The sequence below is a fragment of the Bradyrhizobium sp. TM239 genome (assembly GCF_036247985.1).
Taxonomy (GTDB): domain Bacteria; phylum Pseudomonadota; class Alphaproteobacteria; order Rhizobiales; family Xanthobacteraceae; genus Bradyrhizobium; species Bradyrhizobium ottawaense.
This window is the reverse complement of record NZ_BTIR01000009.1, coordinates 1-55,756: the sequence shown is the minus strand read 5'-3', so window position 1 is coordinate 55,756 and position 55,756 is coordinate 1. Positions and strand designations below refer to the sequence as shown.

The 55,756-nt window shown below is 64.5% G+C and carries 53 protein-coding genes (1 of these 53 cut by a window edge); 20 read left to right on the top strand and 33 right to left on the bottom strand.

The genetic code is table 11. From position 1 onward, the window contains the following. The 3 genes from AABA84_RS17005 to AABA84_RS16995 all read right to left on the bottom strand — a co-directional run. Positions 1-1,230, bottom strand: the 5' portion of a protein-coding gene (locus tag AABA84_RS17005; RefSeq protein ID WP_038948099.1) for a fumarate hydratase. The gene continues 426 nt to the left of window position 1, outside the view; only the first 1,230 of its 1,656 coding nucleotides appear in the window; its start codon is at positions 1,228-1,230; its stop codon lies off the left edge, out of view. Between the two features lie 116 nt (positions 1,231-1,346). Continuing rightward, positions 1,347-1,601 (bottom strand): type II toxin-antitoxin system RelE/ParE family toxin, encoded by a 255-nt coding sequence (locus tag AABA84_RS17000; RefSeq protein WP_338312565.1) that lies wholly within the window; start codon positions 1,599-1,601, stop codon positions 1,347-1,349. A gap of 27 nt (positions 1,602-1,628) precedes the next feature. Continuing rightward, positions 1,629-1,859 carry a hypothetical protein gene (locus AABA84_RS16995; RefSeq protein WP_338306525.1) on the bottom strand — a complete coding sequence of 77 codons (231 nt, stop codon included), beginning with the start codon at positions 1,857-1,859 and terminating at the stop codon, positions 1,629-1,631. A gap of 97 nt (positions 1,860-1,956) precedes the next feature. On the opposite strand from AABA84_RS16995, the gene AABA84_RS16990 reads away from it, so the two are divergent. From AABA84_RS16990 to AABA84_RS16975, 4 genes are all read left to right on the top strand, one after another. Next, positions 1,957-2,430 carry a hypothetical protein gene (locus AABA84_RS16990; RefSeq protein WP_212252894.1) on the top strand — a complete coding sequence of 158 codons (474 nt, stop codon included), beginning with the start codon at positions 1,957-1,959 and terminating at the stop codon, positions 2,428-2,430. 269 nt (positions 2,431-2,699) lie between these two features. Then, on the top strand, positions 2,700-2,873 hold the full coding sequence (locus AABA84_RS16985; RefSeq protein ID WP_018321873.1) for a hypothetical protein: 174 nt from the start codon (positions 2,700-2,702) through the stop codon (positions 2,871-2,873). 385 nt (positions 2,874-3,258) lie between these two features. After that, on the top strand, positions 3,259-4,380 hold the full coding sequence (locus AABA84_RS16980; protein WP_212252896.1) for a helix-turn-helix transcriptional regulator: 1,122 nt from the start codon (positions 3,259-3,261) through the stop codon (positions 4,378-4,380). An 82-nt stretch (positions 4,381-4,462) separates the two neighbouring features. Continuing rightward, complete coding sequence (locus AABA84_RS16975) at positions 4,463-5,137, top strand: methyltransferase family protein (RefSeq protein WP_212252898.1); 675 nt, start codon at positions 4,463-4,465, stop codon at positions 5,135-5,137. 419 nt (positions 5,138-5,556) lie between these two features. Here the strand turns inward: AABA84_RS16975 and AABA84_RS16970 are convergent, their stop codons facing one another. After that, positions 5,557-6,522, bottom strand: a complete 966-nt coding sequence (locus AABA84_RS16970; protein ID WP_338312564.1) for an AraC family transcriptional regulator — start codon at positions 6,520-6,522, stop codon at positions 5,557-5,559. 103 nt (positions 6,523-6,625) lie between these two features. Between AABA84_RS16970 and AABA84_RS16965 the strand changes: the two genes are divergently transcribed. Further along, positions 6,626-7,618 (top strand): zinc-dependent alcohol dehydrogenase family protein, encoded by a 993-nt coding sequence (locus AABA84_RS16965; RefSeq protein ID WP_212252902.1) that lies wholly within the window; start codon positions 6,626-6,628, stop codon positions 7,616-7,618. A gap of 34 nt (positions 7,619-7,652) precedes the next feature. After that, positions 7,653-7,946, top strand: coding sequence for a DUF1330 domain-containing protein (locus AABA84_RS16960; protein ID WP_028142777.1), 294 nt, complete (start codon positions 7,653-7,655; stop codon positions 7,944-7,946). A 77-nt stretch (positions 7,947-8,023) separates the two neighbouring features. Here AABA84_RS16960 and AABA84_RS16955 read toward each other — a convergent pair whose 3' ends face one another. Further along, a complete protein-coding gene (locus AABA84_RS16955) occupies positions 8,024-8,920 on the bottom strand; it encodes a crotonase/enoyl-CoA hydratase family protein (RefSeq protein WP_338306527.1) in 897 nt (298 codons plus the stop codon). A gap of 85 nt (positions 8,921-9,005) precedes the next feature. On the opposite strand from AABA84_RS16955, the gene AABA84_RS16950 reads away from it, so the two are divergent. Both AABA84_RS16950 and AABA84_RS16945 read left to right on the top strand, forming a co-directional pair. After that, on the top strand, positions 9,006-9,650 hold the full coding sequence (locus tag AABA84_RS16950; protein WP_028142775.1) for a TetR/AcrR family transcriptional regulator: 645 nt from the start codon (positions 9,006-9,008) through the stop codon (positions 9,648-9,650). A gap of 2 nt (positions 9,651-9,652) precedes the next feature. Then, complete coding sequence (locus AABA84_RS16945; RefSeq protein WP_338312563.1) at positions 9,653-11,278, top strand: AMP-binding protein; 1,626 nt, start codon at positions 9,653-9,655, stop codon at positions 11,276-11,278. A gap of 1 nt (position 11,279) precedes the next feature. Here AABA84_RS16945 and AABA84_RS16940 read toward each other — a convergent pair whose 3' ends face one another. From AABA84_RS16940 to flgB, 10 genes are all read right to left on the bottom strand, one after another. Further along, positions 11,280-11,987, bottom strand: a complete 708-nt coding sequence (locus AABA84_RS16940; RefSeq protein ID WP_338312562.1) for a glutathione S-transferase — start codon at positions 11,985-11,987, stop codon at positions 11,280-11,282. Positions 11,988-12,224: 237 nt separating this feature from the next. After that, positions 12,225-12,905, bottom strand: coding sequence for a lectin (locus tag AABA84_RS16935; RefSeq protein WP_338312561.1), 681 nt, complete (start codon positions 12,903-12,905; stop codon positions 12,225-12,227). A gap of 146 nt (positions 12,906-13,051) precedes the next feature. Beyond that, positions 13,052-14,059, bottom strand: a complete 1,008-nt coding sequence (locus AABA84_RS16930; RefSeq protein ID WP_338312560.1) for a Tim44 domain-containing protein — start codon at positions 14,057-14,059, stop codon at positions 13,052-13,054. A gap of 355 nt (positions 14,060-14,414) precedes the next feature. Further along, entirely contained in the window at positions 14,415-16,994 is a 2,580-nt protein-coding gene (cckA, locus tag AABA84_RS16925) for a cell cycle histidine kinase CckA (RefSeq protein WP_338312559.1), read from the bottom strand. 156 nt (positions 16,995-17,150) lie between these two features. Continuing rightward, positions 17,151-18,230 (bottom strand): flagellar biosynthesis protein FlhB, encoded by a 1,080-nt coding sequence (flhB, locus tag AABA84_RS16920; protein ID WP_338306531.1) that lies wholly within the window; start codon positions 18,228-18,230, stop codon positions 17,151-17,153. Between the two features lie 4 nt (positions 18,231-18,234). Further along, positions 18,235-19,011 (bottom strand): flagellar biosynthetic protein FliR, encoded by a 777-nt coding sequence (gene fliR, locus AABA84_RS16915; protein ID WP_212252917.1) that lies wholly within the window; start codon positions 19,009-19,011, stop codon positions 18,235-18,237. A 17-nt stretch (positions 19,012-19,028) separates the two neighbouring features. Continuing rightward, positions 19,029-19,292 (bottom strand): flagellar biosynthesis protein FliQ, encoded by a 264-nt coding sequence (fliQ, locus tag AABA84_RS16910; protein ID WP_015684971.1) that lies wholly within the window; start codon positions 19,290-19,292, stop codon positions 19,029-19,031. 139 nt (positions 19,293-19,431) lie between these two features. Next, positions 19,432-19,740, bottom strand: a complete 309-nt coding sequence (gene fliE, locus AABA84_RS16905) for a flagellar hook-basal body complex protein FliE (RefSeq protein ID WP_212252919.1) — start codon at positions 19,738-19,740, stop codon at positions 19,432-19,434. Positions 19,741-19,756: 16 nt separating this feature from the next. Next, positions 19,757-20,182: a flagellar basal body rod protein FlgC gene (flgC, locus tag AABA84_RS16900; protein ID WP_212252921.1), complete on the bottom strand. Its 426-nt coding sequence runs from the start codon at positions 20,180-20,182 to the stop codon at positions 19,757-19,759. Positions 20,183-20,221: 39 nt separating this feature from the next. Next, positions 20,222-20,626 (bottom strand): flagellar basal body rod protein FlgB, encoded by a 405-nt coding sequence (gene flgB, locus AABA84_RS16895; protein ID WP_028142767.1) that lies wholly within the window; start codon positions 20,624-20,626, stop codon positions 20,222-20,224. A gap of 353 nt (positions 20,627-20,979) precedes the next feature. Between flgB and AABA84_RS16890 the strand changes: the two genes are divergently transcribed. Together AABA84_RS16890 and fliP are read left to right on the top strand one after the other, a co-directional pair. Further along, positions 20,980-21,939 carry a flagellar biosynthetic protein FliO gene (locus AABA84_RS16890; protein ID WP_338312558.1) on the top strand — a complete coding sequence of 320 codons (960 nt, stop codon included), beginning with the start codon at positions 20,980-20,982 and terminating at the stop codon, positions 21,937-21,939. Next, positions 21,936-22,694: a flagellar type III secretion system pore protein FliP gene (gene fliP / locus AABA84_RS16885; RefSeq protein WP_212252925.1), complete on the top strand. Its 759-nt coding sequence runs from the start codon at positions 21,936-21,938 to the stop codon at positions 22,692-22,694. The genes AABA84_RS16890 and fliP overlap by 4 nt, the downstream gene beginning before the upstream one ends. Before the next feature lie 236 nt (positions 22,695-22,930). On the opposite strand, the gene AABA84_RS16880 is transcribed toward fliP, so the two are convergent. The 3 genes from AABA84_RS16880 to AABA84_RS16870 all read right to left on the bottom strand — a co-directional run bounded on the left by AABA84_RS16880 (position 22,931) and on the right by AABA84_RS16870 (position 28,513). Next, complete coding sequence (locus tag AABA84_RS16880; RefSeq protein ID WP_338312557.1) at positions 22,931-26,668, bottom strand: tetratricopeptide repeat protein; 3,738 nt, start codon at positions 26,666-26,668, stop codon at positions 22,931-22,933. A 180-nt stretch (positions 26,669-26,848) separates the two neighbouring features. Then, positions 26,849-27,757: a tetratricopeptide repeat protein gene (locus AABA84_RS16875; protein ID WP_338312601.1), complete on the bottom strand. Its 909-nt coding sequence runs from the start codon at positions 27,755-27,757 to the stop codon at positions 26,849-26,851. Positions 27,758-27,862: 105 nt separating this feature from the next. Then, entirely contained in the window at positions 27,863-28,513 is a 651-nt protein-coding gene (locus AABA84_RS16870; RefSeq protein WP_338306534.1) for a FecR family protein, read from the bottom strand. A 319-nt stretch (positions 28,514-28,832) separates the two neighbouring features. On the opposite strand from AABA84_RS16870, the gene AABA84_RS16865 reads away from it, so the two are divergent. Further along, positions 28,833-32,996 (top strand): VCBS domain-containing protein, encoded by a 4,164-nt coding sequence (locus AABA84_RS16865; protein WP_338312556.1) that lies wholly within the window; start codon positions 28,833-28,835, stop codon positions 32,994-32,996. 22 nt (positions 32,997-33,018) lie between these two features. Here AABA84_RS16865 and AABA84_RS16860 read toward each other — a convergent pair whose 3' ends face one another. From AABA84_RS16860 to fliL, 5 genes are all read right to left on the bottom strand, one after another. Continuing rightward, positions 33,019-33,216: a hypothetical protein gene (locus AABA84_RS16860; protein WP_338306536.1), complete on the bottom strand. Its 198-nt coding sequence runs from the start codon at positions 33,214-33,216 to the stop codon at positions 33,019-33,021. A gap of 604 nt (positions 33,217-33,820) precedes the next feature. Further along, positions 33,821-34,585, bottom strand: coding sequence for a MotE family protein (locus AABA84_RS16855; RefSeq protein ID WP_091965441.1), 765 nt, complete (start codon positions 34,583-34,585; stop codon positions 33,821-33,823). A gap of 9 nt (positions 34,586-34,594) precedes the next feature. Further along, positions 34,595-35,041, bottom strand: coding sequence for a DUF6468 domain-containing protein (locus tag AABA84_RS16850; RefSeq protein ID WP_028142759.1), 447 nt, complete (start codon positions 35,039-35,041; stop codon positions 34,595-34,597). Continuing rightward, entirely contained in the window at positions 35,038-36,240 is a 1,203-nt protein-coding gene (fliM, locus tag AABA84_RS16845; RefSeq protein ID WP_212252935.1) for a flagellar motor switch protein FliM, read from the bottom strand. The genes AABA84_RS16850 and fliM overlap by 4 nt, the downstream gene beginning before the upstream one ends. Positions 36,241-36,270: 30 nt before the next feature. Further along, entirely contained in the window at positions 36,271-36,771 is a 501-nt protein-coding gene (gene fliL / locus AABA84_RS16840; protein WP_018321851.1) for a flagellar basal body-associated protein FliL, read from the bottom strand. A 383-nt stretch (positions 36,772-37,154) separates the two neighbouring features. Here fliL and flgF point away from each other — a divergent pair, with 383 nt between their 5' ends. Genes flgF through flgH form a run of 4 tightly spaced genes read left to right on the top strand, consistent with a single transcriptional unit; the run spans position 37,155 to position 40,636 of the window. Further along, on the top strand, positions 37,155-37,916 hold the full coding sequence (gene flgF, locus AABA84_RS16835; protein WP_212252937.1) for a flagellar basal-body rod protein FlgF: 762 nt from the start codon (positions 37,155-37,157) through the stop codon (positions 37,914-37,916). Between the two features lie 16 nt (positions 37,917-37,932). Then, positions 37,933-38,721 carry a flagellar basal-body rod protein FlgG gene (gene flgG / locus AABA84_RS16830; RefSeq protein WP_091965437.1) on the top strand — a complete coding sequence of 263 codons (789 nt, stop codon included), beginning with the start codon at positions 37,933-37,935 and terminating at the stop codon, positions 38,719-38,721. Positions 38,722-38,731: 10 nt separating this feature from the next. After that, positions 38,732-39,865, top strand: a complete 1,134-nt coding sequence (gene flgA, locus AABA84_RS16825; RefSeq protein WP_338312555.1) for a flagellar basal body P-ring formation chaperone FlgA — start codon at positions 38,732-38,734, stop codon at positions 39,863-39,865. A 9-nt stretch (positions 39,866-39,874) separates the two neighbouring features. Next, positions 39,875-40,636 (top strand): flagellar basal body L-ring protein FlgH, encoded by a 762-nt coding sequence (gene flgH, locus AABA84_RS16820; protein WP_212252941.1) that lies wholly within the window; start codon positions 39,875-39,877, stop codon positions 40,634-40,636. Between the two features lie 151 nt (positions 40,637-40,787). Here the strand turns inward: flgH and AABA84_RS16815 are convergent, their stop codons facing one another. From AABA84_RS16815 to AABA84_RS16795, 5 genes are all read right to left on the bottom strand, one after another. Further along, on the bottom strand, positions 40,788-41,114 hold the full coding sequence (locus AABA84_RS16815) for a helix-turn-helix domain-containing transcriptional regulator (protein ID WP_212252943.1): 327 nt from the start codon (positions 41,112-41,114) through the stop codon (positions 40,788-40,790). An 11-nt stretch (positions 41,115-41,125) separates the two neighbouring features. After that, entirely contained in the window at positions 41,126-41,455 is a 330-nt protein-coding gene (locus AABA84_RS16810; protein WP_445083412.1) for a type II toxin-antitoxin system RelE/ParE family toxin, read from the bottom strand. Between the two features lie 835 nt (positions 41,456-42,290). Further along, positions 42,291-43,070, bottom strand: a complete 780-nt coding sequence (locus AABA84_RS16805; protein ID WP_212252945.1) for a 2-keto-4-pentenoate hydratase — start codon at positions 43,068-43,070, stop codon at positions 42,291-42,293. A gap of 460 nt (positions 43,071-43,530) precedes the next feature. Next, positions 43,531-43,896 carry an RNA polymerase-binding protein DksA gene (gene dksA / locus AABA84_RS16800; protein ID WP_008554760.1) on the bottom strand — a complete coding sequence of 122 codons (366 nt, stop codon included), beginning with the start codon at positions 43,894-43,896 and terminating at the stop codon, positions 43,531-43,533. A gap of 215 nt (positions 43,897-44,111) precedes the next feature. Further along, positions 44,112-44,723: an NAD(P)-dependent oxidoreductase gene (locus AABA84_RS16795; RefSeq protein WP_338306538.1), complete on the bottom strand. Its 612-nt coding sequence runs from the start codon at positions 44,721-44,723 to the stop codon at positions 44,112-44,114. A 149-nt stretch (positions 44,724-44,872) separates the two neighbouring features. Here AABA84_RS16795 and AABA84_RS16790 point away from each other — a divergent pair, with 149 nt between their 5' ends. Further along, positions 44,873-45,244, top strand: coding sequence for a winged helix-turn-helix transcriptional regulator (locus AABA84_RS16790; RefSeq protein WP_212252949.1), 372 nt, complete (start codon positions 44,873-44,875; stop codon positions 45,242-45,244). 154 nt (positions 45,245-45,398) lie between these two features. Here AABA84_RS16790 and AABA84_RS16785 read toward each other — a convergent pair whose 3' ends face one another. Next, complete coding sequence (locus tag AABA84_RS16785) at positions 45,399-45,812, bottom strand: flagellar assembly protein FliX (protein WP_212252951.1); 414 nt, start codon at positions 45,810-45,812, stop codon at positions 45,399-45,401. Between the two features lie 284 nt (positions 45,813-46,096). Here AABA84_RS16785 and AABA84_RS16780 point away from each other — a divergent pair, with 284 nt between their 5' ends. The 4 genes from AABA84_RS16780 (at position 46,097) to AABA84_RS16765 (ending at position 48,614) form a co-directional block, all read left to right on the top strand. Beyond that, positions 46,097-47,221, top strand: a complete 1,125-nt coding sequence (locus tag AABA84_RS16780; RefSeq protein WP_212252953.1) for a flagellar basal body P-ring protein FlgI — start codon at positions 46,097-46,099, stop codon at positions 47,219-47,221. Then, on the top strand, positions 47,221-47,589 hold the full coding sequence (gene flgJ / locus AABA84_RS16775) for a flagellar assembly peptidoglycan hydrolase FlgJ (protein WP_212252955.1): 369 nt from the start codon (positions 47,221-47,223) through the stop codon (positions 47,587-47,589). Before AABA84_RS16780 ends, flgJ begins: the two co-directional genes overlap by 1 nt. An 11-nt stretch (positions 47,590-47,600) precedes the next feature. Then, positions 47,601-48,095 carry a hypothetical protein gene (locus tag AABA84_RS16770; protein ID WP_212252956.1) on the top strand — a complete coding sequence of 165 codons (495 nt, stop codon included), beginning with the start codon at positions 47,601-47,603 and terminating at the stop codon, positions 48,093-48,095. Between the two features lie 159 nt (positions 48,096-48,254). After that, on the top strand, positions 48,255-48,614 hold the full coding sequence (locus AABA84_RS16765) for a hypothetical protein (protein WP_338312554.1): 360 nt from the start codon (positions 48,255-48,257) through the stop codon (positions 48,612-48,614). 117 nt (positions 48,615-48,731) lie between these two features. Here the strand turns inward: AABA84_RS16765 and flaF are convergent, their stop codons facing one another. The 4 genes from flaF to AABA84_RS16745 form a co-directional block, all read right to left on the bottom strand. Further along, positions 48,732-49,100 carry a flagellar biosynthesis regulator FlaF gene (flaF, locus tag AABA84_RS16760; protein ID WP_008554779.1) on the bottom strand — a complete coding sequence of 123 codons (369 nt, stop codon included), beginning with the start codon at positions 49,098-49,100 and terminating at the stop codon, positions 48,732-48,734. Between the two features lie 290 nt (positions 49,101-49,390). Beyond that, positions 49,391-51,682: a DUF1522 domain-containing protein gene (locus tag AABA84_RS16755; protein ID WP_212252960.1), complete on the bottom strand. Its 2,292-nt coding sequence runs from the start codon at positions 51,680-51,682 to the stop codon at positions 49,391-49,393. 218 nt (positions 51,683-51,900) lie between these two features. Then, positions 51,901-54,180, bottom strand: a complete 2,280-nt coding sequence (locus AABA84_RS16750) for a DUF1522 domain-containing protein (protein ID WP_338312553.1) — start codon at positions 54,178-54,180, stop codon at positions 51,901-51,903. Positions 54,181-54,503: 323 nt separating this feature from the next. Next, a partial coding sequence (locus AABA84_RS16745) for a DUF1522 domain-containing protein (protein WP_338312552.1) occupies positions 54,504-55,756 on the bottom strand: 1,253 nt, incomplete at its 5' end.

The following is a 55,756-nucleotide window of genomic DNA, read 5'->3' as shown; positions in this document are numbered from 1 at the left end:
CAGCTTGGCGTGGGCGCTATCGCGCGCGACGATCATGGTGCCGGTCATCGAGACCCGGGTCTTGATCGGATGCTTGGAGAACGTCGCCAGAATGTCCTTCATGGGCTGGTTGAGATCGATCTTGACGACCTCGCCGCCGAGCGCCTGCTCGACCTGCGGCAGGTATTGCGCCGGGTTGTGCTCGAGCTCCTCGAGATAGACGCCGTCCCTGGTGATCTTGCCGAGCACCTGGCGGTCGGCCGAACACGAAACGCCAAGGCCGATTGGCAGCGAGGCCCCATGACGCGGCATGCGGATCACACGCACGTCGTGGCAGAAATACTTGCCGCCGAACTGCGCGCCGACGCCGAGTGACTGCGTCATCTTGTGGATTTCCTTCTCCATCTCGACGTCGCGGAAGGCGTTGCCGTCAGGCGAGCCGTGGGTCGGCAGCGCATCGAGATAGCGGGCGGAGGCGAGCTTCACCGTCTTCATGCAGAGCTCGGCCGAGGTGCCGCCGATCACGATCGCGAGGTGATAGGGCGGGCACGCCGCGGTGCCCAGCGTCAGGATCTTCTCCTTGAGAAACGCGAGCAGCCGGTCCTTGGTCAACACCGAGGGCGTCGCCTGAAACAGGAAGCTCTTGTTGGCGCTGCCGCCGCCCTTCGCCATGAACATGAACTTGTAGGCGTCATCGCCCTCGGCGTAGATCTCGCACTGCGCCGGCATGTTGTTGGCGGTGTTCTTCTCCTCGTACATCGAGAGCGGCGCGACTTGCGAGTAACGCAAATTGCGGCGCAGGTAAGCATCGCGCGCGCCTTCCGACAGCGCCGCCTCGTCGTCACCGTCGGTGATGACGTTGCAGCCCTTCTTGCCCATGATGATCGCGGTGCCGGTGTCCTGGCACATCGGCAGCACGCCGCCGGCCGCGATGTTGGCGTTCTTCAAGAAGTCCAGCGCGACGAACTTGTCGTTCGGGCTGGCCTCGCCGTCCTCCAGGATCGCGCGGAGCTGCTTCAGATGCCCGGGCCGCAGGTAATGGTTGATGTCGCCGAAAGCCGCCTCCGACAGCGCCCGCAGCGCCTCGCGCGACACCACCAGCATGTCCTTGCCCAGGACCTTCTCGACCCGGACGCCCTCGGCCGTGATCTTCTTGTAGGGCGTCTCGTCCTTGCCCAGCGGGAATAGCGGGGTGTGCTTGTAGGGCGGAACGGGCTTGGACGGGTCGGGGAAGGCGGTCGGAGCGTTCATGGGGCGAATCTCGGGGTTTTGGGGCCCTGGCGGGCCTCTCAGCATAGAAGCGTTCTAAGCCCATTTTGAGCGGAAAAGGAAGCGTCCCGAAGGCCCGCCTGGTCCATCGGAAAGCCCTAGATTTCGCGGTCCCTGGCGCCATGAAGGATGGCCAATACGTCGATCAGCTGGTTTGGCTGATCGCCCGCGTAGACGATGACGTAGGGAGCCTCCACAAGCTCTCGCGTCCCTTCGAGCAAGCCCGGACGACCTATGTGGGGCAGGCCCAAAACGGCAAGACGCTCGATCTTCGTCCTGATGCGATCGGCCACTCTGGCTGCTGCGTGGGGGATTATCCTGTGAAATCCAGTCAATAATCTCGTCGAGATCACGAGCCGCTGACTCGTGAATGACGACCTTCATTCGCCGAGGCGCTGCTTAAGGCGTTGTGTAAACTCCTCAAGCGTGAGCCGGCGGGCGTTCGGATCCGACCGACGGCGGCGAACCTCCTCGACCTGCTCATCGGTTAGCCGATAAACGCTCTCGTCCTGCGACTCCATGAGCATCAGCATCTTCGCTGCGTCCTCCTGGCGCTCGGGCGGCCAGGTCAGAACGCGCTCCAGGACGGCTTTTACCTGCTCCTTGCTCATGTGCCCTTTATATCACGCGCCTGCCAACAAGAAAGACCCCTCTCTTGCGCTTCGCGCCCGACGACGCTTGAATGTGCGCCCTAAGGGGCTTTTCATCATGACATTGAAACTGAACGTCCGCGGCGCGATCCTGGTCGCCGCCGCCATCACCGGCCTTGTGACCCTCACCTCGCCCGCACGCGCCGACCGCTGCGACGACAGTGCCAAGGAGCTGGCGAACCAGGTCGACCGCCTCAAGGTGAACTTCCGTGCTGCGAACACCGTTTACCTGACGCACCCGGCGGCCAAGGAGCTGTCCGTGGGTTGCCGCGGCGACAAATATTCCATCGAGCTCTATGCCAAGGGTGATCGCAAGCCGACGCCGGAATTCTATGCGCTGGTGGGGTCGATGGCGGCGATCGTCTTCACCGTGACCAAGGACGATACCACGACGGGCGCCACACGCTGCCTGAAGCGAATGGGTCTGCTGCGCGGCGACAAGATCAGCATGCGCTATCGGCGGCTCAACATGGAATGCACCCGCACCAAGAAGGACGCGTCCATCGCGATCACGCGCGGCAAGGACGAATAGAGAGGGCGTTCGTTCTTTCCATACACTCCGTCATTGCGAGGAGCCCTTGCGACGAAGCAATCCAGGCTGCCTCCGCGGAAATGGTCTGGATTGCTTCGCTGTGCTCGCAATGACGAGGAGAGGTCTCGTCGTCTCACGCAAACGGTCGCGGTGACACCGCAAGACGGCCCATCGACCACGCCGGATCGCTCGCATTTTAACGATTGCCTTGAAGGAATTTTCGCGCCTCGCAGCGCAGGGTCAATTGTTTCCATGTGTGAGGATTGCGGATGAAGGTTTCCACCGTAGCGCCGCCGCCGATCGCGATCGTGGTTCCGAGCTACGACACGACCAAGCAGCAGGACGATCAGACCAAGACCAAGGACGCCGACCCCACCTACAAGCCGCAGCCGCCCGCGCCGCTGCCGCCGGGTCAGGGCACGCGGATCGATCAGCTCGCCTGATCGATCCCCTCGAAGGGGAATCGCCCGATCCCGTCGATCGGGCCTGTTCTGCGTCCCGCCGCATCTTCGCCGGATAGCGGGATCAACATCATGCGCGGCCACGCCGGGACCTGCGCATGATCGCAAGACTGCCCTTCCTTAACACTGCGCGCGTTGCCGCCATGGACGCGCGGTTATTCGCGTCCACGCCAACGCCGCACCGGCCCTCGGTATTCCTCGCCGCGCCCGGCCTGCCCCACCGCGGCCATTTACCCTTCGCGCACGACTGGGTCGCAAACCACGGCTCCGGCCCGGCGCGCCCTTCAAGTGTGATCCGGCTCATCAAATTTCCACATCCGGCGTGCTCATCTGCGAGCCGAAGAGCACGCGTCGATGGGGCAAGCCAATGGAACTGAATGAAGAGCTGCTGTCGCTGGTGGCGGACATCTACGATGCCGCGCTCGATGATTCCCGATGGCCGGCGACCCTGGGCAGCATCGTCGACCTGGCGGGCGGCCAAAGCGGCGGTCTGGTCCGGATCGGAGCAGACGGCGAGGCCGTGATCGCGCATGCCGTCGGTGTCGAGCCGGCCTATGTTCAGTCCTACATCGAAACCTATGAACCGTTCGATCCGTCGCGCAGCGTGCTCCACGCGCCGGTCGGCCAGATCCAGACCATCAGGGACTGGATCGACGTCGACGAATTCCGCACCACCATGTTCTACAACGAATGGACGCGGCCGCAGGGCCTTGAGGACGCCGCCAATATCCTGCTCGACAAATCGCCTGAGGGAATATCCCGCCTCTCGATCATGAAGGCCGGCGGTCCCGTCGACCGCAGGATGTACCAGGTGATCTCCCACCTCGCGCCGCACGTGCAACGGGCCATGGTCGTCAGACAGAAGCTGCAGCAGCAGAACGCACTCGAAACGACGTCGGTCCGCACGCTCGACGCCCTGCGAACCGCCGTCCTGCTGCTCGATGCCGAGGCTCATATCACGCACGCCAATGCGAGCGCGCGCGACATCCTGGACGAGGCCGACGTGCTTCGTTCGGTCCGTGGCCGGCTGGTGACGTCCGAGCCGAATGCCGATCGCGTGCTGCGGCAGGCGCTGGCGGGCACGGTTGTCGGCGACCGCGCGATGACGAGCGCGAGCATCTCGCTGCATCTGACGGCCCGCGACGGCGCGCACTTTGTCGCGCATCTCCTGCCGCTGACCGCCGGGCGCCGGCAGAGGTTCGCAGCGAGCTACGACGCCTGCGCCGTCCTGTTCGTCAGCAAGGCAGCGCTCGATACGATCGTCGCGCCCGACCTCATCCGCAAGCTGTTCAAGCTGACGCCGACCGAGCTGCGCGTCTTCCTGTCCATTGTCGAGATCGGCGGGGTTCCCGACGTGGCCAGGAGCATGGGCATTGCCGAATCCACGATCAAGACCCATCTCGCCCGGATCTTCGCCAAGACCGGAACCAAACGACAGGCGGATCTGGTTCGGCTGATCGCGGCCTTTACACCGCCGATCAAGGTCTGAACCGGTCCCTGTCTCCTCACGCCGCATGTTTGCCGGAAACAGGGCTATCAATGCGCCGGCGTGGGATGGAACGAGATCGACCATGATCGCCAGACTGCTGCTGCAGAACACGATCACCACCGCCGCGATGGGCGCGCTGCTGTTCGCCTCCGCCGGCACCATGCACTGGCCCTCGGCCTGGGTATTCCTCGCCACATGCATCCTGCTCGGCCCGCTCTGCGGCTGGTGGCTCTACCGGATCGATCCGGCGCTGCTCGCCGAGCGGCTGCGGCTGGTGCTGCAGAAGAATCAGCCCGCCGCCGACAAGGTGTTCGTGAGCGTCTTCGTCGTCGCGATGCTGGCCTGGCTGGTGCTGATCGGCATCGACCGGCGCCTTCAATTGTCCGACATGCCGGTCGCGCTCCAGGCGTTCGGCCTTGCGCTATTCCTGGCCTCGACACTGGCCACGATGTGGGTGTTCCGCGAAAACTCGTTCGCTGCGCCGGTGGTGAAGCTGCAGGCCGAGCGCGCGCAGCGCGTGATCTCGACCGGTCCCTACGCCCATGTGCGTCATCCCATGTACAGCGGCATGGTCCTGTTCTTCACCGGCGTGCCGCTGCTGCTGGGCTCGTGGTGGGGACTCGTGATGGTCCCGCTCCTCGTCCTCCTGTTCGCGATCCGCATCGGAATCGAGGAACGCACCTTGCGCGAAGGCCTGCCGGGCTATGCCGACTATGCGGCGCGGGTGCGCTATCGCCTGATGCCGGGCGTTTGGTGAGCGCGCATCGCGCTGCCCTCCTCCGATCGGCTGACGCCGCGGAAAGCGGACTTCGCTAGACAGCGGCAGCACGCAACGCAACGGAAGACGCGACGATGTTCTGCAAGCCGCCTTGCCCCGACGAGCCGGAGCTTTCTCCCGCTCCCGATGCTTCAGAGGATCATCCTGGTCCGGCGCACGCGCAGCCCGTCGAAGGCCATGACGTTTTCGGGCGACTGATCGCGCCCGAAGCGGCCGGTCCGGAACGGGGGCTGCCGCCAGCCTCCCTCCGGACCGGCTAAAGTTTCTTCTTTTGACGCGTTTTCTTGACGCGAACCGGTATCCACTTCGCTCGAAAACGCTCTAGCTGGAGCGCAGTCGAGAAGGGCTGAGAGGCCCGCAATATTGACGAAGATCTGGACCCGGCCGCACGCCGCGGATCATAACGCAGGCCTGTTCGCCTCCGCAGCCAAGGTGCGCCGCCACTCTCCAGGCGCCAGTCCCTCGACACGCCGGAAGGCGCGGCTTAGCGCGGTATCGGAGTCATACCCGACCCTGACCGCCACTTCCGCCAAGGCCGCGCCCTTCCGCATCAGGGTTTTGGCGTGATACATCCGCCACCGCGTCACATAGCTCAGCGGCGTCTCTCCGAGAACCGAACGGAAGTTCTGAGCGAAGGTGGAGCGCGAGACGCCTGCGACACGAGCCATCTCCTCGACCGTCCAGTCGCGTGCGATGTCCGCATGAACGGAGCGGATAACCTTGGCCAAGGATCTGTGCCTCAGCGCAGCAAGCCACCCGCCGGCCCGTGTCCCGTCCGCCGCAACCCACGCGCGGATCGTTTGAATGAACAACACGTCCGTCAGTCGCTCTACCACTAAGTCCGCGCCGAGCCCCTCTGCGCGGCTTTCCAGGCCAATCAGGCCTAGGGTGGTCTCGAGCAGATCGAGGTCACCATGCGCCAAGCGAACGTGGAGCAGATCGGGCAACAAGGCGAGCAAGGGCTCGGCCGCGATCGGATCGAATGAAAGACGCGCCGATACCATTTCCATCAACGCGCCGTTACCGCCATAGTTGACCGTGCGGTCAGGGATGGTGGTGAAGCCGGTCCCTTCCGAGAAGCCGGGCAGGTCCGCAAACAGGTTCGCACAATCCACGAGGGCACTGTCGGGCCGATCCGCCAGCGCGAACCGCGTGCCTTCCTTGACGATGAGACAATCGCCCTTGGCCACTGGTAGGGGAACCTCACCCTCGGACAGCAACCAGCCCACACCTTCTGCGATCATCACCAGCCGGGCCTGATAGCCGGTATCGAATGCCACACCCCACGGCGCGGTAAAGCGGAATCGCACATAGAGCGAACTCGCCACGCTCATCGCGCTCACAACGTCGTCGAAGGGATCCATCCCGATTCGATATCGGACGATCGGTCAGGAATCAAGGCGCCTGGGCCATTACTCATACGATCGAGCCAGTCTATCTATCCCACCTCATCGATTGGAGAGGGACATGCGAAGCTACAGAGCTAATAAGATTGGATCGCTCGACGACCTGAAGATCATCGAGGAGGATCTTCCCGTTCCCGGACCTGGACAAGTTCGGGTCAGGGTCCGCGCCACGGCCCTTAACTTTCGCGACCTCGCCCTTCTCACCGGGATATTCCCTGCTCCCGCCAAGGCGGACGTCGTTCCGCTGTCTGATGCGGCTGGTGAAATCGAGGCGGTAGGATCGGATGTAACCCGCTTTGCAATCGGCGACCGCGTTGTCAGCAGCTTCTTTCCGACCTGGTTCGGTGGCGCGTTCGAGGCTGGTGCAGAGCAATATTCGGTCGAACGGGATGGCTGGCTGACCGAGTATAAGGTCGTCGACGCCGAAGCCCTGGTCGCCGCGCCCAATACTTTGTCGTTCGCAGAGGCCGCTGCTCTGACCTGCGCGGGCGTCACTGCTTGGTCGGCTCTTGCCGGCGTCCGGGCGGGCGACATCGTGCTGACGCAAGGCACGGGCGGCGTTTCAATCTTCGCAGTGCAATTGGCCAAAGCGTTGGGTGCGCGTGTCATCGCCACCACCTCAAGCGCGGAAAAGGCCGATCGTCTGCGAGCGCTGGGCGCTGACGAGGTCATCGATTATCGCGCCAATCAGGACTGGGGCTCCACGGCACGCGCAATGACCGATCGTGGGATTGACCGTATCGTGGAGACGGGCGGTGCGACCTCGCTTGCGCAGTCCATCAAGGCAATCGCTCCCAGCGGACAGATTTCGCTGGTCGGCGTGCTCGGCGGCTTTGCGGGCAGCGTCGATTACACGGCGATGTTTTTTAGCTTTGCTCGCTTCCAGACGATCACGACCGGCAGCCGCCGCGATCTTGAGGAGCTCACGCGCTTCGTCGCTCGAACTGGCCTGAAACCCGTCATCGACAGTACCTTCATCTTCGAGGAGGCCCGAGCGGCGATCGAACACCTGGGTCGACGCCAAGTGTTCGGCAAGATCGTCGTTCAGCACTGATTTCATCTTGAACCCTCAACGGAGATTTTAATCGATGAGCGTCTATGCCATCTTCATTCGCGAACGCACCCGCAACGCGGGTGAACTGGAGACCTATGCCGAAATGGTCACCCCCCTACTGGGGAATTCGGGAGCGACGGTTCTCGCGGCCTACGGCGCTCAGGACGTTCTGGAGGGGCCTTCGCCTGAAGGCGTGGTGATGGTCAGCTTCCCGACCATGGAGACCGCGCGCACCTTCTATGACAGCCCCGAATACCAAGCTGCCGTCCGACACCGCTTTTTGGGCGCGGACTATCGATCGATCATCGTTCAGGGGGTCGATGGCTGAGACGGACTGTCCACTTTCGGCGACGTTCTCGAAGAAGGGAAAATCGCGCCGCGATCGATCGCTTCTCGCGCAACACGCTAGGTGCCGCTCTTCAACTCGCTGATCTGCTTGCGTGCCTCGTCGCGCTCCGGAATCGGACGTCCGCTGTCGCGCCACTCGATCGCGGCCTTGAAGCCGTGCTTCTGGGTGTACCGCCTGAACCACAGACCCTCGGGATTGTGACGCGTGATGCCGTCGAACAGGGTGGCGAGCGACTGCGTCTGCTCCAATCCCATATTCAGCATGACTTGGTTGACCACCATTTTATGCATGGCAAGGTGGCTCTTCGGCACCCCGGCGATCCGGTCCGCAAGCTTCCTGGTCGCGTTCTCGAGCTGCTCCATCGGCACGCAGGCGTTGGCCAGACCCCACTCGGCCGCCGTCCGGCCGTCGATCATGTTGCCGGTGAACATGAGCTCTTTCGCGCGCGACGGGCCGAGTTTGAATGTCCACATTGCGGTGGTGGGACATCCCCAGACCCGCGTCGGCATGTAGCCGATCCGGGCGTCCTCTGCCATTACGATCAGGTCGCAGCACAGCGCGATATCACTACCGCCAGCTACCGCCGCGCCGTGGATTTTTGCGATCGTCGGCTTGGAGCATTTCCATAGGCTCATGAAGTTTTCGGTGTTCTTCTTCATGACTGCGTAATCGACGAGCGGATCCCAAGGCTCGCTCTCCTGCTGGCATGGATGCTCGATCTCGCTTTCCGCATAGGCGACGAGATCGTACCCGCCGCAGAAGCCCTTGCCGGCGCCCTCGATAACGAGGACATGCACGTCGTCATTCTTCTCGGCCCACTCCACGGCGGCGCGGATTTCGGCCGGCATCGCATCGTCGATGGCATTGAAGCGTTCCGGGCGGTTGAGGACGAGGCGAGCGATGCGCGGAGCGTCCTCGCGGGTCACGATGCTTAGCGTCGAAAAATTCGGCATAGTATCCTCCGGGCATAAACAGTCAGCATTGACTGTAGCACATCTCATGCTACAGTCAACGCTGACTGTCGATAGGAGGAAGTGCATGTCCAGAGCGGCGAAGTCCGTGCGCGGGTCTGAAGGCTCCGAGACCATGCGATCGAGAGTGCTCGACGCCGCGGTCGAATGTCTGATCGAACACGGCGTAGCCGGCACGACCACCCTCGCTGTCCAGCATCGGGCAGAAGTTAGCCGGGGCGCCCTGCTGCATTATTTCCCCAACCATGCATCGCTTCTGGCCGCGACCGTCGCGGAGCTTGTCCGCCGCAATGAGCGGGCGGTGTCGCAATCCCGCGCGGCGAGCGGCGCATCGTCGGATTCCCTGCAGTCGGCCATCGAGGCCTTGGCCTTCGCCGCCCATCAGCCCGCCTATCTCGCCGAGCTTGAACTCTGGGCCGTCGCACGCACGGACGCGGCTTTGAAGCAGGCGCTCATCGCGGCCGAGCGCGGCGCGCGTCGTGATCTCGAACGAGTCTATTTGCAGCTCTTTGGCAAATGGACGGAATCGGAAGCCTACGATGAATTCGTGGCGCTGACGCTCCATTTCATCAGGGGGTTGGCGATCTCGGACAACCTCCGAAGCTCGGCGCGAAAGCGCGAGCGCCTCATCGCCGCCTGGGCAGAAGCGATGCGGACGGTTCTCGAGACGAAATCCAACGTCCGAAACAGACAAAAGAGTCAGGGGGCTTAGACATGGACGAAACGAGGCTTCGCAATTCCTACTATCCCGCCGATCCGTCGCGGCCGATCCTCGACGTCAGCATCGGTCGTGCTCTCACGTCCGCTGCCGGCACCGTGCCTGATCGCGAAGCGCTGGTCGAAGTCGTTCCGTCATCGATGGCCTCCCCAGTCGGGGCCTCACGCACTGACCGTCGGTGGACGTACGCTCAATTGTACGACGATGCGCGGCGTTGCGCGAGTTGGCTGCTACAACGGGTCGAGAGCGGAGACCGCATCTGCGTCTGGGCCCCGAACGTGCCGGAGTGGGTTGTCTTGCAGTACGGGGCGGCGCTTGCCGGCGTGATCCTGGTCACCGCCAATCCCGCGTTCAAGCCGAGCGAGCTCGAATTCGTTCTTCGGCAGTCCAGATCATCAGCTCTCTTTCATCTATCGAGTTTCCGCGAAGTCGATACAGGTGCCATCGCCCGCGAGTTGGAAGGTCTCGGCATCCACCGCTATTGCTTCGAAGGCTGGCTTGACGAGATCCGCAACACGCCGGAAGCGGCGTTGCCGGAGATCGATTCGCAGCATCCGGCGCAGATCCAGTACACTTCCGGGACCACGGGCAAGCCTAAAGGGGCGCTCCTCCATCACCGCGGCTTGGTGACGAACGCGAGCTATGTGGCGGCCAGAGCAGGTCTAGAAGACAGCGTACTGCTGAGTCCGATGCCGCTCTTTCACACCGCCGGGTCGGTCATGAGCGTGCTCGGCTGCATGACCTCACGCGCGACACTGGTGCTCCCGCTCTTTTTCGATCCGCCAACGGTCCTGCAGGCCATCGAAGCGTCCAGGGCGCAGGTCCTCTTCGGCGTTCCTACGATGCTGCTCGCGCTGATCGAGGCGATGAAGGCCACCCCGCACGATCTGTCGTCCTTGCGTGTGGCGCTGTCCGGGGGCGCTCCGGTCTCGCCGGAGATACACCGTCGCGTGAAAGATGCGCTTGGTCTTCCGGTCGTCACCGTCTTCGGTCAGACCGAGCTCAGCCCGATCGTCGCGCAGACGAGCGACGACGATCCGGAGTTTGAACGGCTTCATACGGTAGGAAAGCCGCTATGGAACGTCGAGGTGCGCATCGCGGATCCCGGCGATTTTCGTGTCTTGCCGACGAGTACAGAGGGCGAAATTCAAGTCCGCGGGTACCAGACGATGATCGGCTATTTCGACGCACCGGACGACACCCAACAGGCTATCACGTCCGACGGATGGCTGCGTACCGGCGATCTGGGAACGATCGACGAGGGCGGCTATATCCGCGTTACCGGTCGCCTCAAGGACATGATCATCCGCGGTGGAGAGAACATCTATCCCGTCGAGATCGAAGCCTGCCTCTTGCGCCATCCGGAGGTCGCCGAGGTCGCCGTGTTCGGGGCGCCGGACGAGAAATGGGGCGAAGTCGTCGCAGCAGCCGTTCGCCTGTCGTCAAGCGCTTCAGGATGCGCCGAGCGACTGACTGCGCATTGCCGCGACGCAATGGCCCCACATAAAACGCCGATATTGTGGTTCGCCTGCTCCGAATTTCCGTTGACGGCCTCCGGTAAGGTTCAGAAGTTCCGCCTGCGGGAAGCGCTGGCTGCGGGCTCGCTCGAGCGGATGGACTAGACTAGCCATCCAGCTCGCGATAGCGGCGGAAGATGCCCTGCTCGTTGAAGGGAATGCGGCGCTCGCTCGCCAGATAGGCCTTGATGTTCGGGCGCGCGGCGATGCGGTCGTGCAGGCCGACGAGGCCCGGAATGTCGGTCTCGAACGCCGTCATGCGCCTGGGGAAGGCGTAGCGCAGCCCAGCGACGATCTGGAACAGCGAGAGATCGACATAGGTCAGCCGCCGGCCGGTGACATAGGCGCCGCCATTCTCGGTGAGAAGCTGCTCGAAATAGCCGAGATATTTCGGCACCCGCTCGTCCCAGAAATCGGCCGTGCGTTTCTTCGCCGGCGGCTTCTGGTCCTCGTAATAGAGCGAGGGTCCGAGCGGATGATGGGTGTCGTGGATCTCGACCACGAGGTCGGTGATGGTGAGCTGAAGCTGGTGCACCCAGAGCCGGCCGGCTTCCGTCTTCGGCGCGAGCGCATGGCGGCTACCGAGATAGAGCAGGATATTGGCGGTCTGGCCGATGACGAGCTTGCCCGCTTTCAGGAACGGCGGCGCAAAGGGCGGCGTGCCCTTGCGCGCGTCCATCATCTTCATCATCGCAGCCGTGCCGCGCGGTCCGCGCGCGACGTCGAGGTAAGCGGCGCCGGCCTCCTCCAGCGCCAGCCGCACATATTCGCCGCGGCCCTGGATCTCGGGCCAGTAATAGAGCTCGTATTTCATGGGAGAGGTCCGTGAGCGTGGATGCGTTCAGGACCAATGTAGCACGCGCCGGAAGGTTTCGTCATTTTGGGGACAGAACGGCCCCACCACACGCTCCGTCATTGCGAGCGGAGCGACTTGTCCGCCGAAGCCTTGGCGAAGGCGGAAGCAATCCAGTCGGTCTCCGCGGTGACAGCCTGGATTGCTTCGTCGCAAAAGCTCCTCGCAATGACGAGTCGAGAGAGCTTCGCGCTTGATTCAATTCGCAGCGAAACAATACAGCAGCCCGTCGCCGCCCGTGCTCTTCAGATCGGCCTGCGAGCAGCCACCATCGGGACCGCGCGAGGGGTGCGAGCTATTCCAGGACTTTGACGGTTCGTCGTCGCGCAGGCCCCGGCGATCGAGGTGGCCGACCATCGCGGCGCCTTGCGTGCTCGACGTCCAGTTCTTGCAGGTGCGATCGTCCGGACCGGCAAACGCCGTGCCGTCCGGTTGCGATCCCGTGAGGATGTCATGCCGGTTCGGCTGGTCGCCAATACCATTGATCCCCTCGCCCTTCTCGCTGAGAGCGGTCTGCTTGGTGAGATTGTTGGCCGCGCCGTGGAGGTCGGCAACGTCCTTGGCGATCACGGTGCCCTTGGCGTTCTGCCACGGTCCTTTGCCGATGCGGTCTTTTGCGTTGATGGCGGGCTTGCCGTCGGCGGCCTGCGTCGAGAGATAAGCGCGCCAAGTTTTTGAACCAGCGCCGCCGGCCTGCGCCAGCTTCTGGCATTGCGCATCGGCTCCCTCCAAGCCGCCAAGATCGGCGCCCTTGCCCGGACCGCTTGAGGTCACGAAGAACGTCATGTCGGCCGACTGCGCTTGCACCGATGGCGCCGCGAGCAGGGCCGTTGCGAGCGCGAGGCCTGAAATCGTCAAGCATCTCTCGATACGGATCATCTTGTCCTCCCAATTGGGTTTGTCGTTGGCCGCCTGATTTCAACCCGATGCGCGCCCGCTTATTCCGATGCCGCGATGCGAGACGTCCAAAAGAAAAGGGCGCCGTGCAGGAAGCACGACGCCCTGGTTTCTCATGTTGCCTGCGATCAGTTGGTCTGCTGGATCGCCGACAATTCCCAGCCGCTGCCGGGGCGGCGGGCGAAGGTCCAGACTTCGGTGACTTCGCCCGGCTGCTCGCTGCCGGCGACGACCGTGCCGCTGTTGCGGTCGAGCGTCTTGTCGGTGAGCGAGAAGCGCAGCGCCACCGTGGCGTAGTCGGTCTCGCCTTCGCGCCAGGCTTCCGAGAGGTCGCCTTGCAGCAGCTTGACGCCCGTCACCTTGTTGACGACGTTGCGCGCGCGGTTCTGGGCGAGGTCTTGCTCGAAATAGGAGACCATCTCCGGCGTCGCGAACGTGTGCAGCTTGGCCACGTCCTCGTTCGACCAGGCGGCCTGGATCTCGCCGAGCAGGCGCTCGAACGCCTCGTAATCGTCCGGTTTGATCTCGAGCGGCGCGTTGTTGGCGTTCGCGCCGAAGCCGAAGCCGCCAAGACCACCACCAAGGCCGCCGCGCTGGTTCGGCTGCGGTCCGGGACCTGCGCCCGCATCGGCATTGGCATAGGCCGCCTGCGGCGTGTGACGGCGCTGCCACCAGGACATCGCCAGCCGCACCACCAGCACCACGAGCGCGATCTGGATGATCAGGCCCAGGATCGAGGACAGGCCGCCGAGGCCGCCGAACAGGCCGCCGCCAAACAGCATGCCGAGCAGGCCGGCGCCGAGGAAGCCGGCCGCAAGGCCGCCCATGAAGCCACCGGCGCGGCCGAACAGGCCGCCGCGCGCGGGCGCGGAAGCAGCCGAGTTCATGCCTGCACCCGGCTGGGTGTAGGTGCGGTTGAACTGCGAGGCCGGGCCGGGCGCCGTCGAGGTCGAGGGCGGGGCCGAATAGGTGCGCGAGCCGCGTGAACCGGACGAGCCGCCGCCGCCGACACGGGCGTCGGCGGACGAGATCGCCAGCGCAGTCGGCAGCGCAAGCGCCAGCACGACAGCGATCGTCTTGAAGAGGCTGCGGGAGCGTAACGAGAAATTCATGTGCGTTTCCCAAATCCCCGGCATGGGGACGTGCGCTTAAGATGGGCAGACTTCCCGAAAAGTGAAGCCAGTTTCGGAACTTGTGGCTGCGGCCCTCAGTCGCGGGGATGTGGCAAAAGCCCATATTTGGCGGGGGCTTGGCCGGGTGCACCGGGGAACCGTGGTCGCGGGATACCGGCGGCATAGGGATGAGATTTCCGCTCTTTCCCCGTCATTGCGAGCGCGGCTCTCTCACCGCGTCATTGCGAGGAACCCTTGCGACGAAGCAATCCCGGCTCTGTCCGCAGACGCAGTCTGGATTGCTTCCGCCTTCGCCAAGGCTTCGGCGGACAAGTCGCTGCGCTCGCAATGACGGAGAATGGGGAAGCGCCGCCTACCCTCACCCCTGCTTTGCCATCGTCTCCTTGACCGCCGCCACGAGCTGGCTGAGCGTGAAGGGCTTTGGCAGGAAGTCGAACTGCTGGCCTTCGGGCAGGCTCTTCTCGAACGCGTCCTCGGCATAACCGGAGACGAAGATGAACTTGATGTCGGGGTTCTTCTCTCGCATCGCCTTCAAAAGCGTCGGGCCGTCCATCTCGGGCATGACGACGTCGGAGACGACGAGATCGATCGCGCCGCTCTGCTCCTCCAGCACTTCCATGGCCTCGACGCCGTTCTCGGCCTCGACCACGGTGTAGCCGCGCGAGCGCAGGCCGCGTGCGTTCAGCGCGCGCAGGCCCTCTTCGTCCTCGACCAGCAGGATGGTGCCCTGCCCCGTGAGATCGGTGCGCGGCTTGGCCTCGGCCGCCGCGGCGTCCTTTCCGGCGCCGCTGGTCGCGCTGACCACAGCCGCCGGCTGCTCGACCTGCGCTTCAGGCTCGGCGTGGTGGCGCGGCAGGAAGATGTGGAACGAGGTGCCCTGGCCCGGCTCGGAATCGACGTAGATGAAGCCGCCGGTCTGCTTGACGATGCCGTAGACCGTGGAAAGGCCGAGTCCGGTGCCTTTGCCGACTTCCTTGGTCGAGAAGAACGGCTCGAAAATCTTGTCGCGGATGTCGGCGGGAATGCCGGTGCCGGTGTCGGCGACTTCGATCCGGACATAATCCGCGGCCGGCATGCCCTTGTAGGCGAGCCTGGCCGCTTCTTCCGCGGTGACGTTGGCGGTGCGGATGATCAGCTTGCCGCCGTCGGGCATGGCGTCGCGCGCGTTCACCGCGAGATTGACGATCACCTGCTCGAACTGGGAGACGTCGACCTTGACCGGCCAGAGATCGCGGCCGTGGATGGTCTCGTGCTTGACCTTCTCGCCGATCAGGCGGCGCAGCAGCATGGCGAGATCGGACAGCGCGTCGCCGAGATCGAGCACCTGCGGCCGCAGCGTCTGCCGCCGCGAGAACGCCAGCAGCTGCCGCACCAGCGTGGCGGCGCGCGTGGCGTTCTGCTTGATCTGCATGATGTCCTGGAACGACGGGTCGGTCGGCTTGTGCGCGTTCAGCAGGAAGTCGTTCGCCATCATGATGGCGGAGAGCACGTTGTTGAAGTCGTGGGCGATGCCGCCGGCGAGCTGGCCGACCGTCTCCATCTTCTGCGACTGGTTGATCTGGTTCTCCAGCGCGCGCCGCTCGGTGGTCTCGAGCATGTGCACGATGGCGGCTTCCGCCTCGTTCTCGGCGGCATCGACCGGCGTGACGAAGAACTGGCCCCAGCGCTCCTTGGTGCCTTCCAGCGCCACCTCGACCGGGGCGATGTCGGCCCGGCCGTCGGCGGCCTGGTTGATGGCCGCGATCAGGAGGTGCCGGTCGCGCGAATTGACCGCGCGGAAGATCGACTTGGAGGCGCTGTCGAGCCCGAGCGCCTGGCCGAGTTTGGCATAGCGCGCATTGGCGCGCACCACGTTGCCGCTGCGGTCGACGGTCGCGATCGCCATCGGCGTATGGTCGAAGAAGCGCATGAAGCGCACTTCGGCGGCGCGGTCAGGATCGCTGCGCTCGTCGCGGGCGCGGCTGATGACGAGCGTGCGCGACGGCCCCGGCGCGCCGTCGGCGCCGAAGGCGAGCTTGTGATAGAGCCGCACCGGCATGGTCTTGCCGGTGCGCATCCGCAGGTCGATGTCGAAGATCTCGGTCTTCACCTCGCCCGGCACCGCCACGATCGACGTCAGCAGTGAGGCGCCGTCGCCGGAGACGATGTCGGTCAGCTTGAGGCCGCCCGAGCCGATCTCGGCGAGGTCGTAGTCGAGCCAGTTCGCCAGCGTCGCGTTGACGTAAGCGAGCTCGCCGGCCGGATTGACCGAGAAGAAGCCGCACGGCGCGTGGTCGAGATATTCGATCGCGTGCTGGAGCTCCTGGAACACGTCCTCCTGGCGCTCGCGGTCGCGCGTGATGTCGGCGATCGACCACACCGCGTATTTCGCCTCGCGCTTGCCGGTTCCGAGCGGGCGCACCCGCATGCGCAGCCAGCGGCCCTGGCTGCCGTCCTGGCCGGAGATGCGGACCTCTTCCTGCTGCCGCTTGCCTTCGCGCGCGGCCTTGAGCAGGCGGAACACGGCTTCGGAGACGTCGGGGTTGCCGATGAAGACACGCTCGACCGGGCGCACATCCTGCGGCCCGGTCGCGCCCGTCAACGTCAGATAGGCGGCGTTGGAATAGACCACGTGGCCGCGGGCATCGGTGACCGCGAGCCCGTCGAAGCCATGATCGGCGATCCGCCCCACGACTGGATCATCGAGACTGCGGTCGGCGAAGCGGATGATCCCGGCGGCGAAGGCGAACAGGTTGAACAGGCCGACCATGGCCAGCACGGCAAGGATGCCGAGGATATAGGGCTGCGCCTGCGCGCGCCCGAGCGTCATCAGCCCGACGGCGACGGCGACGAGGCCGGCGGCCACCAGCAGCACCAGCGCAATGCTGCCCGAGCGCGGCGACGGCTCGTGCGTCGCAACGGGCTCGCGGGTGAGGTCGTGGTCGGTCTCGGCGGTCATTCTCGAGCTGGCGCAGCCTGTCGGCAGAGAATCAACGCGCTACGGGGCGCGTGGGGTCCTCCCTGCCTGAATCGGACCCTGAGGTGCAAGGGCAGCGGGGGCGAAAGGTACGCTGATTCCCAGATTACGGCCATTTCCGGTACTTTTTCGGGTGTTTTATCCGCGCCCGGCGCCGAATCCGCGCTTCAGCCGCATGACGTAGCCGATGACTTCGGCGACCGCATGGTAGTGCTCGGTCGGGATTTCCTGGTCGATCTCGACGGTGGCGTAGAGCGCGCGGGCGAGCGGCACGTTCTCCACGATCGGGATGTCGTGCTCGCGCGCGATCTCCCGGATCTTGAAGGCGACGTTATCGACGCCCTTGGCGACGCAGATCGGGGCCGACATGCCGCGCTCATAGGACAGCGCCACCGAATAGTGGGTCGGGTTGGTGATGATCACCGAGGCCTTGGGAACCGCCGCCATCATGCGCTTCTTGGCGCGCTGCTGCCGGAGTTGCCGGATCTTGCCCTTGATGTGCGGATCGCCTTCGGACTGCTTGAACTCTTCCTTGATCTCCTGGAGCGACATCTTCTGCCGCTGGAACCAGCTACGGTACTGGAAGAAATAGTCGGCGATGGCGACGATCGCGAGCGCCGCGACCACGGCACCGAGCAGATGGACCGTCATGCTGGTGCTGGCGCCGAGCATGGCCGCCGGATCGAGCCTGACCATCGCTTCCATGCGATGCCGCTCCGGCCACAGGATCATGGTCATGACCACGCCGAGCAGCACGAGCTTGCCGATGCCTTTGAGAAAATTGGCCGCCGCCTGCTTGCCGAAGATGCGCTTGAAGCCGGCGCCGGGCGAGATCTTGCTGAATTTCGGCGTCAGGGATTCGGCCGACCAGACCAGGCGGTGCTGCAGCATGTTGCCGGCGATCGCCGCCAGCATCAGCATCATCAGAGGCACGCCGATCGCCGCGAGCAGGGCGAATTCGATCTGCTGCATCAGCGCGAGCAGGGCCTTGCCGTCAGTCTTGATCATCCAGGAATTGGCGAGCAGGTTGCGCATCGGCGTCAGCAGCCCGCTGCCCACCGAGCCCGAGAAGGTCGAGACCACGAGCGTGCCGCCCGCCATCATGAACCAGGTGTTGATCTCCTGGCTCTTGGCGACGTCGCCGCGTTCGAGCGCGTCGTCCAGGCGCTTTTGCGTCGGGTCTTCTGTTTGACTCTCTGGGTCCTTGTCTTCTGCCATCGATCTACCGTGGCCTCAGCGGCATCAACTGGTGCATGACACCGATGAAGTAATCCAGGTACGTGCCCATCATCGCCGTGAGCACCACGGCAAGCACGAGGAAGCCCGCGAAGATCGAGAGCGGCACACCGACGAAATAGACCTGCATCTGCGGCATCAGCCGCGCCAGCACCCCGAGCCCGATGTTGAAGACCAGGCCGAACACCAGAAACGGTCCCGAGAGCTGCAGGCCGAGGCGAAACGCGGCGGAGAAGGCGCGCGTCGCGAGCGCGGCGACATCGCCGCTCGACACGGTCTCGCCCGGCGAGAAGATCGTGTAGCTGTCGTTCAGCGCCGCGATCACCAGATGATGGCTGTCGGTGGCGAACAGCAGCGTCACCCCGAGCATGGTCAGGAAGTTGCCGACCAGCACGCCCTGCTGGCCCTGCGTCGGGTCGACCGAGGTGACGAAACCGAGCCCCATCTGCTGGGCGATCACCGATCCCGCGACCTGGAGTGCCGACAGCGTCACGCGCGCGGTGGCGCCCAGCACGATTCCGATCGCGATCTCATGCAGCATCAGGACCAGGAGCGGCGCGAGCGAGCCCATGTCGACCTGGTAGGCATTGCGATGCAGCGGCAGGATGATCAGCGTGAGCAGCAGCGCGATCGACAGCTTGATCCGCGTCGGAATGTTGGTCTCGCCCAGCCCCGGCAACAGCATCACCATCGCGCCGACCCGGGCGAAGGCGAGCATGAAGGAAGCGGCGAGCGCCGGCAGCAGCGAGACGTCGATGCGCATAATTCACGCATTGTGCCTCAGCCGCCGATGATTCGCGACGAGATCCGCAGCATGTGGGAATGGAGCGCGTCGGCCATGAACGGCAGCGCCAGCAGCATCGTGGCAAAGATGGCGAGGATCTTCGGCACGTAGATCAGCGTCTGTTCCTGGATCTGCGTCAGTGCCTGGAACAGCGACACGATGACGCCGACCACCAGACCGACCACCATCAGGGGGGAAGACACGATCACGATCGTCCAGATCGCATCGCGCGCGACGTCGAGGGTTTCGGGGCCGGTCATTTGAATTCCTACTCTGAATTGTTTGTCGTCATTCCGGGGCTCGCGAAGCGAGAACCCGGAATCCATCGGGCCGCAGCATTGATCGCACCATGGATTCCGGGCTCACGACTTCGTCGCGCCCCCGGAATGACAGTGCGCGTCAGATCGGCATCTTCATGATGTCTTCATACGCCGCGATCACGCGGTCGCGGACCGAGACCAGCGTGGACACCGCGACGTCGGTGTCTGCCACCGCCGTCACCACGTCCATCACGTTGGCCTTGCCGGAGGCCATCGCCACCGTCTGTGCGTCCGACTTGCGGCCGGACTCCATGACGCTGCCGACGGCGTCCTTCAGCATCGAGGCAAAGGATTGCCCGCCTGCCTCGGTGCCTTTGCCGGCACCGCTGTTCTCCAGCACCCGGGCGAGGTTGGCATAAGCGTTGGCGGCGATTGTCGGTGATGCCATGGCTCAATTGTCCTGTTCAGCTCTTGAGGATGTCGAGCGTGCGCTGGATCATCCGGCGCGTCGCACTGATGATGTTGAGATTGGCCTCGTAGGACCGCTGCGCATCGCGCATGTCGGTCATCTCGACCACCGAGTTCACGTTGGGATATTTGACGTTGCCGCTGGCGTCCGCGACCGGATTGCTCGGCTCGTATTTGACGCGGAAGTTCGACTGGTCGGGCTTGATCCTGCCGAGGGTGACGACCTGCGCGTCGAGGCTGCGGTCGAGCGCCGAGGAGAAGGTCGGAACCTTGCGCCGGTAGGGATCGCCGCCTGCGGTCTGCGAGGTCGAATCCGCGTTCGCGATGTTTTCCGAGATCACCCGCATGCGGCCGGCTTGCGCCCGCAGACCAGAGGTCGCGATCGCCATCGAGCGGGCAAAGTCGCTGCTGTCATTGGCCATGATGCGCCTCCTCTAGCTGTTCTGTTTCCGGATCATGCTCTAACCCTTGCCGATCGCGGTCTTGAGCAGATGCAGGCTCTTCGAATAGAGCGAGGTCGCCGCCGCGTAGTCCATCTGGTTGCTGGCGGCCTTCATCATCTCCTCTTCGAGATTGACGGCGTTGCCCGCGGGGCGGGTCTCAAAACCCGCATTCTTGTTCTGGTCGAATCCGGACGCAGCCCCGGACGGCGTCATGTGAGAACCGCTGGTGCGGGCGAGCGCGAGGGGGCCCATCGAGCCGGTGACGGCCCCGGACTTGTCGAGCTTGGGCTCGACCAGGTCGCGCGGCCGGAATTTGGGCGTGTCGGAATTGGAGACGTTCTCGGACAGGACCCGCTGGCGTTCCTGGTGCCACTGCATCTTGGTGCGAAGCGCCGACAGTACCGGGAGGTCGTTGATGGACATCGTCGCGGCTCCTTCCGCCTGTTGCGAACCTTGAGGTCCGCAGCTAGGCAGAATTTGCCGCGTGTATGGTTAACAGCTGGTTAAGGACGCCCTCGAGGCGTGTCCCCGAGCGGGACACTATTTTGCGCCCCCGTGATTCTACGTCTCCAAAAGTGGCATTAACCCAACCATTTGGCGGCGCATGCACAGGCCAAGAAGTCGTTTTGGATCGAGCGATTCATGGGTTATTAAGAGTTGGGGACGGCAAAACTTGCCGTGGGACGTTAAGAAATCGCAGTTTGGGGCATCGTTAAGCCGGTGGTTGGCGAGTCCGACCATGGGCACGAGAACAGCGCCATTTGTCGGGGACAAGTATGCAAGGCAGCCCTATCACCTTCATCGTCGCGTTCATCGTCGTCCTGGCGTTGATCGGCGTCGCTGCCTGGCTGGTTCGCCGATTCGCCGGCAGCCGGGTCGGCGCCAACACCCAGCGCGGCAGGATGCCCCGGCTCGCGGTGATCGACGCTGCCGCGGTCGACGGTCGGCGCCGCCTGGTGCTGGTCCGGCGTGACAATGTCGAGCATCTCCTGATGATCGGCGGGCCGACCGATATCGTCGTCGAGCCCAATATCGTTCGCGCCGCGCCCGGCCGCGACCAGCTTCCGCAGCGTCCGAACGCCGCGGAACCGCCGCGGCTCGCGCCCATGCCGGATACCAGCGGCTGGGCCGACGAAGCACCGCGGCCCGAGCTGCTCGATCATCCCGAGCCGCAAATGCCCGAACCGCCGCCGCGGCCCGCGCGCCCGTCCTTCGCCGACGAGGTGCGCCGGCCCGCTCCCGCGCTGGCCGAACGCCGCAGCGATCCCCTCGCCGGCTTTACGGCCGAGCCGATCGCGCCGCGCCCCGAGCGCGAACCGCGGCCCGAGCCGCTGCCGCCGCGCGTTCCGCGCAGCGAGCCGCCGCTGATGCCGCGGCCACCGCGCCAGAGTGAGCCGCCGAAGATGCCGCCGGTGCGCGCCGCTGCCCCGCCGCCGCCTCCGCCCGTGCCGCAGGCTCCCCCCGTTCCGCCGGCTCCCGTCGCGGCCCCCTCCAGCGCCGAGCAGAATCTCGCCGAAATGGCGCAGCGGCTGGAGGCTGCCCTGCGTCGGCCGGCCGGCGAGACGGTCGCGCCTCCGGTTGCGCCAGAACCGCCTGCGCCGCCGCCCCGCGCCGCACGCAGCGAGCCGCCGGCACCACCGGCCCCGCCCGCAAAACCGGCCGCGGAAAAGACCAGCTTTGAAAATCTCGAAGACGAGATGGCCTCCCTGCTCGGCCGTCCGAAGCCGTCTTCGTGAGGCTGCCGTCCCTTCCGCGTAGAGTTGTTTTCCTTTCTGTTCTGATCGGCGCGGCATCGGCGGCGATGCCGGCGCATGCGCAGGACATCAGCATCAATCTCGGCGGCGGCGCTGGCGGCGGCGGCGTCACCGAGCGCGCGATCCAGCTGATCGCCCTGCTCACCGTGCTGTCGATCGCGCCGTCGATCCTGATCATGATGACGTCGTTCACGCGCATCGTGGTGGTGCTGTCGCTGCTGCGCACCGCGATGGGCACGGCGACCGCGCCGCCGAACTCGGTGATCATCGCGCTGGCGATGTTCCTCACCTTCTTCGTGATGGGGCCGGTCCTGCAGAAATCCTACGACGACGGCATCCGCCCGCTGGTCGCCAACCAGATCGGCGTCGAGGACGCGCTCCAGCGCGCCTCCGTTCCCTTGCGCGGCTTCATGCAGAAGAACGTGCGCGAGAAGGACCTCAAGCTGTTCCTGGATCTCTCGGGCGAGGCGCCGCCGGCCACCCCCGACGATCTCGGCTTACGCATCCTCGTCCCCGCCTTCATGATCTCCGAGCTGAAGCGCGCCTTCGAGATCGGCTTCCTGTTGTTCCTGCCCTTCCTGATCATCGACCTCGTCGTCGCCTCGGTGCTGATGTCGATGGGCATGATGATGCTGCCGCCGGCAACGATCTCGCTGCCGTTCAAGCTGATCTTCTTCGTTCTGGTCGACGGCTGGTCGCTTGTGGCAGGGAGTTTGGTGCAGAGTTACGGGGGGTGATGGCGGGGCGACTTTGCAGGCTTAATCCAGCGGCGCTTCCTCTCCGCCGTCAGCGATAGCCTCGCCCCCTCTCCGTCATTGCGAGGAGCTCGCGACAAAATTGCGAAGCAATCCAGACTGCCGCCGCGGAAAGACTCTGGATTGCTTCCGCCCTCGCCGAGGCTTCGGCGGACAAGTCACTGCCCTCGCAACGACGGAGAATGCCGAGCCGTCACGGGGCGCGCGCTTCGCGCGGGCTACCGCGTCATCCTGATCTGTCGCACGACGGGGATCGTCGGCAGCGAGCCGGTGTGGTCGGCTTCTTCCTTGGCCTGCGGTGCGCGGGCGGTGGCGTCGGGGAAGCGCTGCTTCATCTCGCGCAGGAAGCCGTCGAGCGTATCGACGCTGGCAGCCAGCTTGGCGATCTCGGCGAATTCGGCGCTGGAGGCCGCGGCCGGCTTGCTGGCGATATCGAAGGCGAGACGGTCGGCGCTCTCGCTCATCAGCGGCGCGTATTTCTCGCGGAAGCGCGACAGGCCGATCGAGTCGTCGGCGAGCGCATAGCCGACGGCGGCGCGGATGATGTCGCTCTTCTCCACCGCGTTGAGCGGCTTGAAGTCGCGGAAGCGCTCACCGTAATAAAGCTCGATCTGCTCGGCGGATTCGCGCCAGCGCCGTGCCGCCCAGAAGATGTCGGAGCGCAGGCGCAGCACTTCGCGCCCGGAGACGTTGGAGACGATGTCGAGCGCGAGGTCGTGACGGCCGACGTCGCTCTGCGCGCGCGCTTCAAGCAGCAGGCGCTGCTGCCTGAGCTCGCCGGAGAGATCGCTGATGCGGCTCGCGCGCAGCGCGGTGATCGCCATGTCGGGCTTGCGGTTGGCGAGATAGATCATGGACAGGCGCGCGGCGACCTGGGCGCGCGCGGCGCCTTCGAGCCGGTGGTCGACCTGGTATTGCAGCAGCTCGGCGGCCTGGTCGAGCAGGTCGATCGAGGCGAGACGGTCGGCGAGACGGCGGATCAGCTCGTCGCCGCGCCGGCCGATCGGCGTCAGCTCGCGGAATTCGTAGAACATCCCGAGCGCCTCGACCGGCGGCAGCTCGTCGCCCTTCGGTCCCAGGAAGATCTTCGTGAACAGGTCCGAGGCGAGATCCTGCGCCTGGCGCGAGGCCTCGGCGTTCGGCTGCAGCCTCGTCGCGGTGCGCGCCGCGGTGAGCGCATCGCGGTAGCGCCCGTTCTCGGCGAACATCTGCGACAGCATCTGGAGCGTCTTGACCTCGATCGCGTCGCCGCGCCAGGTCATGGACAGGGTCTCGAGCTCGCGCAGCGCGTCTTCCTTGCTGATCTCGTCGCGCTTCTGCCGCAGCGCGACCTCGAGCTGCTTGGCCTCGGCCGCAGCCGGCCGATCGGCCGAGGCGACCGCGAACTTGTAGTCGTCGAGCGCGTCCTTGTCGTGACCGAGCGCCTCGGCGAGCCGGCCGCGCAGCACGGCGAAGCCGGGTGCGGCCTCGGGCGAGACGCCGACCACCTCGAGCTCGCTGCGTCGCTTGGAGGCGCCGGCATAGTCCTTCACCTCGAGCGAGGCGCGCATCGCGTCCATCGTCACGATGCGCTGGATGTCGAGCGGCAGCGAGGCGATGGCGAATTCGACGTTCTTGAACTTCTCGCGCGCGTCCGCCCATTTGCCCTGGCGCGCATAGGCGAGCGCCTTCCAGAGCTGGGAATCGTGGCTGTTGCCGATCACGGGATTGGCGAGGTCCTTCAGGCCCTGCGCCGGGCGGCCGATCAGGATGCTGGCGATCGCATGCATGATCAGCGCGCCGCTCTCCTCCTTGTTGAGCGGATCGCTCAACATCAACTCTGTTACGGCCTTGGCCTCGTGATACATCGCCCGCGACATGTAGAACTGCGCGAGATCGAGCCGCGGCAGGGAACGCAGCGCGGGCTCGACGGCCGAGATCGCCGTCATCAGCTCGCTCTGGCGTGCCACGAAGTTGTCCGACTGGCCCTTGCGCCAGCCTTCGGGGCTGAACACCGGACGCACCGCGGTCGGCGCCCGCTCGGCCGAGATGTCGACCGGCGACAGCGTCAGTCCGCCCTTCTTGCCCAGGATCACCTTGTCGGCGCCGACCTCGACGCCGACCTCGTCGGAATTCGGCCGGATCGCGATGCCGTGCGCCGACTCCAGCAGCGAGAGATCGACGAGGTCCTGCCGCTTGATGAAGCCGCGCACCGGCCGCTGCGCGGTGACGACATAGAGCGTGTCGCCGGCATCGGGATCGGTCAGCTTGTGCAGCAGGCCTGGATTGGCGAAGGGGATGGCGATGTTGGCGAGCGCGGGGTCGGTGATGTTGCGCGACATCATCAGCGGCAGCGGCGTCGACTGGATCTTGTCGGCGAGCGTCAGGAGCCAGTTGGTCTCCTTGCCGACCTCCTCGCTCGCCAGCGAGTAGACCAGCGGGCGGGTGAGACGGATGCGCACCGCCTGGCCCTTGTCGAGCGGGATGCGGCCGACCTCGCCGATCATCGCTCCGCCCTTGGCACGGATCGGCTCGACGTCGATCGGCTTCGGCGTATCGAACACCAGCCACACCGTGTCGCCGCGGCGGAACGCCGCCGCCGGTGTTGCGACCTGAAGCGGGAACGTCACGCGCAGGCCGTCGCTGTCGCGGCGCGCATCGACGCTGGCGATCGTGGGCCGTGGCGCGGCCGGCTCGGCCGGCGCAGCCTCGGCGGCTTCCTTCACGGCCTCTTTCTGCGCTTCGGCAGGCGCCGGCTTGGCAGGCGCGGCCGCGGCTTCGGAGACCGGCGGCGCGGGCTTCGCAATTTCCTTCGAAGCTTCCTTCGCAGCTTCCTTGGCAATCTCCTTGGGCGCCTCCGGAGCGTGCGCGGCCTCAGCCGCGGCAGCCGGCGCCGGCTTCGGCGCTTCAGCCGACGGCATTACGGCGGGCGCTTCGGGCTTCACCTCAGGCTTGACCTCGGGCTTGACCTCGATCTTGGCTTCGCGCGCGATCGTCTCGGAGGTCGGCGGCGCGATCTCGCGGTGGGCGTCCTTCGGCTTCTCGGCCGCGGGCTTGTCGGGTGACGGCGCCGGTCCGTGACCGGCAGGCTTCATCTGCGCGATCGCCGCCTCGGGCGTTGCCGCCGTCTTGCCCTTGTCGGGCTGGAAAGAGACGTCGACGACGTAGTTCTTCTCGTCGCGGAACGAATGCACGTCGGAATCGCCGATCAGCGCGATCTCGACATTGGTCTGATCGATGTCGGCCTTCTGCTTGATCGAGGCGACGTTCGGCGGCGCCGCGACGACCGCGTCTGCCAGATCGAAATTGAGGTTGGCGTTGAAAGCGAGCGTGAGCTTCTGCTCGTTGAGCACGGAGGAGACGCCGACGCCGTCGGGCATCTCGAACACGAAGCGCACGAAGGTCGGCTGCACCGAGGCCCGCACGCGGATCTGCGGACGCTTCTTGGTCTCCGCCGCGGCGCGCTGGGCGCGCAACGCGCGCTCGGCCACGCGGGCGCGCTCGGCGAGCTCCTTGACCACGTCCATCGGCAGGCTCGGCGGCGGCCCCTTCCAGCCCTCCGGCAACAGGTCGACGAAGGTGCGCTCGCCGGCATTCATGGTGTTGACGGTGACGCGGCGTGCCAGCGACAGGCGGATGGCGCCGCCATCGGGATCGCGGCGCGCGGAGTTGACGTAATCGGGCGCGCCTTCGGGAACGCGGTCGACGGGAACGTCGACCGCCCGGTCGAAGCGGATGATGAGGATGGAGCCTGCGGTCGTCACCTCGGAGGGAACGTCCTCGCCGAGCTTGATGACGAGCCGGGCAAAGCCGCCGCCGGCCGAAAAGCTCGCCTCGCCCCTGATTGGATCGGCCGCCCGGGCAGGCGCACCGAGACCGATCAGCAGGCAGACCGCCAGCACGCGGACATGACGCGACAGCTCCGGCGCCAGAGCGCGGGCTCGCGACACAAATCCAGCGGCAGCCTTTCGCGCCATTGGCGGCATTTCTTCCGGTTCGGCGGTCCATGCCGGCATTCTGGCCGGCCCATGCCGTCGACTGTAGGTCGCGCCAATTAAGGACTTGTTAATGCTATATCTTGATTTGCCTTGGAGGCAGCACGCCGTGTCGCATCGAGCGTGGGCGGATCCGCCGGATTGAATGTGAGACGCCGATGGTTAAGGATTCGTTAACACCTGCAAAAGGGTGCTGTCGCGGCTGGGCAGTCCCGTCACCGGCACCCCATAGCGGACAAAGGCTTCGTCGATTCCAGCGTCGATCCTTCTGGCCGCCTCGATATCGCTACGGCCACCATCTGTGTCGCCGAGCTTGAATCTGGCAATCCCTCGGCCGTAGAGCGCGCTCGCAAGCCTGGGCGCGAACCGCAGCGCTGAGTTGTAGTCATCCATCGCCGCGGAGAATTGCCCCATTTTCAGATTTATGAGAGCGCGCGAGTCGTATGTTGCCGCGTTGTTTGCTCCCGATCGAAGCGCAATATCGCAGTCTTCCAGCGCAGCCTGCAAAGCGCCAAGAACGGCTCGGGTCCAACAGCGTCCGCTCCGCACCGCCTCCAGCTTCGGATCAAGGCGAATTGCCTCGTCATAGTCCCGCGCTGCACGGTCGTACACGTTCCCTTGCAGGTAGGCTGCCGCACGGTTGGCAAAAGCCGCGCCATAGTTCGGCTTGAGCTTGAGCGCCTCCTCAAAGGCGCCGATCGCCAGATCGCGCGCCCCCGTTCTCAGATAGGCCACGCCGAGGTTGTTGAACGCCTTCGCATAATTCGGATCAAGCCTGGTCGCTTCGACGAAATCCTTGATCGCGCGTTCGTAGTCGGCTTTAGCGCTATAGGCGTTCCCCCTGTTATTGTAGGCGACAACGAAGCCGTTCACCGCTCCCTCGCCCGCATCTATGAACGCCGTACAGCCATCGATCCGAGCTTCGGGTGACACGCGGTCTGAGCCGTTACACAGTTCAACGTTCTTGAGGGAGCTGCCCTTCTTCGGCTTCTGCGCCCAGCCCGACGAACTGGACAGCACAAGGACAAGAATGAGCATCACGGCCTTGATGAAACTGGCTCTTGCGATCATTTCCACACCAAGCGTCCGACACCGACAGCGAACGAAGCGCCCATCCTGGTCCCCCCACCCGGCCGGCACTGCGGCATCACGGCGGCTTCGGGCCAAGCAAGTTTCTCAGCATCCCCGACAGATGTTGAGCCTTCGATTGCTGGTTCGATCGGGCTCCGGCGCCGCCGATGTCGGCGGTTTCTTCAAGAGCTTACTCTTGCCCTCTTCGATCAGGGTCGAAATCTTGACCGACCCATCATCCGAAATCTCGACATGCGGCGTCGTGCCTCGGATCCCCAGCGTGGCGACGGGAGTATCGACCTTCATGTCGCCGGTCTTTGCGACACCGCCCGCAACAAAAGTGAACGTTCCCCTGGCGAGATTGAACAGGGTCGCATTGGACTTGCCGGCCGGCTCATACACATAGTGATCCAACACCATACGGGCGTTGCTCGATAAATTGAACGAGCTGCCGTCGGTGAAGTTGATGCCGACACGCCCGTCTGCCCCGGTCCGCACCACATCACCAAGATATACGGGATCACCGATGTTGGTCCGACCAGGGTCACTCGAGACATTCGCCTGAACGACCACGGCGCCCGCATGTTCGATCGTGACCGAGCCTGTGGCTACCACCACCTTCCCAATCGGTTTCGATGAGGAGGCCGCGACGGCGGGCTTGGCGAAATCGGTTTGCGCTCGAGCCGCGCTCGGCGAGAAATTGGCAAGCGCCAAAACAAGGCCGGTCGCAAAAGCAGCTATCGTAGGTCTGCACATGATCCCCCCTTTCTGAGAAGATCCTGTCGCTATCGGCGGCCCGTTTCCTGAACCGCATAGCGCCGCCACAATAAATATAATTGTTGTTTAATTTTATTAATCAACCTAATTTATATCCAGCGCTACGCAAGCGCCACAGTTTAAATTCGTCTCGTTTGTCAATTTAATCACATTGGCGGGAGGGGCACGGCGGGAATGGCGGTACGCGGCGCTGTCCCCCGCGCAATGCGTCTCTCTCGATCAGACTTGATTATTTCGGCGGGCAAGCCTTCGGGCTGCCAGCGCCCAGGAAAGCTTGTCCCTTGGCGGAGGTCGAGCCATGTCAGTTGCATCCGGCATCCATGTTGACAACGGGGCCGCCATGGCCCCGCCCGTCGAACTCATCGGCCATATTCATACAGTGATCGGTTGCTGTGCGCTTACGCCAGCGAGCGGCGCCGCCACACAGGCGGTAGCTGGTGCGCCGATCTGCCGGGGTGACGTGCTGGAGACCGATGCCGACGGGCAGATCACAATTTGCTTCATCGACGGTACTCTTTTCAACATCGCCTGCGGCACTCACGTTGTGCTGAGCGAGTTCGTCTTTGACGTCGAAGGCATGCCACCTGCAGCCTTGTTCGACGTGACCCGAGGGAGCTTCAGTTTCGTACCGGGCCGGCTGGCGGAAACCGGGGCACTGCAGCTGAATACGCCCATTGCAGGCATTCGCGCCCGGGGCCACGCGGGCGGTTTCGGGATGCTGACGCTTGCAGCATTGACTTTCTCGGCCGCGCAAAATGCCGAGGCCGCGGATCCGGATGTCACATTCCTGGATGACGATTCCATCACTTACAAGGACCTTGCGCACGGTGCATTTGAGCTCGTGACTAAGGAGCCGGTCCCGCGACGCATCATCGTCGAAGATCCCGGCGAGACGATCATCATCAAGAAGGTGGGATCCACCATCAGCGTCAATCAGGTCGCGAACACGGCGGCTCGCATGGACGAGTTGCGCGCCGCCCAACAGGACGTGCTCGCCAATTTCGCAGAAGGGCAAGGGCCGCGCGGCTCGAGCACGCCTCCCTTCGTCAAATCCGAGCGGGCGCAGCCGATCGATTTCATTCAAACTGACATGCCCACGCTGCAGACCTTGCCGACTGTGTTGCCTTTCGTCATTCCCGAGCCTCTGGGACGTCTGCCTCCGACTCTCAGCACGGGAGCGGGGCCAACTGAACGCGACACGGTGATATTTGACACATTCACTGCGACGAGAGGAGCTTTCAGCGCCAGTAGCACCAACAGCGGAGGCAATCTGACCTTCGGCATCATCGGGGCCAGCGCCGGCAATGCGGTCCTGGATGGCGTGACGTACGATCTGTCGAAGACAAGCTCCTACGGGATCCTCTACGTCAACAGCACGAGCGGCGCTTATACGTTCGTGCCTGACAATGCCGCAATCAACGCGCTGAAGGCGCCCACGACCGACGGTTTCGTTGTCACGGTCTCCGACGGATTCACCTCTGTCGCTCAGACCTTTACGATCACCATTAACGGTGTCAACGACGCTGCCATCATCACCGGCACCACGACCGGTTCGATCATCGAGGCTGGCGGCATAGCCAATGGAACGCCCGGCACGCCGATTGCGACCGGCACCCTTTCCGACACCGACGTCGACGATCCGCCCAATACGTTCACGACCGTAAGCTCGCCAACAACGAGCACCCGTGGCTATGGCACCTTCACGATGACGGCGGCCGGCGTGTGGACCTACACCTTGGACAATGCCAACGGCGCAGTGCAGGCGCTCAATGCCGGCGAGACGCTGACCGACACGTTCACAGTGACTACGATCGGAGGAACCGCCCAAGTCGTGACGATCACCATCCTCGGAGCCAGTGACGCCGCGACCATTTCCGGGGCGACGACCGGCGAGGTGATCGAGGCTGGCGACGTCGCCAATGCAAACCCCGGCACACCCACCGCGACCGGCACCCTCACCGACACCGACGTCGACACGACCGCCAATGCTTTCACGGCCGTCGGCTCGCCGACGGTGAGCGCCGCCGGCTATGGCACCTTCACCATGACGGCAGCGGGCGTGTGGACCTACACGCTCGACAATGCCAACGGCGCGGTGCAGGGGCTCAATACCGGCGAGACACTGACCGACACGTTCATAGTGACCACTCTGGACGGAACTGCCCAAGTGGTAACGATCACCATCCATGGCGCCAACGATGCCGCCATCGTTTCCGGCACCACGACCGCCTCGGTGACCGAGGCCGGAGGCGTTGCCAACGCGACACCCGGCAGCCCGAGCGCAACGGGCACGCTGTTTGCCGCCGACGTCGACAATCCGTCCAATACCTTCACCGCGGTGAGTTCGCCCAAGGCAAGCACGAATGGTTATGGCACCTTCACGATAACCGCCGCCGGCGTGTGGACCTACACGCTCGACAACGCCAGTGGCGCGGTGCAGGCGCTCAACGTCGGCGGCACGCTCACCGACAGTTTCACTGTCAACGCCCTCGACGGTACGCCGCAGGTGGTGACGATCACCATTCAGGGCAGCAACGACGCCGCCCTCATTTCCGGCACCGCGACCGGCTCGGTGACAGAGGCTGGAACTTTCTCACCGGGCGTTCCCATCGCGACCGGCACGCTCACCGATACGGACGTCGACAACGCTCCGAACACGTTCACCGCAGTCCCTTCGCCGGCTGCGAGTGATGGCGGATACGGCACCTTCACGATGACCGCAGCCGGCGTATGGACTTACACCCTCGATAACAACAACATAGTGGTTCAGGCGCTCGAGGTCGGCGACACCTTGACCGACACCTTCTCGATAACTGCCATCGACGGTACGACGCAGACGGTAACCGTCGCCATTCATGGTGCCAGCGACGCAGACCCGAACGATTTTGATAATTTGGCCACCGGATCTGCGGTGATCTCCGATCCCCCCAACGTGTATGGAACGCCGGGGAGCGAAACCATTGCCGGTGGCGGCAACACAGGTCAGATCATCTACGCGGGGGCCAGCAGCGACACGGTCAATGGGACCGGCAAGGCCGACGTTCTCTATGGCGGCTCAGGCAACGACACGATCAAAGGCAATGATGGGGATGACGCCATCTACGGCGGCTCGGGCAGCGATACAATCAACGGCAACAACGGCGGCGACACCATCACCGGTGGATTTGGTGCGGATCAACTCACTGGCAGCAATGGGAACGACCGTTTCGCTTATTTGTTCGTAGCCGATTCTCGCGCCGGCCAGTTCGACACCATCACCGACTTTGCCTCTGGGGCGGACAAGATCGACTTGACTGCTTTTGGCGCGCTTGGATTTGTCATATTGGCCTTGAGCTCCACCAGCACGGCCGTGCCGGCACATACGATCGCTTGGCTCTATGACAGTGCGGCGAATGAAACGATCGTGTACGTCAATCCAACGGACCAGACCCTGCACGTCGGCGATTCCAGTCTGCTCGAAATTCATCTGCAGGGGATTGCAACCATCGACGCCTCGGACTTCATCATGGCGCCGGCAGCGGCACCTGTGATGGCGGTTGCCAGCGAACTGCTCGACCTCATCGCAACGCCGCAGGGTGACGCGACCGCCGTGATGACGACCAGTTCCGGAGACTTGTCCGACCCCGGCAGCGGCGACGGCACGCTTCTCGCTGCAGGGAGTTCGACCATCCAATCAACCGAGGCGGCCACCAGCCTCGATCCGAACTGGGACCAGACCGGACAGACCGAATATTCCAGCTTCTCCCGTTCAGACGAAGTGCAAACGCTCGCGATCGAAACGCCCCGCAGCGACGCGGTAGCTCCCTCAGCCGGCGGACTGTCTGTGATCGTGCAGCACGCGGCCCCCCTCACCGAGGCCAGCTTTGTCTTCACCAACCCGGCCGCGTTCGACGCAGCCTCATTGGCTGGCAAGAATGGCGCGATTGCCGCAAGCGGTCAGGTGCCCGACGTCGCCATGCTGAATTTTGCCCACGGCGCTGCCGGACAGCACGCAGGTAGCGGGCTTGCGCTCGGAAGCGATGCAGGGAATGACGGCGTCTCGTCACCAAGAGGCGCCGCCCAGGCGGCTCATGCCCACGGTCATACCAGCGATGAAGCGGCAGACACTTCTCTCAACCCAAGTCTCAACCCAAGCCTTCTGAAGTCATCGACCGGCGGTGCCAACCATTCGCTCTCAAGCGGGGCGGACCAGCACAACCCGTCCGGGGGAGCGTCTGGATCAAAGCCTGCCGACCCGCAGCAGCTCGGCGACTCGTTCCAGTTCAGGGATAACGCCCCGCAGGGCTCACTGCATAGCGCGATGTTGGATCATCTCTCGGACTTCGTCGGTCATCACGAGCACGCTGGGGAATTCCATGGATCCGAACCGGCATTCATGCCTGAAACATCGCCGTCCGATGTCGATCCACCTTTCTCGGCAGGTACCGTTCACGGCCATGTGTCGCACGATCTGATCGTGTGACGGCATCAAGCCGATTGCGGCTTCAATGTTGCTTGCCGGCGCCTTCCGGTGCCGAGGAGCCGTCTTCGTCGAGAGAAGATTCATCATCGTTGCCGTCGTTGTCTTCTGGCGGCGCTGCATGCTGATGGCTGAGGGCGGATGTCCACGCCGATGTCATCGCCGCTATGAGCAGCCGGTTGATGGCCTCAATGACGCGTTCTGCTGCGGACGAGTAGTTCATGGCCTCCTCCTGCGCTGCCGATTGCGACTGGCCAAAGCGTAGGACCGGGCCTTGGGCGCCACTGTACGCCACTTCACACCTGCGCGCGTCAACTCATCGCAGTCTCAGAAGATGCCGCCAGCTTCGACTGCATCCGCCACGGGAGCTTGATCTGCCGCTTTGAGGAGTTGCTGAGCGCGCGCACTCACAACCTTCGGAGCGTTGCGGTTCGCGCGCGACTCTGAATCAGATGTGACCTCGGCGATGCGAATCGCATTGGTTAGCTTTGGGGGGTAATCAATGAACGGAGAAGCCGGTTGCATTGTGTGTAGCAGGGCAAGAGCGGTCGTAGCGATCGTTCCGATCGCCAGAGGATATGCCCTGAAAATATATGAGTGCTCCTGTTGCCATAGCACCCTGCAGCTCGTGACTCGCGTCACAAAGGCAGCGCTGATCAAGCAGCAGGTCGATACTCTTCCTCGGGTCGAGAAGCAGTTGCGTCCGCCTGTTCGCAGGGTGCAACAGGTCTTCGCGAACTAGACCCGCAAGGCCTCTCGCTGGGCGCCGGTCGAACTGACCACGCGACAACGCGCCAGGTCGCAATGGCCCTCTTCGCCTCGCGCCCTCAATTCGGCTTTTGCGTCGGCTTGCCGTCGATCTTCGGCAGCTCGCCGGCCGAGGCCGACTGATCGCCGCCGCCATTGGCGCGGCGGGCCATCTCGACCGTCAGCTTCTCGGCGGCCTCCGGCGACATCAGTCCCATGATGTCCGACATCTTGCGCGGCGCGATCGCCGAGGCGATCTCGATCAGCACGCCCATCTCCAGCCGGTCGAACACCCGTGCGGCATCCTTGGGCTTCATGCCCTCGTACATCGTCACGAGGCCCTTCATGCGCTGGGCTTCGGCGGCCTTCTGCTCGGCCTGCGTCGCGGAGATGCGGGTTTCCACCGCCTTCATCTCCTCGACCTTGCCTTCGATGCGCTTCTCGGCCGATTTGAGCAGGCTCTCGCGGATGTCGATCTCACGCTGGCGGGCCTCGATCTCCTGGCGGCGCGCCTGCAACCGCTCGAGGATCGCGCGCTCGGAGGCCGAGACCTGCGGCTGGGCCTCGTCGACCTTGACCACGGTGCCCTCCGGCTTGGTCTCGGGCGCGGCGGGCTTGGGCGCCTCCTTCGGCGCGCCATGGGTCGAGCCGGTGATGATCTCCGGCTCCTCGCGGCCGGTCGGGAAGTTCAGATTCTCCTGCGCCCAGGATTTCTTGGTCTGGTTCGGCTTGTAGTCGAAGACGTAGCCGCCATTGATCACGAGGCCCGCCACCTTCAGCGTGGCGAGGCCTGCGACGGCAACCAGGACGACCGGGATGACGCGGATGTTACGGAAGGACTTCATACCCACACTTCATGCGGCGAGGCCGTTGGATCGTCGGCGCTCGGAGAAGGCTTCGGCCGCAGCCGCCACCGCCTTCGCCGTCGATGGCTTGGCCGCGGGGGCGACGACCGTTTCCGGACCGGTCATGGGGCGCGCCGCGATCGCGATCTTGGACAGCCGGCGCACCACGTTGTCGGCTTCGCCGAGCTGCTTGTAGAGCTGGTCCGACATCTGCGTCGCCGCGGCGAGCTGGCTGCCGAGGTTCTCGTTGACGTCGCGCACCGCCAGCTTCAGCCCGCCGATCGCGCGCTCGGCGATCTCGGTTGCGGTGATCAGCTCGCCGATCACCGCCTTCAGCGAATGCTCGTCCGCCTTCAGCCGGGTCAGCCGCTTGTTGAGCATGACGCAATAAACGATCGTCAGCATCAGCAGGATAGCCACCAGCGTCTCGATCGCCATTCCCAGGGAGTGGTTCATGGGGCCTCCATCATCTTGTTCTGCTCGTCCACCTTCTCGAACATCGCAAGTGTCGTACTTGGCTTGCGCAAGGGTTTCGTCACGCGGATCGCGACGCGGTCGCCGACCCGGCCCATCCGCCCCTCGGTCAGCGTGACGTCGCCGCAGCGCACGGTGACGTTGGCGTCGGCGCGCATGTCCAGCGGCAGCGTGTCGCCGACCTTGAGCCGCATCAGCTGCTTGAGCGGAACGTCGGCCTCGTAGAGCACGGCATCGACGGCGATTTCGGCCTGGTTGATCTCGGTGGCGAAATGGCCTTCCCAGACCGTGTCACGGCCGAACTTTTCGCCCATGAACATCTGGAGCAGGACGCCCCGGATCGGCTCGATGGTCGCATAAGGCAGCAGCAGCTCGACGTTGCCGCCGCGGTCTTCCATGTCGATGCGCAGGCGCACCAGGATCGCGGCATTGGCCGGACGGCTGATCGCGGCGAAACGCGGGTTGGTCTCGAGCCGGTCGATCGTGAAGGTCACCGGCGACAGCGGCCGGAACGCCTGCTCGGCGTCGGCCAGCACCACCTCGACCAGCCGCTTGACCAGCTCGGTCTCGATCGTGGTGTAGGGCCGGCCCTCGATGCGGAGCTGGCTGGTGCCGCGGCGGCCGCCGAGCAGCACATCGATCATCGAATAGATCAGGTTGGAATCGACCGTCGCCATGCCGAAGTTTTCCCACTCCTCGGCCTTGAAGACGGTGAGGACGGCGGGCAGCGGGATCGAGTTCATGTAGTCGCCGAAACGCACCGAGGTGATGCGGTCGAGCGAGACTTCGACGTTGTCGGAGGTGAAATTGCGCAAGGACGTCGTCATCAGCCGCACCAGGCGGTCGAAGACGATTTCGAGCATCGGCAGACGCTCGTAGGAGACCATCGCCGAATCGATGATCGCGCGAATGCCGGAATGGTCGTCGAGCGTGACGTCGCCGACGGTGAAGCCGAGGAGATTGTCGATCTCCTCCTGTGACAGCACCCGCTCGCCGGAATTCTTGCCGCTGCCGAGATCGCGGCTGCCGTCCTCGACCATGGCGGCCCATTGCAGGGCCATGGTCTCCGACAGCTCGTTCTCGGCCGCAGCCTTGGCGGCCTCGGCGGGATCCTCGGAATCGAGCGATGCCTCCCATTGGGCGGCAATCGCATCCTGGTCCATTTGCTCGTTGCCGGCCATGACGCTAGCCCATTACCTTCCGCAGCGTCTTCACTGGATCACGACTTCCTTGAACAGCACCGCGCTGACCTGGACCGGGGCGACCGCCGCGTTGACGCGCTTGGTCAGCTCCTCCTTGAGGCGGAAGATGCCGGCGGAACCGTTGAGGTCGGAGGGGCGCAGCTCGCGCACATAGGTCTGGAAGATGTCGGTGACGCGCGGCATCGTCGGCTTGATCGCCTCGATCTGCTTCTCTTCCTTCAGCTCCAGCACGATCTTCAGCCGCAGATATTGCACGCGCTCGCCGGGCGCGCCGGCGAGGTTGACCATGATGTCGGGGACGTCGACGAAGGACGGCGGCTTCGGCGGAGGCGCGGCCTCGGCATGATGCTCGTCGTCACCGTGACGGAAGAAGAAGAACCAGGTCGCGGCACCGCCGCCGAGAACGGCGAGCAGGCCGACGGCCATGATGATGAGCTTCAGCTTGTTCTTCGGCGGAGCGGCTTCCGCGCCTTCGGCGGCTGCGCCGCCTTCCGCTTCATTCTCAGCCATGGTTGCCGGGCTCGTTCATTTCTCAAAGGGGTCGAAAGAGCAAAGCCTCCTGGCAGACAGTGACGCGATACAAATGCCCCAGCGCAGTGCGCTCCTCTTCATGCCAAACGCTACGGTAATAATGGTTAACGGAACCTTTCGATTGGGCCTCCACTAGGAAAAATCTGCCGGGCAGACATGGCTAACAGAACCTTTCTGCCGCCCTCCCGCACCCCCGAAAAATCCTCAAGACATTGAAATCACGCAACTTTCCAGGTTGGCACGGCTTTCGCTGAGAGAGGACCGAGACCGAACGGTTTGGGAGAACCCGACGGTCTCGTTCACGGGGTCCGCCAAGGCGCTTGGGAGAGCGAAATGGCAGATCCGCTCAGGGGAGATTTCCGATGCAGAACGCGCTTCTGATCGGCTTGTCACGGCAGATGACGTTGGAGCGGCAGATGGATGTCATCGCCAACAACGTCGCCAATGCCAACACCAACGGCTTCAAGGCCGACCATTCGCTGTTCGAGGAGTACCTCAACTCGAACGCGCGTGAGGACAATTTCATCGGCGCGGACCGCCGGGTCTCCTATGTGCAGGACCGCGGCACCTACCGCGACATCGGCCAGGGGCCGATGGAGCCGACCAACAACCCGCTCGACATGGCGATCGACGGCAACGCCTATTTCGCGGTGCAGGCCAATGGCGGCGAGATGTTCACCCGCGACGGCAAGTTCTCGCTCAACAGCACCGGCCAGCTTGTCACCCCCGACGGCAATCTGGTGCTCGGCACCGGCGGCCCGATCACCTTCCAGCCGACCGATCACGACATCAACGTCGCGCCCGACGGCACCATCACGGTGCTCGAGGGCACCGCCAAGACCGATTCGATCCGCGGCAAGATCCGCATGGCCTCGTTCGACGATCCGACCAAGCTGACCAAGCTCGGCGCCAACCTCTATGCCGCCGGCTCCGCCACCCAGCAGCCCGATGCCAAATCCAGCGTGCGCCAGGGCTATGTCGAGAAGTCGAACGTGAATTCGGTCGGCGAGATGACCCGCATGGTCGAAGTCATGCGCAGCTACACCGCCATCGCCAACCTGCTCCAGCAGCAGAGCGACCTCCACAAATCGGCGATCGAAAAGCTCGCCGACGTTCCGGCCTGATTGAGGGAGAACTGACATGCAGGCGCTTCACACCGCAGCGACCGGAATGGCGGCACAGGAACTCAACGTTCAGGTGATCTCCAACAACATCGCCAACCTGCGCACCACCGGCTTCAAGAAGCAGACCGCGGCGTTCCAGGACCTGATCTACGAGCACGTGCGCCGCGTCGGCGCGCAGGCCTCGGACCAGGGCACCATCCTGCCCGTCGGCGTCGACATCGGCGGCGGCGTCAAGACCGTCGGCACGCCGCGCAGCATGACGCAGGGCACGCTGTCGCAGACCGGCAACGATCTCGACCTCGCGATGTCCGGCGAAGGCTTTTTCAAGATCCTGATGCCCGACGGCACCTACCAGTACACTCGCGACGGCACCTTCCAGATGGACAATCAGGGCCGCGTCGTCACCGCCCAGGGCAACCCGGTGCAGCCGACCATCACGATCCCGAACAACGCGTCCGGCATATCTGTGAGCGAGCAGGGCCAGGTCTCGGTGACGCTGCCGGGCTCGTCGACCTCCTCGATCGTCGGCCAGATCGGCGTGACCCGCTTCATCAACAAGGCGGGCCTGCAGCCGGTCGGCAGCAACCAGTTCACCGAGACCCCCTCGTCCGGCCCGCCGCAGGACGGCACCGCGAACTCCGAGGGCTACGGCAAGATCACCCAGGGCAGCCTCGAGCAGGCCAATGTCGACGTCGTCTCGGAGATGAGCGACCTGATCGCCGCCCAGCGCGCCTACGAGATGAACGCCAAGGTGATCAGCGCCGCCGACCAGATGATGCAATCGACCACGGCGCTGTTCCGCTGAGGTGATGACGATGATCCGCACCACCTTCGCCACCATCACCGCCCTGCTCGCGCTGGCCCTGCCGGCAGCGGCCGCCGACGATTTCATCGCCTCGCCGACGCTGCGCGCGAGCGTCACCGTGACCTCGGACGTGGTGAGGGTCGGCGATCTCATCGACAATGCCGGATCGGCCGCGCTGATCCCGGTCTACCGCTCGCCCGATCTCGGCACCACCGGCACGCTGACGGTCGCGCAGGTGCTGTCGGTGCTCCGCGCAAAGCAGGTGATCGGCGTGATGACCGGCGACCTCAAGGAGGTCCAGGTCACCCGCCTCGCCCGCACGCTGGCGAACAAGGATCTCGAAACCGCGGTCGCCTCGGCGCTCGAGCGCCGGTTCGGCCTCGGGGACGCCGCCAACATCACCGTCACCTTCGACCGCGGCGTCGCCGAGATGCGGCTGGACGCCTCCAACTCCGGCGCGCTGCAGCCGGTCGCAACCCGCTACGACGCCCGCAGCGGCCGGTTCGACGTCGCCTTCGAGATTGCCAACGACAGCAATCCGGCGCCGACCAAGCTGCGCTTCACCGGGACCGCGATCGAGACGGTGGAAGTGGCCGTGCTGACGCGCGACATCGAGCGTCTCGATCTCTTGAAGTCCTCCGACGTCGCACTGGAGCGCCGGCCGAAGGCCGAGGTCACCGGCGAGCCCGCCTCGCGCGACCGCAGCGTCGGCATGCAGCTGCGCCGGCCGATGCGCGCGGGCACCCCGCTCCGTGCCGCCGACATCGTCAAGCCCGACTTCGTGGTGCGTGACCAGAACGTCATCATCATCTACCAGGTGCCCGGCCTCTATCTCACCTCGCGCGGCAAGGCGATCGAGAGCGGCGCCGAGGGCGACACCGTCAGCGTGCTCAATGTGCAATCCAAGCGGACGCTGACCGGTGTCGTCACCGGCCGCGGCCAGGTGACGATCCAGGGCGCGAGCCAATCCGCGCCGATGGCGCCCGCGGTCGAGCAGACCTCCTCGCTCAAGCGCGATGAGGCGCCCGCCCCCGTCGACACTGCAGCCCTCCTCCGGAACCTGGTGCAGGCCCCCGCGTCGCCGGCCCAGATCGCAGAAGCCCAGATCCCGCAAGCTCGCGTCTCGCAAGCTCAAGCCAAGTAAGAGTTCGTCATGTCCCCGTTCAGTTCGGCTTTCCGCCTTCGTCGCATCGCGATCTCTGCCCTGCTGCTGGCAGCCAGCGCGCTGGGCGGCTGCTCCTCGATCGACCGCCTGTCGCAGATCGGCGAGCAACCGAAGCTGTCGGCGATCGACAATCCGACGACGCAGCCAGGCTACAAGCCGGTGCAGATGCCGATGCCGAAGCCGGAAGTCGCCTCCTACAATCCGAACTCGCTGTGGCGCAACGGCAGCCGTGCCTTCTTCAAGGACCAGCGCGCCCGCCAGGTCGGCGACCTCCTGACCGTGACCGTGAACATCACGGACAAGGCCAACATCGCCAACGAGACCCAGCGCAGCCGCACCAACAAGGAAGACTCGGGGGTTACCGACTTCATCGGCTCGAAGACCATCACGCAGGCGAACAAGATCCTGCCCGGCCGCATCCTCACCGCCGACTCCACCGCCTCCAGCGACGGCAAGGGTTCGGTCAACCGCACGGAAGCCTTGCAGACCAACGTCGCCGCGGTCGTCACCCAGGTGCTGCCGAACGGCAACCTCGTGGTCGAGGGCAAGCAGGAGATCCGCGTCAACTACGAGATCCGCGAGCTCGTGGTCGCCGGCATCGTCCGCCCCGAGGACATCCAGAGCGACAACACCATCGACTCCACCAAGATCGCACAGGCCCGCATCGCCTATGGCGGCCGCGGCCAGATCACGGACGTGCAGCAGCCGCGCTACGGCCAACAGGTCATGGACGTGCTGCTGCCCTTCTAAGAATCTCCCGAGCTCCCACATCGTGTTCGCGAACTTAAGGCGCGAACGACGATGTACGACGCGGCCCTCGCTAGCTCCCCTGGCGAGGGCCGCATGTATTCTGGGGATGGAAGCAGATGCGCGTCTGACGGCGGAGAGACCGCCTTACGCCTCACGCCGCATCGGCGACGGCGCGTATTTCCAGATGCACGCCGGTCTCCTTCTGGAGCGCGTGGATCACCGCCATCAGGTTCTCGGCCGTAGGATTGCCGCGCGGCCCAAACATCCGCATCAGGCTCTTTTGCGGACGGTCGAGCACCTCGCTGAGCCGCTCGAAACCGATGGTGGCATTGATGTAGGTCCGCAGCGCGGTGCGGCCATAGTCGACATCCCCCTGCAACAAGCCCTGCATCGCCTCCTGAAACAGCGCCTCGCGAAAGGCGGGATCGCGCTCGGCCCGCGCGCGAATGGTCTCTTGAAAACTATGGGTCAATGGCATCCGCCTATTCCTCATTCCCGCTTGCGCACCTTGTAATCGCGCCACCGGCGAAGCGCGACACTGATATCGGTCTGCTGCCTCTGCTTGGTACCGCCACCCAGCAGGATCACCAGCACGCTGCCGTCCCATCCGAAGTAGACCCGATAACCGGGGCCACGATTGATCTTCAGTTCGGCAGCGCCCTCGCCGATCGACTTCACGTTCGAGGTGTTTCCATCGGCGAGCCGTCCAATTGCAACGGAGACTGCCGCGGCTGCCTGCGCGTCGAGCCCGTCATGCCAGTTCCGAAACGGGCTGCGACCACCGTTGCTGTATTCCGCGACCTTGATCCTTGGTACCATATTCGTTACCAATTTTCTATTTCAGAATTTTCGGATTTTAGAAATTGTTGTTGACACACTCCGGCCACCTCATTATGTTCCCGTTTCGTTCCATTCCACAAGAGGGCGGATCGCGATCGTCACGAAACGCGGGATGGAATGCGGTGGCCGCGACGGCGTCGGCGCGCGAGGTTGGCTGCAGGGCGGGGAAACCCGTGAGCAGCGACAGGCGCGATACGACACGGCGCTGACAGCGTCTTACGCTTGGTCTCGATGGCGAGCGCACGCCAGCCATCGAGGGGCCGGCGAAGATGTGCGCGGACGGAGAAGTCGTGTGGTCCTGACGCCCGGGGTCTGTGCGTCAAGTCATGTGGTGATGTGCCGCCGACCGGCGCGCGCATCGATCATCCGCAAGGCGACGGGGGCAATAGTGCATCGCTCCCCGGGGAGAGCACGAAGGACACCGTGAAAACCATCGCGCAGGGAAGGCCGGGATGTCCCGGCGTCACCTGTGATCCACCCGTGCGCGTATCCTTCGCACACGGGATTGCGGGTGCCAGCCGGCGCCCGGCCTTCCCTGCGCCTTCTTGATCTTCAGGAGGGCGAGACGATTGCAAGACTCGGGCGAAGCTGCCGCGAGGACGCGGAGGTGTGTCTGCGAGTGCAGCGACAGAGCGAAATTGTTCATGCCACACGCTTTCTCTCGTGTCCCGGACAAGCCGCAACGCGCAAGCGCTGCGGCGCAGAGCCGGGACCCAGGAGCCACGCAGCAGGCCGCCGCATGGGCCCCGGCTCTGCAGCGCACCGCCGAAGAGGCGCTGCGCTGCGTCCGGGGCACGGAGATCGCAACGCCCCCTCAGGTAAACTCCACCTCCACCGCCCCCAGCCCGTCCAGTTCCATCCGCACCTTGTCGCCGGCCTTCAGCCACAGCGTCTTGACCAGGCTGCCGGTGAGCACGAGCTGCCCCGCGTGAAGACCCTTGCCTTCGGCGGCGAGATGGTTGGCGAGCCAGGCGAGCGCGTTGTGGGGATGACCGAGCACGTCGGCGCCGGTGCCGTGGCTGACCTCCTCGCCGTTGAGGATGGCGCGCCCCTTGACCGCCTTCAGGTCCGGCACCGACGAGCGCGGAACCGCCGGGGCCAGCACGCAGCCGGCGGCGAAGAAATCGTCGGCGATCAGCGTCGGCGCGCCCATCGTCTCCCACTTCACGTAGCGGTCGTCGACGATCTCGATCGCGGGATGATAGGCCTCGACCGCCTCGCCGACCCATTCGGCCGTGAACGGCGCCTCGCCGGCGGCCAAGTCGCGCTTCAGCCGCACCGCGATCTCGCATTCGACGCCGACGTGGACATATTTGGAAGCGGGGAGCTTGGCGCCGCTGTCATGCACGCCCTTCTGGAACACGCCGCCGCCGCAGGGATGCGGGATGCCAATATAGTCCTGCATCACCTGGCTGGTGCAGCCGATCTTGTAGCCGACCAGCGGCCCGACATGCGGCAGCAGCAGATCGTGCAGCGCGCGCTGGACCTGGTAGCCCTCGGCCTCATCGATGGGGGGACGTTCCAGCGCCGCGAGCGGCGCATGGTTGCGGCGCGCCAGCGCGATCGCCTTTGCGGCTTCGAGAATCTTGTCCATAGGCGCCGCCTCCCACGCTACGCAAGTGAAGGCGGTACTTCAGCATCCCCGCTCCGGCCTGACAAGCGCGCCCGGCCGGGTGATTACGGCGTCTTGCCCGCGCTTAAGGAAATATTGAGCGGGAGGAGGCTCTATGGAGGCACGCGCCCCATAGCGCTTGCAGACAGCGCAAGAAGCATCATTGCAGCGATGCTTGATGCAGCTGGATCAGCGTCTCAAGACCCGAGTCGATCTCGTTGATGCGACTCGCAAAATCTCCCGCACCTGAAGTGAAGGCTGTTTCTCATCCGACCTCACGTGAGCTCGGAGGAATCGATTCTAGCCCGTTGATTGCGATTCACTTTTCGCGATCACGGTCGCGCGTTGAAGCGCGCAGCTCTCGGGCGGCAAAATGCTGATCGCGGCGCGAAACGGCGCCTTGCGTCCCAAAACAAAAGAGCCGCACGCGGCGGCTCGGGCTCTATTCGTCGCGATAGACCTTCTCGCGTTTCTCGTGGCGCTCCTGCGCTTCCACCGAGAGCGTCGCGATGGGCCGGGCCTCGAGCCGCTTCAACGAGATCGGCTCGCCGGTGTCCTCGCAATAGCCGTAGGTGTTGTCCTCGATCCGCTGGAGCGCGGCGTCGATCTTGGCGATCAACTTGCGCTGGCGGTCGCGGGCGCGGAGTTCGATGGCACGGTCGGTTTCGGACGATGCCCGATCGGCGAGATCGGGGTGGTTGACGTTCTCCTCCTGCAGGGCTTGCAGGGTGAGCTTGGACTCTTTGAGGATCTCATCCTTCCAGGCGAGGAGCTTCAAACGGAAGTACTCCTTCTGCCGGTCGTTCATGAAAGGCTCTTTTTCGGTCGGTCGGTAGTTTTTCAACTTTTCCAAGGGCGGCCTATCTGTCTAATCAACGACTCGCAAACGGAACGGGGTCCGTTGAGCGGGGCCTTATATAGCGGCCACCTGTGACAGACAATGTTTCCCTGAGCAACCGGTTAGCGCCCCCAAGCCCTTGCACAGGAAGGTTTATCCTGGAGGGCCCGGGGGCGGCCCAAGGCCTAGTAGCCGACCGTGAAACGCTGCCTCACATGGGCCGGCCGTTCGATCTCGTCGGCGAGCGCAATGGCGTAGTCAGCGAACGTGATCCAGCTCTTCCCGTTCGCATCTGCGAGAAGCTGATCGGTGCCAAGCCGGAACTTGCCCGTGCGCTCCCCCTCGACGAACAGTGCCGACGGCGAGATGAAGGTCCAGTTCAGATCCTTTTCCTGCCGCAGCAGGTCGAGGAAGACCGAGCCTGCCTCCGCTTCCGCCTTGTATTGGGCCGGAAAATTGGGAGTCGTGACCAGTTTCACGCCCGGTGCGACCTCGAGGCTGCCGGCACCGCCGACGACGAGATAACGACCAACCTTGGCGTCCTTCGCCGCGCCGATCAGCTTCTGCGCGTCGCTGGCGAGGAAGTGCACGGAACTCACGGCGACGTCGTGCCCGGCCCACAGCTTGGCAAGACCCGCCTGATCCAGCACGTCGCCCTTAGCCGGCGTGACGTTGGGCAGGGCCGCGATCTTCTCGGGGTTCCGGGCGATGGCCGTGACCGTATGGCCGCGGCGGGACAGCTCCTTGGTGATCTCCGATCCGGCCCGACCCGAGGCACCGGCAACTGCGATTTTCATGGAAGGCTCCTTTGCTTATGTGGTAACTACCAGTGACTAGATATCGTAAAGAATGCTGGTGTTAAGAGAGCACTTTGTGCTTACCTGATTACGCAAGGGTAACCGCCACGCGCACCGCGAGCGACGAAAACGGATTCCGAGGACCGACGATGAAACCCGACGTCTATGCAGCGAACTGCCCCACCCGCCAGATCCTCGATCGCATCGGCGACAAATGGGCGGTGCTGATCCTGCTGCTGCTGCGCGAAGAGCCGATGCGCTTCAATCATTTGCGCCGCACGATCGAAGGCATTTCGCAGAAGATGCTGAGCCAGGTCCTCAAATCGCTTGAACGCGACGGCCTGATCAGGCGCCACGCCATCGCGACCGTTCCCGTCACGGTGGAGTATTCGATCACGCAGCTCGGGCTGACGCTCGCCGGCGCGGTCGATCCGCTGCGCGATTGGGCCGAGCAGAATCTGAAAGACGTTCTCGCCGCCCAGCGCCGCTACGACGGGCAGCAGAAGGAGGAAGCGGCGTAAGGGGCGCTTTCTTGGTAGTGCCGCACGCTCATTCTCAATTCCGCTGTCATGCCCCGGCTCGACCGGGGCATCCAGTACGCTGCGGCTTCTCGATTCGAAAACGACTGTCTCTGGAATACTGGGTCGCCCGGTCAAGCCGGGCGACGACAGCCTGCTAGGCCCGTCCGGCCTTGGCGAGCTCGACCTCGACGCGCAGCTCGATCTCGGAGAGCACCGCATCGAGACCAGGGTCGCCGGAGGATGATTTCAGGTTCGCCGCAGCATCGCGCAGGCGCATCACGGTCGAGCCGTCGAGATTGCCGGACAACAGGCCCATCTTGAGATCGTCGAGCACGTCGAGCGCCGTCCTGCCGCGGACGACCGAGCGCTTGCGGCGTTCGACCGGGTCCTCCTCGACGCCCTGCAGCGCCAGCAGCCCATCGATGTTGGCGGCGGCCTTCGGTGCGGCAGCGCTCCGGGTCTCCTGCGCCGACGAGGTGTCGGGCAACACGAAGGTGCCGGAGCCGGTCCGCCTGGCCTGGTTGGCCGGCGTTCCAAGCGTCGTGCCGTTCGGTCCGTAGATGCGCATCGGAAGGAATCCGGGTGATCGATACGGTCACCTTCGCCGTCTTATGGTTAACGGCGCGTAAACGGCCCGGCAAAATCTGCCGACAGGCGGCAGTTTCGCTCCTCAGGGACAACGCCCGCTGACACCGGTCGAAACAGATTTATTCAACCTATTCAGCGGCCTATGCCTGCCGCCCGGGGTTGGCACAGCCCTCGCAAGGAAAGCGTCGGACCAGCTCGTCATGGGAGTGTCGTGCAGGTCCTTCCGATTTGAGGAGCCTTTTGAGGATCCTTGGGGAGCAGAGGATGCCAAGCGTTCGTTGGGTGAGGATTGTTGGGGTGGCCTGCGCGGCGCTGTCTGCGCTGGCGCTGTCGGTCGCGCCGGCGGCTGCGACCTCGCGCATCAAGGACCTCGCCAATATCGAAGGCGTGCGGCAGAACCAGCTGATCGGCTATGGCCTCGTCGTCGGCCTCAACGGCACCGGCGACACGCTCAACAACATCCCCTTCACCAAGCAATCGCTGCAGGCGATGCTCGAGCGCATGGGCGTCAACATCCGCGGCGCCACCATCCGCACCGGCAACGTCGCCGCCGTGATGGTCACCGGCAATCTGCCGGCCTTCGCCACCCAGGGCACGCGCATGGACGTCACCGTCTCCGCGCTCGGCGATGCCAAGAACCTCCAGGGCGGCACCCTGCTCGTCACCCCCCTGCTAGGTGCCGACGGCAATGTCTACGCGGTGGCGCAAGGCTCGCTCGCGATCTCCGGATTCCAGGCCGAGGGCGAGGCGGCCAAGATCGTGCGCGGCGTGCCGACCGTGGGACGCATCGCCAACGGCGCCATCATCGAGCGCGAGATCGAGTTCGCACTCAATCGGCTGCCGAACGTGCGCCTGGCGCTGCGCAATGCCGACTTCACCACCGCCAAACGGATCGCGGCCGCGGTCAACGACTATCTCGGCGTCAAGACCGCCGAGCCGATCGATCCCTCGACGGTGCAGCTTTCGGTCCCGCCCGAGTTCAAGGGCAACGTCGTCGCCTTTCTCACCGAGATCGAGCAGCTCCAGGTCGACCCGGATCTAGCCGCCAAGATCATCATCGACGAACGCAGCGGCATCATCGTGATGGGGCGCGACGTCCGTGTCGCCACCGTCGCGGTCGCGCAGGGCAACCTCACCGTCACCATCTCCGAGAGCCCACAGGTGAGCCAGCCCAACCCGCTGTCGCGCGGCCGCACCGTGGTCGCGCCGCGCAGCAGCGTCACCGTCACCGAGGACGGCAAGAAGCTGGCCGTCGTCAAGGACGGCGTCTCGCTCCAGCAGCTCGTCGACGGCCTCAACGGCCTCGGCATCGGCCCGCGCGACATGATCAGCATCCTCCAGGCGATCAAGGCCGCCGGTGCGATCGAAGCCGACATCGAGGTGATGTGATGCAGACCGGCTCGATCAACACCCCGCGCGCCGCCACCTCCTCGGCCTTCTCGGTCGAGAGCCGCAACGGCCGGCCCGATTTCGAGCTCGCCGCGGCGCTACAAAAGGTCTCGCCGAAGCAGCAGGCCAGGGCGCAGAAGACCGCCACCGATTTCGAGGCGATGTTCCTCAACAGCATGTTCTCGCAGATGACCTCGGGCCTGAAGGGCGAAGGCCCGTTCGGCGACACGCCCGGCACCGGCGTGTGGCGCTCGATGCTGACCGAGCAATATTCCAAGAACTTCGCCAAGGCCGGCGGCGTCGGCGTCGCTACCGAAGTCTACCGCACCCTCATCATGCAGCAGGCGAAAACGATCCGCACGGCATAAGGTCAAACGAAATGAACCATTTCAACGCCTCACGTCAGCCGATGCATCAGCGCCCGAACGCCGCGCCCGGCAGCGCCGAGGCGCGCAAGCTCGCCGAAGATCTGATGGACGCGATGAGCGCCCTGCTCGGACTGATCGAGCGCGAGACCGAGCTCGTTCGCGCCGGCAAGGTCCGCGAGGCGATGACGCTCGAGAGCAAGAAGCAGGAGCTGTCGCGAAACTATGTCGGTGCCGTCAGCCAGTTGAAGGCCAACCAGGCCCAGCTCGCGAAATCCGCGCCCGAGCTGCTCTCGACGCTGCACCGCCACCACGATGCGTTCCGCGCGATGCTCCAGGTCAATCTCACCGTGCTCGCGACCGCGCACGCGGTCTCCGAAAGCGTCGTGCGCGGCGTCAACGCCGAGATCCAGAAGCGCAACGTGCCGAACACCTACACGGCCGCAGGCCGCCGCGCAGCTCCAGGCCCGCGTCACATCACGCCGCTCGCGGTCAGCCGCTCGCTCTGAGCGCACACAAGAACAAGCGACAATTTTACGAAAAACCGCGCGGCGAAATCGTCGCGCGGTTAGTCACGTTTCCTTACCGGGTCTTCAGTCCTGGTGTTCCATGGTTGCGTTATTAGAGGGGTTGGGATTTGACTCACGTGAGGCAACCAGGAGGCTGCCATGAGTACAGATTTCAGCATCAGGCCGGTGGGGATCCCGGCCCCCATGCAGATCGTAGCGACGTCCAGCGCGGCGGCGAACGAGGCTGTGCAGACTGATCTTCCGGTGAGCCAGACGGTCGCCGCGGCGGATACGAGCGCGCCTGTGCGCAACGATCTGCCGAACCACGAGAACATCTCGCGCCAGGTCGTGTTCGACCAGGCGTCGGCATCCATGGTCTTCCAGGTCGTCAACGACAAGACCGAAGCGGTGGTCAACCAGTTCCCTGACGAAGCGATGCTGCGCCGGCGGGCCTATTTCCATGCATTGGATATGAAGTCCGAGCCCTCCCGTCCGCTCAGCACGGACGTCAGCGCCTGACGATCAGGAGATCGGCGACGACGCTCTGCGTCTGACCGGCACCGGTCAGCGCGAAATTCGTGTTTCCGAAGGACAATTAGTCTGGGATTCTCGTGATGCGGCCATCACGAGTCGCCGTCACGGCCGCCCGGACAGGCCTGCAGCGATATTGCGGTTGATCTCGATCAGCGGACGGAAGTGATCGAACTGCGGGCTCATCTGCAGCGCGGCGGTCTGGCTCAGCACGAACACGCTGATGTTGGCGATCTTCTGCCGGACGTCGATCGGCTGCGGATTGTTGTCGCGCATCGCCTCGCTCAGGAAGATGGTCCAGAGCTTGCGGTTGAACATCAGGGCCTGCATGGTCTGCTCGCTGAGCGGATCGGCGTTGTTCACCGCATCCTGGAGCTTGTTCGCGGCCTTGAGCAGAGTCTGCGCCTCGATGTCGCGAGGAGATGCGGTGGTCGTTGCAACGCGCGCATAAGCCGAGGCAGCGGAATTCGACATCAATCACACCCTGGAGGTTACCTAGCGCGTTGTAAGCGCTTAAGGATTTCTTTCCCAACCCTAGGCAGCACCGCTTAAGATTTGCTTACATGTGTGCTTGGAAGCACTCCGGATAATTACGGGTCGCGGAGCTCTTCGTCGCAACGCTAGATCCACGCACGCACGATGTAAACTCGCTTCGCGTGATGCGTGTCGATCTCAGCTAATCTTGTCTTAGCGATCTCCCTCAAAAGAACGGCGGAGCGTTAGCCCCGCCGCGATATATCGTGTGGCGATCTTGTGCTGCGAAATTAGCGGAGCAGCTGCAGCACGCTCTGTTGCGACTGGTTGGCCAGCGACAGCGCGGACACTGCGATCGACTGGCGGGTCGACAGCGCTTGGCTGTTGGCCGCTTCCTCGTTGGTGTCGGCGAGCGTCAGGTTGGACGAGCCGGTCTGCAGCACGTTGATCAGGTTCTTGGAGAAGTCCTGACGCACCTGCACGATCGAGAGGTTCGAACCGAGCGAGGATCCTTCCGAGCGCAGCCTGCTCGAGGCGGCGTTCAGGCTGGCCAGGACCTTGTTGGTTGCGCCGTTGTCGATGAAGTCCGTGCCGGGAACGAGATTGCTGAGGCCGAGGCCGGCGGCGTTGAACACGACGCCGTTGATGCCGAGCGTGGAGCTGCCGGTCTCGTTGAAAACCAGCTTCAGCGTATCGCCGTTGAGCAGGTTGATGCCGTTGAAGGACGAATCCTGCGACGTCGTGTCGATCTGCGCCAGGATGTTGTTGAACTGGCTGACCAGGCTCGAACGCGCCGTCTGCGCGACGGGATCCTGAACCGGCGGCTGCGCGGTGGTGAAGGCGAGCACGCCGGTGAGCGTACCACCGACGGCGCCGCCCGCGGCGGTCGAGCCAAGGGTCGAGGACGCGTATTCGTTGACGGTGGTGACCGTCAGCACGCCGTTGGCGTCGATCGTCGCCGTCAGGTGGTTGGCCTGGAGCTGCACATTGAGCTGGTCGAGCGTCTTGACGGTGCCGTTGGTGCCGTCACCGAAGGTGACGTTCACCGGCGTACCGCCGTTGAAGGAGGAGAAGGTCAGGGTCTTGCCGCTGACACCGCCGACACCGGAGGTTCGCGCCGCCGTGAAGGCGGTTGCCGTTCCCGTGTTGCCGCTGAGGCCGAACGCGCTGAGCGCGTTGCCCGTGCCGGTGATCGAGAGATCGGCGTTGATGCCGGTGGAGAGCGCAAGCTGACCGCTGCTGTTGACCGACGACGGGATCTGGCCCGCAGTGGTCGACAGCCCCGCCGCGCCGTTGAAGATGCTCGCGGTCTTGACGCCCGTGGCGAGGTCGACCGCGTTGAGCAGGTCGGTCAGCGTCGCGCTCTGGATGTAGACGGTCGAGTTGCCGTTGCCGTCGGTGACGATGTTGCCGCTGACGCCATAGCCGGTGGCCACGCTCGCTGCCGATTGCGGCGTCTGCGCGTTCTTGAACGTGATGGTGTGACCGTCGATATTGAGCGTCGAGCCGTCCTGAACGAGGGAGCCGAGCGAGCCGGCGGTCGTCGATCGGTTCGCGGTCACGCTCGCATTGCCTGCGCCGGTCGCCGCGGTCAGACCGAGCTTGTTGAGGAAGTCCGCCTTGCCCGTCACGCTCAGATCAGCGCCGGTCGAGCTCTTCAACGTAACAGCGCCCGCCGTGATGGACGATGCCACCTGAAGCGTACCGACAGGACCGGCCGAACCGCTGATGGAGATGGTCGCCGCGCTCGCGCTGATCGTGGCGGTCTTGACGCCGCTGGCGAGGTCGATCGCGCTGAGGACGTCGTTGATGGTCGCACCGGGCGCAGCCGCCGTTCCCTCATAGACGATCGAATTGCCGTTGCCGTCGGTGGCGATATGCCCGCTGGCGTCGAGGCCCCAGCCAGTCGGTTGCGTGCTCGGAGCGATGCCGGTGCGGAAGGTGATGGTCTTGCCGTTCACCGTGATGGTGTCGCCATCCGCAGGCGCACTCCCGAATGTGGTGGATGCGGTGGTGCCGACCAGTGTGGCGGTGCCGGAGAGTGCGGTGGTGCCGTCGGCCGCCGTCGCAGCGAACCCGACCACCGTACCCGCGCTTGAACCCAGCGACGCGCCGAGCGCCGCAGTCCCGGTGACCGGGGTCGTGCCACCGGCAGCACCGGTATAGAGCACGTTGCTCTTGGCGGTCGCGCTCGCATAGGAAGTCGTGCCGCGCAGGTCGGCGGGCGTCGCACCGGGAATGGTGGTGGAGACATTGGACTTGGTGGAGTAGCCGACCGTGGTCTGCAGCGCCTGGTTGGCGATCGATTTCGCGCTGTCGATCAGCTTCTGCAGCGAGGTGATGCCGGTGTTGGCGGCCTGCAGCACCTGCACACCGTTGTTGATGCCATCGAGCAGGTTGCTGATGTCGCTCGCCCGGTTGTCGAGCCCCTGCGCCGTGAAGAAGTTGGTGGGATTGTCGAGCGCGGTATTGACCTTCTTGCCGGTCGACAGCCGCTCCTGCGTCGTGGCCAGCAAGTCGGCCGTCGACTGCAGCGACAACAGGTTCTGGCGAACGGACGCCGAGAGAACGATGTTGGACATTGGCGAGTCTTCCTCTTGAACCGGATACGAATCGGCCGCGCGGTCTGCAAAGCGGGCTTTCGTCCAGTCTTAGGGGGTCTCCTTTAAAGTATGGTTAACGCCGGTTTAAGGGATAGGGTTAATGGCCGATGAACGCCCCTGCCCGTCTCCGGACGCAAAAAAGAGCGGCGGGACAGATAGCCCCGCCGCCCAATTTACTTAGTGATTTCAGCTGCTTGTTAGCGGAGCAGCTGCAGCACGCTCTGCTGCGAGGTGTTGGCCAGCGACAGCGCGGAGACCGCGATCGACTGGCGGGTCGACAGCGCCTGGCTGTTGGCCGCCTCGACGTTGGTGTCGGCCAGGGTCAAGTTGGACGAGCCGGTCTGCAGCACGTTGATCAGGTTCTTGTTGAAGTCCTGACGGATCTGCACGACCGAGAGGTTCGAGCCGAGGCTCGAGGCTTCCGAGCGCAGCGTGCTCGACGCCGCGTTCAGATTGGTCAGCACCCGGTTGGACGCCGCGTTGTCGATGAAGTCGACACCGACGGTCAGCGCGGCGAGGCCAAGACCCTTGGAGTTGTAGGTCACGCCGGTGATGTTCAGGCTCGACTTGCCGGTCTCGTCGAACACCAGCTTGAGCTGGTCGCCGTTCAGGAGGTTGACGCCGTTGAACGAGGAGTCCTGCGAGGTCGTGTCGATCTGGTTCAGGATGTTGTTGTACTGAGACACCAGATTGGCACGCGCCGTCTGTGCGACCGCATCCTGCACGGGGGTGGAAGCCGTCGAGAACGTCAGCGCTGAAGTGAGCGTGCCGCCGATCGCACCGCCGGCGGCCGTGGAGCCGAGCGTGGATGAGGCGTAGTCATTGGACGCCGTGATCGTCAGCAGGCCGTTGGCGTCGATCGTCGCCGCGAGGTTGTTGGCCTGAAGCTTCGTGTTGAGCTGATCGAGCGTCTTGACCGTGCCGTTGGTACCGTCGCCGAAGGTGACGTTGACCGCCGTGCCACCATTGAAGGAGGAGAAGGTCAAGGTCTTGCCGCTGAGGCCGCCGATACCGGAGGTGCGGGCGGCGGAGAAGGCCGTTGCGTTTCCGGTGTTGCCGGCGAGGCCGAACACGTTCAGCGCGTTGCCGGTGCCGGTGATCGACAGGTCGGCGTTGATGCCGGTCGAGATCTTGAGCTGGCCGGACGTGTTGATCGTCGAGTTCGACTGGCCGGTGGCGGTCGAAAGCGCCGCGACGCCGCTGGCGTTGATCGTCGCGGTCTGCACGCCTGTGGCAAGGTCGATCGCCTTCAGCACGTCATTGACCGTACCGCCCTGCAGATAGACCGTCGAGTTGCCGTTGCCGTCCGTGACGACGTTGCCGTTCGCACCATACCCGCTCGGAACGCTCGGAGCTCCGGTCGTGCCCGGGGTCGGCGCGTTCTTGAAGATGATGACGTGGCCGTCGACGTTCAGCGTCGAACCATCCGCGATGGTCGCACCCAGCGAGCCCGCGGTCGTAGTCCGGTTGACGTTCAAGCTGGCATTGCCTGCACCCGAAGATGTGGTCAGGCCGAGAGACTTGAGCAGGTCAGCCTTGCCGGTGACGCTCAGATCCGCACCCGTCGAGCTCTTCAGCGTGACGGCGCCCGCACCAACGCTCGAAGCGGTCTGGTTGAAGCTGGTGGCGATCGTCGCAGCACCCGCGGTGATGGATGCCGTCTTGACGCCGCTGGCCAGATCGACCGCGGTCAACAGATCGCTGACGGTCGCAGCCGGCGTGCCCGCCGTGCCGAGATAGACCGTGGTGTTGCCGTTGCCGTCGGTGACGAGGTTGCCGCTGACGCCCGAGCCGGACGGAACGCCAGTCGACGCCGGAGCAGAGCCGGAGCGGAAGGTGATGGTCTTGCCGTTCACGGTCAGCGTGTCGCCGTCGGCGGGCTGGGCGTTGCCGAGCAGGCCGGTGGCGGTCGTGCCGTTGGTGGCGATCAGGGTGATGGCGCCGGTCAGAGCCGTGGTGCCGTCGCCGGCCGTTCCCGCAGTGCCCGTGAAGGTGCCGATGGTGGCGCCGAGCGTCGTGGTGCCGTTCGCCGCCGTGGTGCCGCCGGCCGTGCCGTTATACAGCACGTTGCTGCTCGCGGTCGCGCTGGCGAAGCTCGTCGTGCCGCGCAGGTCGGCCGCCGTCGCGCCGGCGATCGTGGTGGAGACGTTGGACTTGGTGGAGTAGCCGACCGTGGTCTGCAGCGCCTGATTGGCGATCGACTTGGCGCTGTCGATCAGCTTCTGCAGCGAGGTCAGGCCGGTGTTGGCGGCCTGAAGCACCTGCACGCCGTTGGCGATGCCGTCGAGCAGATTGTTGATGTCGCTGGCGCGGTTGTCGAGCGACTGTGCCGTGAAGAAGTTGGTGGGATTGTCCAGGGCCGAATTGACGCTCTTGCCGGTCGACAGACGGTTCTGTGTGGTGGCGAGGAGGTCGGCGGTGGACTGGAGAGAGAGGAGGTTCTGACGAACCGACGCAGAGAGAACAATACCTGACATGACTCTTACCCTTCTGGCTTACGCGTCTTCGTTCGATCGCTTCGGATCGAGTGACGGGGCCAGCGTGCCGCGACATGGCTAACAAAGGGTGAAACGAGCATCGCCTGCGTAAGCGCCGGTTCACCATGAGCGGGCGGGACGCGCGGAGCGAGATGGCAATCAGCCTGAAATCATTGGCAATTCTTTGCGCTTACGCTCCATTAACCATAACCGCTGGTTACTTTTCGGAGCGTCATCTGCCCTCTCAAAACCTCGGGCGATCAACAGAAAAGCGGCGGGGCCGAGGCCCCGCCGCCCTAACGTCTTGCGATGTCGTCCGCTTGTTAGCGGAGCAGCTGCAGCACGCTCTGCTGCGACTGGTTGGCCAGCGACAGCGCGGAGACCGCGATCGACTGACGAGTCGACAGCGCCTGGCTGTTGGCCGCTTCGACGTTGGTGTCGGCCAGGGTCAGGTTGGACGAACCGGTCTGCAGCACGTTGATCAGGTTCTTGTTGAAGTCCTGACGAACCTGCACGATGGTCAGGTTCGAGCCCAGAGCCGAGGCTTCCGAACGGAGCGTGCTCGAGGCGGAGTTCAGGTTCGTGAGCACCTTGTTGGTGGCAGCGTTGTCGATGAAGTCGACACCGCTGGTCAGCGCAGCGAGGCCCAGACCCTTGGAGTTGTAGGTCACGCCCGTGATGCTCAGGCTCGACTTGGCGGTCTCGTCGAACACCAGCTTGAGCTGGTCGCCGTTCAAGAGGTTGACACCGTTGAACGAGGAGTCCTGAGCAGTCGAATCGATCTGCTGGAGGATGTTGTTGTACTGGTTGACGAGATTCGCACGCGAGGTCTGCGCAACCGTATCCTGGACGGGGCTGGAAGCCGTCGAGAACGTCAGCGCCGTGGTCAGCGTGCCGCCGATCGCACCACCCGCGGCGTTCGAACCGATGGTCGAGGACGCGTAGTCGTTGGTGGTCGAGACCGTCAGCAGGCCGTTGGCGTCGATCGTCGCCGTCAGGTTGTTGGCCTGAAGCTTCGTGTTGAGCTGATCGAGCGTCTTGACCGTGCCGTTGGTGCCGTCGCCGAAGGTGGCGCTGACCGCCGTGCCGCCGTTGAAGGACGAGAAGGTCAAGGTTTTGCCGGTGATGCCGCCGACGCCCGAGGTGCGCGCCGCGGTGAAGGCGGTCGAGGTCCCGGTGTTGCCGGCGAAGCCAAGCGCATTTAACGCGTTGCCGGTGCCGGTGATCGACAGATCGGCATTGACACCGGTCGAGATCTTGAGCTGACCCGAAGCATTGATCAACGAGTTCGACTGGCCGGTGGCGGTCGCAAGCGTCGCGGTGCCGTTGGCATTGACCGTCGCGGTCTGCACGCCGGTGGCAAGGTCGATCGCCTTCAGCACGTCGTTGATCGTGCCGCCCTGCAGATAGACCGTCGAGTTGCCGGCGCCGTCAGTGAGAACGTTGCCGTTCGCACCATACCCGCTCGGAACGCTCGGAGCACCGGTCGAACCCGGGATCGGCGCGTTCTTGAAGGTGATGACGTGACCGTCGACGTTCAGCGTCGAGCCGTCCGCGATCGTCGCACCGAGCGAGC

Excerpts from the sequence above, each read along its gene's own strand:
- AABA84_RS16995 (WP_338306525.1), bottom strand. The coding sequence starts at position 1,859 with ATGAGCAAGGAGCAGGTAAAAGCCGTCCTGGAGCGCGTTCTGACCTGG.
- AABA84_RS16990 (WP_212252894.1), top strand. The coding sequence starts at position 1,957 with ATGACATTGAAACTGAACGTCCGCGGCGCGATCCTGGTCGCCGCCGCC.
- AABA84_RS16985 (WP_018321873.1), top strand. The coding sequence starts at position 2,700 with ATGAAGGTTTCCACCGTAGCGCCGCCGCCGATCGCGATCGTGGTTCCG.
- AABA84_RS16980 (WP_212252896.1), top strand. The coding sequence starts at position 3,259 with ATGGAACTGAATGAAGAGCTGCTGTCGCTGGTGGCGGACATCTACGAT.
- AABA84_RS16975 (WP_212252898.1), top strand. The coding sequence starts at position 4,463 with ATGATCGCCAGACTGCTGCTGCAGAACACGATCACCACCGCCGCGATG.
- AABA84_RS16970 (WP_338312564.1), bottom strand. The coding sequence starts at position 6,522 with ATGGATCCCTTCGACGACGTTGTGAGCGCGATGAGCGTGGCGAGTTCG.
- AABA84_RS16965 (WP_212252902.1), top strand. The coding sequence starts at position 6,626 with ATGCGAAGCTACAGAGCTAATAAGATTGGATCGCTCGACGACCTGAAG.
- AABA84_RS16960 (WP_028142777.1), top strand. The coding sequence starts at position 7,653 with ATGAGCGTCTATGCCATCTTCATTCGCGAACGCACCCGCAACGCGGGT.
- AABA84_RS16955 (WP_338306527.1), bottom strand. The coding sequence starts at position 8,920 with ATGCCGAATTTTTCGACGCTAAGCATCGTGACCCGCGAGGACGCTCCG.
- AABA84_RS16950 (WP_028142775.1), top strand. The coding sequence starts at position 9,006 with ATGTCCAGAGCGGCGAAGTCCGTGCGCGGGTCTGAAGGCTCCGAGACC.
- AABA84_RS16945 (WP_338312563.1), top strand. The coding sequence starts at position 9,653 with ATGGACGAAACGAGGCTTCGCAATTCCTACTATCCCGCCGATCCGTCG.
- AABA84_RS16940 (WP_338312562.1), bottom strand. The coding sequence starts at position 11,987 with ATGAAATACGAGCTCTATTACTGGCCCGAGATCCAGGGCCGCGGCGAA.
- AABA84_RS16935 (WP_338312561.1), bottom strand. The coding sequence starts at position 12,905 with ATGATCCGTATCGAGAGATGCTTGACGATTTCAGGCCTCGCGCTCGCA.
- AABA84_RS16930 (WP_338312560.1), bottom strand. The coding sequence starts at position 14,059 with ATGCCGGGGATTTGGGAAACGCACATGAATTTCTCGTTACGCTCCCGC.
- cckA (WP_338312559.1), bottom strand. The coding sequence starts at position 16,994 with ATGACCGCCGAGACCGACCACGACCTCACCCGCGAGCCCGTTGCGACG.
- flhB (WP_338306531.1), bottom strand. The coding sequence starts at position 18,230 with ATGGCAGAAGACAAGGACCCAGAGAGTCAAACAGAAGACCCGACGCAA.
- fliR (WP_212252917.1), bottom strand. The coding sequence starts at position 19,011 with ATGCGCATCGACGTCTCGCTGCTGCCGGCGCTCGCCGCTTCCTTCATG.
- fliQ (WP_015684971.1), bottom strand. The coding sequence starts at position 19,292 with ATGACCGGCCCCGAAACCCTCGACGTCGCGCGCGATGCGATCTGGACG.
- fliE (WP_212252919.1), bottom strand. The coding sequence starts at position 19,740 with ATGGCATCACCGACAATCGCCGCCAACGCTTATGCCAACCTCGCCCGG.
- flgC (WP_212252921.1), bottom strand. The coding sequence starts at position 20,182 with ATGGCCAATGACAGCAGCGACTTTGCCCGCTCGATGGCGATCGCGACC.
- flgB (WP_028142767.1), bottom strand. The coding sequence starts at position 20,626 with ATGTCCATCAACGACCTCCCGGTACTGTCGGCGCTTCGCACCAAGATG.
- AABA84_RS16890 (WP_338312558.1), top strand. The coding sequence starts at position 20,980 with ATGCAAGGCAGCCCTATCACCTTCATCGTCGCGTTCATCGTCGTCCTG.
- AABA84_RS16880 (WP_338312557.1), bottom strand. The coding sequence starts at position 26,668 with ATGGCGCGAAAGGCTGCCGCTGGATTTGTGTCGCGAGCCCGCGCTCTG.
- AABA84_RS16875 (WP_338312601.1), bottom strand. The coding sequence starts at position 27,757 with ATGATCGCAAGAGCCAGTTTCATCAAGGCCGTGATGCTCATTCTTGTC.
- AABA84_RS16870 (WP_338306534.1), bottom strand. The coding sequence starts at position 28,513 with ATGTGCAGACCTACGATAGCTGCTTTTGCGACCGGCCTTGTTTTGGCG.
- AABA84_RS16865 (WP_338312556.1), top strand. The coding sequence starts at position 28,833 with ATGTCAGTTGCATCCGGCATCCATGTTGACAACGGGGCCGCCATGGCC.
- AABA84_RS16860 (WP_338306536.1), bottom strand. The coding sequence starts at position 33,216 with ATGAACTACTCGTCCGCAGCAGAACGCGTCATTGAGGCCATCAACCGG.
- AABA84_RS16855 (WP_091965441.1), bottom strand. The coding sequence starts at position 34,585 with ATGAAGTCCTTCCGTAACATCCGCGTCATCCCGGTCGTCCTGGTTGCC.
- AABA84_RS16850 (WP_028142759.1), bottom strand. The coding sequence starts at position 35,041 with ATGAACCACTCCCTGGGAATGGCGATCGAGACGCTGGTGGCTATCCTG.
- fliM (WP_212252935.1), bottom strand. The coding sequence starts at position 36,240 with ATGGCCGGCAACGAGCAAATGGACCAGGATGCGATTGCCGCCCAATGG.
- fliL (WP_018321851.1), bottom strand. The coding sequence starts at position 36,771 with ATGGCTGAGAATGAAGCGGAAGGCGGCGCAGCCGCCGAAGGCGCGGAA.
- flgF (WP_212252937.1), top strand. The coding sequence starts at position 37,155 with ATGCAGAACGCGCTTCTGATCGGCTTGTCACGGCAGATGACGTTGGAG.
- flgG (WP_091965437.1), top strand. The coding sequence starts at position 37,933 with ATGCAGGCGCTTCACACCGCAGCGACCGGAATGGCGGCACAGGAACTC.
- flgA (WP_338312555.1), top strand. The coding sequence starts at position 38,732 with ATGATCCGCACCACCTTCGCCACCATCACCGCCCTGCTCGCGCTGGCC.
- flgH (WP_212252941.1), top strand. The coding sequence starts at position 39,875 with ATGTCCCCGTTCAGTTCGGCTTTCCGCCTTCGTCGCATCGCGATCTCT.
- AABA84_RS16815 (WP_212252943.1), bottom strand. The coding sequence starts at position 41,114 with ATGCCATTGACCCATAGTTTTCAAGAGACCATTCGCGCGCGGGCCGAG.
- AABA84_RS16810 (WP_445083412.1), bottom strand. The coding sequence starts at position 41,455 with ATGGTACCAAGGATCAAGGTCGCGGAATACAGCAACGGTGGTCGCAGC.
- AABA84_RS16805 (WP_212252945.1), bottom strand. The coding sequence starts at position 43,070 with ATGGACAAGATTCTCGAAGCCGCAAAGGCGATCGCGCTGGCGCGCCGC.
- dksA (WP_008554760.1), bottom strand. The coding sequence starts at position 43,896 with ATGAACGACCGGCAGAAGGAGTACTTCCGTTTGAAGCTCCTCGCCTGG.
- AABA84_RS16795 (WP_338306538.1), bottom strand. The coding sequence starts at position 44,723 with ATGAAAATCGCAGTTGCCGGTGCCTCGGGTCGGGCCGGATCGGAGATC.
- AABA84_RS16790 (WP_212252949.1), top strand. The coding sequence starts at position 44,873 with ATGAAACCCGACGTCTATGCAGCGAACTGCCCCACCCGCCAGATCCTC.
- AABA84_RS16785 (WP_212252951.1), bottom strand. The coding sequence starts at position 45,812 with ATGCGCATCTACGGACCGAACGGCACGACGCTTGGAACGCCGGCCAAC.
- AABA84_RS16780 (WP_212252953.1), top strand. The coding sequence starts at position 46,097 with ATGCCAAGCGTTCGTTGGGTGAGGATTGTTGGGGTGGCCTGCGCGGCG.
- flgJ (WP_212252955.1), top strand. The coding sequence starts at position 47,221 with ATGCAGACCGGCTCGATCAACACCCCGCGCGCCGCCACCTCCTCGGCC.
- AABA84_RS16770 (WP_212252956.1), top strand. The coding sequence starts at position 47,601 with ATGAACCATTTCAACGCCTCACGTCAGCCGATGCATCAGCGCCCGAAC.
- AABA84_RS16765 (WP_338312554.1), top strand. The coding sequence starts at position 48,255 with ATGAGTACAGATTTCAGCATCAGGCCGGTGGGGATCCCGGCCCCCATG.
- flaF (WP_008554779.1), bottom strand. The coding sequence starts at position 49,100 with ATGTCGAATTCCGCTGCCTCGGCTTATGCGCGCGTTGCAACGACCACC.
- AABA84_RS16755 (WP_212252960.1), bottom strand. The coding sequence starts at position 51,682 with ATGTCCAACATCGTTCTCTCGGCGTCCGTTCGCCAGAACCTGTTGTCG.
- AABA84_RS16750 (WP_338312553.1), bottom strand. The coding sequence starts at position 54,180 with ATGTCAGGTATTGTTCTCTCTGCGTCGGTTCGTCAGAACCTCCTCTCT.